Consider the following 57,671-nt stretch of genomic DNA (forward strand, 5'->3'; position numbering starts at 1 on the left):
GGCCATCTTGGATGACGGTTCCCAGGCTGTCAACGTCATCTTCGACGCCGAGGCGACTACGGCCGTCACGGGGCTGTCGATGGAGGAGGCCAAGCAGCTCGCGATGGACGCCCTCTCGACCGATGTGGTGGAAGCACAGATCCGTGAGCGCGTGCTCGGTCGAACCTACCGGCTTTCGGGGCCTGTCGTCGGGACGTTCCTGCTCGTTGACGAAGCGAAAGAGGCCCCCGGTGCGGAGCTCGGACTCGACGATCCGGCGCTCGAGCCGGCTGTGTCGCGACGGCAGGCGGCCAAGCGCGTGCTCGCCCAGGAGTTCAACGCCGCCACGTACAGTTTCACGGAGAGCGACGAGGATCGGGCGCCTCGCTACACCCTGCTGCCGACCGGTGAGGCGGTGAACCGGGTGTTCGTCGCCGGGACGCTCATCGAGACGGAGGACGTCGGACAGGATTCTGAGTACTGGAAGGGGCGTCTCATCGCCGGTACAGAGAGCGTGTTCGTCTACGCCGGGCAGTATCAGCCCGACGCCATGGCGGCGCTTAGGGCGGCCGAGACGCCGTCCTACGTGGTCGTGGTCGGGAAGCCGCGGACCTACGAGGCAGGTGACTACACGAACGTCTCGATTCAGCCCGAAGCGGTCGTCGTCGTGGATGCCACGACTCGGGATGCGTGGGTCGACACGGCAGTGCGTGACACCCGTGCCCGTATTGGTGACTTCGAGCAGGGGATAGCCGAGTACGCAGACCGTGCCCGTGAGGTGTACGGAGACGATGTCAGTAGCATCGAAGCAGCCGTTGAAGAACTGAGTGAGGGTGACTCCGATGCCGTCACGCCATCTCCAGACGAAGATCCTGAGGAGGAGGACCAACTCCCCGAGCCATCCCCGTGATCGACGGCCTGAGGCGCTCTTCTAGTGATCTACTGGTTTCCATCTCTGAGCCCTATCGCCAGTCGACGGAAACGCTGGATGACGTTCATGAGGTCTCTTTCGTTCGGCCGTTTTGACACAACTGAGGCAAGCCGCCTCTGATAGTTGATTTGTTATCCCCAGTCGGAGGCGAGGGGAGTGAAAAGCGTCTGAAGAAGGCACAGTCGTCTCAGCGATGGGTTGGCTTCATCACTTCCCTCGTGACCGGTATCGTCGGTCGAGACGGCCTCTGCATCTATCCGAATGCGAATACGCAATCGGGATAGAACCGGCAGGGCCCTTGGAACTCGACTCGGCATCGTGTGCTGTCGGGTGTCGTCGCGAAGGCGATTGCACCGTCTTTCCCCCTATCTTTCGCTCTCTATTCGATACCGGTTACTCTCCCTCTCATCTTTTCGAACCGGACATGCTCCTCTCTGTCCCTACATTTCTCGATTTTAGCTTCCTTTCAAGGGTTCCTCTTCCTCGCGATGCGACGCAGAGTGTTCTCTTAGGGATTCGCGAAGGAATCCATACACTCAACGTACATACTCTCCGGTAGCTGTCAGAAATCCTCTGCGAGATACAGTGCGCAAGTCGGTCACGCGGTTTCCTCAACTACGATGCCACGTACAGAGAATATCTATCTCTTACCCGATTACCGGCGTCCCATCCGGCGGCGAAGCAACTCCCCGCCCACGTACCCGATACAGCCGAATAAACACCCCCACGAGACGATTAGGAAATAGAGGTCGGAAAGAAAACCCAATCGCTCAGAGACCGTGAACCCTCGGTATAGGAAGAACACTTCGACAAAACCAGTGGTGAAAAACACAAAACTGGAACTGGCAAGACCTAGAATGAGTCCGCGACGGAGGTACGCGATTGCACCGGACGAGATTATTGCAGTTAGTGTCGCAACGAGTGGGGGGTTCGGGCCTCCCCACGAGACGAACGAAGCAGAGCCGAAGATGCCTGTTAGATAACCAACTGCGACGACGAATGAGACGGCGAGAGACCCGACTATTGATGTCCTCAAGTCCACTTCGTTACTTCCAAAGAGAGCTTCGGCCCAGTACATTCCAATCCTCGATTTCGCAACCTGTAATTGTAGGTTTTCTGTCTAAGACCCGGCGTACTGTGAATGCCACCGAGTGGGTATTTCGTCGTTGATTGCCTGCTGAACTCACCCTCTACATCTCGCACGCCGATTTCAGTCGCTAGGAAATTTGTCGCGTTCCAAAGTACGAAGACTTTCGCTAATCCCTATCTGTCTGATGTGCCGTCCTTGAGTGGTGAGACCTCCGTGGGAACAAGTGGTACCTCCTCGAACTCGCGTCCCAACTCGCGACGAGCGAGTCGCTTGCTTTCTTCTGGGCTACTTGCAACGACATCACAGGTGAGAAGCAATCCTACGAGGGCTGTCTCTCCGACGAGTAGTACTGCATCGTTCGTCTGACCACTCTTCTCATCTGAGAGCTGTTGGACGCTGATTTGGCAGTCAACGACCCGTTCAGTGTTCGCGTTTTCGACTCGCTTTCCGACCTCACTTACCGCGATGTTGATCGCGTCCTGTGCACCGGGAGCCCACCGGACGATCCACGGCACGGATAGTATCACCCGGTACTGATCCTCCGGCGCATCCTCACTGCTCCCGTCCTCGCTGGTCCCGTTAGCCATTGAGACCACCGATTGTTCCTGTCCAGCCGTGTTCCGTGGTTGCGCATCCTTCGAGCGAGAGACACCCCTGATCTGGTTTGCCGAGATACCGTGGTACGCGCCTACTGCCTCGGACTCGACATAATCGAGTTGCGGCGTTTTGTTCGGAGGCCACGTGTCGAGACATCAGGTACGCAAGCTTGGGTTCCCTTTTAACACTAACACTCTGCATTGTCGCCTTCAGCGGGCGTTGTCGGGGCAGTCGCTCGGCGCAAGGAAAGTGAAAGGGGGTGCTACTGGGTCTGAGTCTCCGGTGAAGGGGACTCGGGGGTCTACGTGTCGCTACAGTGTCTCTGTTTGCTTGCTATTCCCTGCTTGCTCACCGAGAACGCTTCTTCCCGATACCTGGTGTCGACTCGATCGGGTCTCCAGGTCGATCCGGTGGTCCTCCCAGAGCTCCTCATAGAGTCGTTCCATGTCGGTATCATCGGATTCTGACTCGGCAGTGATCGTCGATCGATCTCGCTGCGTTGCCTCAACCTGGTCAGCCTCGGTCTCGACAGTCGGTGTCGTCTCGAGGCTGGTCTGGGATTCCTCTGGACGCCGGCGGTAGCATCTCGGATGTCTCGTCCCTTCAGCGTCGATCCACGAGCCACACACGACGTGCTCGTCGTGGTCGTCGTCAGTGACGGCGCTGATCGGTTCGACATCATCGGATTCGAGCCACCAGTCGGGCATCCAGTCGACGATGGGGAAGATCCACCGTTCGGAGCCACGCCAGGAGGCTGCTGGCGGTCGCGGGACCGTCGTTCCGGTCCTCGGGCCAGTCCTCGCGGGTGGCTTGGTGCGACGGCGCGCTGTCGATGTCTCCGCTGGTGACCTCGACGAGGATTCGCGCTCGAGGATGACGACCTCGCTATCGCGGCGAGTCTCGATCGTCGCTTCGCCCCGGTACCAGTTCTTGAAGACGTTCTCGAACCGCACGGTGTCGCCTTCACGCAACTCGGGGAACGAGTGGTGTTTGACGACCGTGAAGCCCGGGTCGGTCGGATCGGCAGTCGGGGCGAGTTCGTCGCGTTCGCTTCCCTTGAAGATGGCAAACCGAATCTCGCCGGTGTCGTCGCGCAGGACGCCGGCCTGCTTGAGCGACGACGTGGTAGGCTCGAACAGGAGCTTGACCTCGCCCTGTGTCGAGACGCGACCAGCCGTCGTATCGGTCCGGGTATACCGTACGTTCCCGACCTTGACGACGTTCCGGGGATCGGTTTTCTCCGCGTCGGCCTGTTCGAGTAACGCGTGAGTCGTGTCCGTGCCGCGCTGAACCCGGGTTGCGAGTTCGAGCGCCACCGAGAGCGGTGACTTGCGCAGTTCGTGGACGCGATCGAAGTCCTCGCTCAGCAGCCGGCGGGCCAGTGAGCGTACTTCGGCGTTGGTCTCTTCATCCAGGTCGGTCAGCGGACGGATGCGCTCTTTGTAGGTCCTCCGAGCCTTGCGTTCACGAGCCTCAGCGATTGCTGCTGTGCTCGGGCGTAGGGTTTCGAGGTCCTCGAACCGGTTGTTCAACCATTTCGCGTGGCCAACCAGCTCGCCGTCATCCAGAATACCATCGCTGACTTTCCGGAGTTCGGCTTCCAGTGCGAGCGTCGCCTCGATCGTCTCGATCGATGATCGCGAAAACCGCTCGGGATCGTCGACCACCTCACCGAGGGGACGTAGCGAGCCATCGGGCAGCGTCACGTCCAGTTCGGCGGTGGCGACGCCGTCGGAGCTGTCTTCGGTCCTATCTGGATCGGGGCGATCGTACGCACGGAACCGGCTGGCATGTTCGTCGAAGCCGCTTGCGACGCCCACGACGCGGTCTCCAGACGGATCGACCAGTTCGTGGGGGCTCGCGTCTTCGAGTGACAGCGCATCGCCCTGTGCGAGCGTATCCGGCTCGAGCAGGGTGTCGTGCGGCTGTCCACCAGTGTTCGTAAGCGCGGTCATCTCCATCTCCTTTGACGCAACGAGCGGCTGTCCGTCACGGGTGACACCGTAGGTGGCACCGTCGGGAACAGCAGTCGTTCCGTACCGAGATTTCGGGGTACGCCACGTCGAAACCGGCGGCGCAGCATGGCGGGCGGTCGCAGCAGCGTCCTCGACCACGGGGGCGACCGGGATGCTGTCAGGATCGGACTCCTCGGAGTCGACCGCTCCGTCGCCGTGACGGGACGCATCTGCATTGGTCGGCACCATGTCGGGGAGCGTAGACTCGTCCGTGGTTTCGACGAGCGCGTGCAGGAGGCCAGCCAGTCTCGTGACCAGCATCGTCCGTGCCGCCGTGTCGTCGCCAGAGGCCGCGTGTCTGCGGTAGTCCCGGTAGTACGGAGAGTGCTGGCGATCGTCCCGCGTGCCGGCGGTTTCATCGGTGTGTGCGTTCTCGCTGTTGTGCCCTATCGCCGCCGATAGGTATTTGCTGTCTTGGTTGCTACTCGTCATTGCAATCCTCCAGATTGCGAGTGAGGCTCTAGTCAGCCTCACACTCTACACCGCCTAGCGGAGCATAACTATACCGCCGAGAGACGGCTCCTGTCTTCCGATTATCGAAGAGTTGCCCCCAGTTACGCCCACATCTATTCCCTACTCAGCCTGGAGTCTGAAGCGTCATTTCTGGACGCAGATGTACGAAATAGTCGGCACAGATACGAAATTATTGGTGTACGGGTCACGAAGAGCGGGCTATGAGCGAGAAACAACCGTCGTGGCCGGACGGGATGGATGCCGCCGAGCGCGTCCGCAACGTCGCGCTCACGCGTACGGACCCGCGGAACGCTGGCTGGATCGCAATCGAGGCGGACGTCTCCCGCGATACCGCCGTCAAGTACCTCTCACGGATGGTTGAGCAGGGTGACCTCAAGACGGTCAAGACTGGTGAGGGCACCTGCTACAAGCCCGACCCCGTCACGCAGTTTCTCGGGCAGGTTCGAGATCTCGCCGAAAGGAACTCGCTCGACGAGCTCACTACCGAGCTGGGAGCCATCGCTGACGAGATCGACCAGTGGAAGCGCGAGTACGACGTCGACGATCTGGCCGAACTTCGTGGAACCGTCGGGAACGACGAGCTCTCTGGTGAGGAACGTCGTGAGCGCCTCGAGGTCATCGAAGAGTGGGAATACAACGTCGAGATACGGGAGGCGCTTCGTCTGGCGATCAATCTGAAACATACCCTAACAACGCTTCATGGTACACCGACACGTGGGACTCAAGAGGTTAGCGTCTCTCGAGAGCGATCACAATCGAATAAATAGCTCTCCCTATCGAGGGCGCAGCTTACTCTTCGTTGGACAGCACGTCCTCAATACGCTCAACAGGAGCATAGTAGCCACGTTCATCTCTCCATGTTGTCAACCACTCGTTCGCTGTTTCGACGGCAAGCGCGTCTCGTCGAATACCGAGTACTAACAGCCCGATCGATCCCGTGACCGGGACATCGAATTCGGCTGCAACGCGCCGGGCTGCGAGGTCATCGGTTACGAGTGTCCCGTCATGTGTGATCGCGCCCAGTAATGACTCGGCTTCGCCAGGATCGAGTCGGGATCGGAGTTCGGATTCGTCGGGTCCACGTGTATTACTGTTCACCTCGAGTATCGTAATCTCGGACCCGAGCTGGTCGATTACCCTGTCGAGAAATCCGTATCCGTGTTCTAGGCCTCGCTTGAGTTCAGTTCGAACGGCTGGGACAGCCACCGGGTTCTCCAACAGCGTCGTCAACCAGTCGACCGAGTCACTACTTGCAAAGTTACTGAGCACAGTCGCATCGAGGAACAGCGGCTGCGTGAGGTCCGCCATCTACAGGGCCTACTCCCGATCGAGGGCGACGTCGATTTCGTCGTCGAGTTGCTCCCGCGTGCGAGGACCGTAAAGCGCAGTAAAGCCCACTTCCTCCAGGAGTTCTTCGAACTCCCACCGCTCCAGCCCGGCCTGCTCTGCTGCCTTTCCGAGCGAAATTTCACCGAGGACGTACGCTCCTATCGCAGTCGCGAGAGTGTCGTCCCCGGGGTCGATGGTAGCGTTAGAGGCCATTCGTATTCGGCATTAGGGGATCACCGGACATGAATCTACCTCGAACGCTCGCCGGAAATGACTGAGCCACCCCTCGATCATTTCACTGCCCACAAGGGGGCGAGGGGACACGAAGCGGGAGCGACGAATCCAGTTGGTAGTGCAGTGCAGGATTGCCGCGCTCACCGCTTGGCTGTCCCCCGGAAAGGACGACAATGGGATACGCACCGACCAAACAGCGACGGCACCGTCTCACGAACGAAGACATCGGGCAGGGCGCTCGGTTCGACGAGCTCGATATGTACGGGCTCTACGCGAGCCCCCACCACGAGAGCAGTTTCCTCGTCAACCGCATCGACAACGCCGGGCAAGTCATGCTCGCGGCGCGACGCGAACCCGAGTACGACGAATATGGCTTCGAGATCGAGGGCACTGGCCAGACGGAACTCGATGCGTACTGGGTGGGCGCCAGCCTCCGGACGACGCAGGCCCGCGACATCGATCCGATCGACCTGACTGACGACGACCTCGATCACCTGCCCCTGGAGGCAGTCGAGCGGGTAAAAGGTCTCCAGTCCGAGCGCAAGCGGCATCGCGAGAAGGCGCTCGCTGCCGATCTTCTCGGAATCGACCGGGCGACCCGATGTCGGGTGGGCCTCGAGGACGAGTACCGCGAGCGCCGCCGGACCTATCAAAAGACTTGGGCCGCCGACGATGAGCGTGGTCGCCAGCACATCGATCCGTTCGAAGACCTCAGCGCTCGTGATTCCGAGCAGGTTCGAGAGGCAGCTGTTCACCTCGCCGATGCGCTCATCACGGGCCCGACGAGCGAGGCGCTAGAACACCGGCTCGCGCTCAAAGTCCGGCGGGGGCAGGACATCATCAGTGCGACTAGCAACCTCCAAGATCAGCTCTACCAGGAAGCGGGCGTCATCCAGCCCATCGCGACGGTACCGGCCGTCCCATCGAAGTACAACGTGGAGGCCGACATCCAGGGAGAGGTCATTACTCTCTGGCAGCCGAAAGCGAGCAACCAGCAGCAGGTCGGTATCATTGCTGATGAGACTGGTCGGCTCAAGTTCACGGTCTGGATCCGCTCGAATCAGGGCGTCATCCTGCATGAGGGTGATGTCGCCCGGATCGTGGGCGGTAAAGTCGGTGCGTACAACGAGCAGGCGACCCTCGCCGCCGACTCAGAGACCCGAATCTCGGTGCTCGAACGCGGCGACGGCCCGGCGCCTCGTGGAGACATCCCGAACGTGGACTGGTCGAAGTACGATGGCCGGTTCAAAGGTGTCCAACGCCACCGCGCCTGTACGATTCCGTCACTCTCCGACCCGCGTGTGAGTCAGGTCTCGTTGCCGACCCATCGCCCTCGCGATCGCCTCGACGCCGACGATGGTCGGTACGCTGCCACGCACTGGCTGAAGGCAATCGAAATCTACGACGCGGATGGTGACATTCCGCTTCCGGAGTGGTGGAAAGACCAGGCAAACGTCCTCCGAGTAGATGTCCCGGAGGACGCGGATTCTGAAAGCCGGGGAAAGCTCGTCGCTGAGCAGTGCCGGGCCGCACGAGAAGCGGGTGAGGGAGTCGACGCTTCCGATGCCTCTGTGGCTGATGAACTGGAGACCGACCCTCGTCCGCGGTCTCAGAGTATCGCTACGGACGCCCGAACGAGTGATGAGGAGGTTGTACTCGAAACGGACGGTGGAAACACGCGAACGCTATGGGTGCGTCTACCGGAGGACAATCTCGATACCTCGGAGTCCATGGATGACTCGAGCGACGAGTTCTTCATCGGGTCACCATCCACGAGCGAGCGCTGTCCCGAATGCGATCATGACCGTGCCTACTACGACCTGAAACAGCTTCGAGCGGCAGACGAAGCCCCGACGCGCCTCTTCACGTGTAGTGAGTGCGGGCACCGGTGGCGGGAAGATGATTGATCCAGATACCCGAATCAACGAGCAGTGGACCGTTGGCCAACTCATCGAAGTGTTCGATCACGCCAACTTCCTGCCGTTCGACCCAAACGAGCCTCATTTCTTCTGTGATTTTTGCTCGAAAGGTGTCGCATACCGAAGCAATCCACTCGTCGGTCACTACATCGCCGACAACGTCCTGAACACGAACCACCCGAAGTGGCGAAACGCGACGGATCCTCACAGCGAGAACCCACCGCTCGTTCCCTTGGCGTCGTACTGCGAAGACTGCACGACTCGTCTTCTCCTCTTCCCCTGCAAGGGGTTCGCTGAGGTCCGGATGCTGTTCACTCTCACTGAGGAACGCGTCATCACGACCCCGGAGGTGACAGACGTCTCGGGGCCCGAGGACGGCATCCCTTGGAATCCAAAGGAACTCTCTGAGCAGATCACAGGCATTCCGTGGGAGCAAAACGCGTTGCTTGCGGCGCTTGAGGGGGAGGATCAGTTGTGGGGTCCGGAGAACATGGTCACATTTCTTCTCTCGATCGGCAGCGGCGTGGATGTCCGTGAACTCGTCCAGTGGGACGGCTCCCTGAATCCGAAAGCACTCGGCCGAGCTCGCAAGGAATACCAGGAGTTCGTTGAGAAGATGCGACGGCACGGATACAGTCGTAAAGCATTCCGAGACCATGTTCGAGGAGATGATAGATAGGGGAGCCTGGTGTGGAGCACTCGTCTCTTTGTTGGCCCCGTTGCTGGGTGGAGGACAAACAAGCGATGCATATGCTGATCAGGGTTCTTACTCCTGGCCGGAGCCCCGACGACGCGCTCGGCCGTGCCAGAGGAGCCCTCGACCACCTCGTAGGGATTGGCGAGTATGCCACTCCTGTATTCGACTACTACCGAACGATGAACGATACTGCCGCCCGTTTTCGTGACCATCCTCGATACGGCCAGCTCGATGCGGTCCTCTCGCTTGAATCTGAGACGGGTCAGCAGGTGCTTGAGGATACGGTGGACGCCCAAGAACACTGGTTCGTTGACACCCTAGAGGATCTGCGAGAGAAACTCGACGTGCTTGATCCAACCGAGGTGATGACTGACGTTGATCTCGCCCGGTTCGACTGCTATCGCTTGGGCCAGTTCGCCGGTCCATCGGTCTGGGTTTACGACGAACACGGCGCCGGTCTCCGGTCCCGATCCGCTGTCGATGAATACGTCGAGCGCCACGATGATGACGAGCTCTGGATCGTCCCCGCTGACGTCCACTATTGAATCCAACTTCGACTCCCTCTTCCATGAGTTTCTACGCGAATGTGACCGGCTATCTGCAGTATCGCACTGATGAACATCTTCAGGCGGCAGTTCGCCGTCTCCAGTCGGGAGGATGGCTCAATGAGCACCGGCGATGGATCCCGGAAAACGGTTGTCAGCGAGTCGTGACAGAGTCTGCTACGACTATTGACGATGTGCATCGACTCCTCGTGATCCCGCCCGCTCTCTATCGGAATCTGGCTCGAGTCACGACCGACCTCTTCCCGGGCGTCGTTCGAGGAAAGGTGGTCATCTCGTCGATCGATGGCTGTTTCGACGCTTGGATCGAGCGCCCGCTTCCTCGAGCAGCAACCGCGTCTCCTGGAACGTCATCACCAGTTTCCGATATCGAATGCATCGGGTTGGAAGAATACGCCCAAGGCCGAGGGCTTGGTGTCACGGAATTCGACCACGAGAAGTACGCGGAGTGGCAAGGGGAGGTTCTCCATCAGTTCCATACCGAGCACGACCCCGACGTCTTAGAGATACTGGAAGCCGGTCATAGGTGAGTCACGTCCGCCGACATCCACTTCTGCGGGGAGCTAGTCGCCCGACTCTCGCATAGAGTTCGCGAACGGTTTGTGGATCCCCACTCGGTGTGGGGTCCGACCTAGCTTTTCGGCTCCCCGGGACTGTCACATGTCCGATTCAGACTCAGTCACCACGAGCACTGCCGATGTCGAGACCGAGGTTAGCGACCAGTGTTACACGTGCCCCGAATGCGCGACGACCAATAGTGTGGTTGTCGACGCGAGCACGGCTGAAACCTACTGTACGCAGTGTGGGCTCGTTCTCGCTGATTCCCGCCTCGATCGAGGACCGGAATGGCTTGCAGTGAACGCCGAATCCGAACGCCGGGTTGGGGGACCGTTAACCGATCTCCGCCACGACCGTGGTCTCTCCGCTGAAATCGGATATCGAGTCGATGGTCGTGGGAACACGCTCCCGGGTGGGAAACAACGCCAATTTACCCGCCTCCGACGATGGAACGCCCAGGCGAAATTCGAATCGACACAGGATCAGAATCTTGCACGGGGACTCGGCGAAATCCAGCGCATTGCGAGTTCGCTTGATCTCCCCGACTCGGTTCAGAACCGTGCTGGTCGGCTCTTCCGCGAGGCCGTCCACGCGGGTCTTCTCACGGGCCGCTCGGTCGAAGCCATCGCGACCGCGAGTGTCTACGCTGCCTGTCGGCTCCGCCGTCTCCCGTGGTTCTTCGAGGAGGTCGCTGAACGTGCTCGCGTCGACGAGCCTCGCGTTCGCGCCGGGTACAAGGTCCTCAATCGTGAACTCGATCTCGCTGCCCCACCGCCACTTCCTCGAGATTTTCTGCCTCGCCTCGCCTCAGAGACTGGGGTCTCAACGGAGGTCGAACAGTACGCTCGGACGCTTCTGGATCTACCAGCGGTGGCAGCGCTCGCCAACGGTCGTAAACCCGGCTGTGTCGCTGCTGGGTGTCTCTATTATGCGGCCCGCGAACTCATGGGGTACGGGGCGGTCACGCAGGACCAGTTGGCGGCCACAGCTCGGGTGAGCACGCCAAGTCTTAGAACGATGTGGCGAACCCTCACCGACCTTGCAGCCGAAGATGACGTCTCGTTTCCGTCACCGTCGGAGTTCGACTAGATCGCGTACGCAGATGCAACCTCGAAGGTGTATTCGAGGAGAGTAGGTTACTGACCGAGCCCTCGCGTCCGCTCGTCGTTTTGTCTTCCCCGATTCGGCGGGGGAAAACCTGGAGGGTGAACTGTCCTCCGGTGATCCTCCTTCCAGACTCGCCTCGAATACCGCAACCAGTCATTCACACCATTATGGGAAGCCTCTCTCGTAACCGTGCATGGGCACGTCTTCAGACAGCGCTCGAACAGCGTCTTGAACAGGCCGCAACTCAAGCCGACCGGGCAACCGTCTACCAAGATGTGGTTGACCGCCTCGTTCGGATCGCTTCTGACGAGGTGGAACTCGATCGCATTGCTCGGGAGATAGCGGTTTCACCGGCTACAATCCCGTTTCCTCACGACGGTACGCCCTCTCCGATCGAACCGTCGATGAAACACTTACGAGAGGGAATTCGATGACGACTGACGCTGGTGGGTTCGAGCCAACTATCGATCTACACACTGCCGACTGGCGGCCGGGCGATCCCTGTCCGAACTGTGGGCATAGTGCCGTTCATGCTATCGTCCGTGCGGGAGTTCGATTCCACGAAACTGGGGGCTGGGACTTCGACGAAACCCTCGCAGTGTACGAGGCCTTCTGCCCGGCTTGCGACTGGCTCCCGCCAGTCATCGATACCGAATCTCCGGTCGCATAGACGAGTACCGTCGTCGTAGGCGATTGAAGAATCAGTCAGGACGGAATCGAGTGGAGCACTCGATCAGTTTCTCAGTCCCCACACGGTGAGGGGCGATCGAGATGTCCACCCTACACTACACGACGGAGTGTCGGTACAATCTGTGCCGTACCTCCTCACGCGTCGGCTCACAAACCACCAGTTATCAGCCACCATGAGTACAGATACCGACGGTAAAGACACACGAACCGACACCGAATCGGCGATGGAGCCCGATCCCGAGGCGGACTCGGAACCAGATTCCGGAGAAGAGACCGAAACTACCTCGACTTCCGGGACACCAGACCCTGACCCCGATGACACGCCAGCTGATGTCTCCGACTCAGAGCAGACCTCGGACTCTAGTACGTCGTCTGAATCCAACGACGAGGAATCAACAGACTCGGATACTGAAGCTACGGCTCCTCCGGAACAATTCCGGGCAGCTATCCAAGGTGGGGAACTCAAGACCGTTCTCAAGACCCTGAGTGCGATCGTCGACGAGACCCGGATTCATATCAACGAGAACGGACTCCGAATGCGAGCGGTCGATCCAGCGAACGTCGCGATGGACGATATCGAACTCGAAGCAGCTGCGTTCGAGTCCTATGATGCCAGCCCCGGTCTCCTCGGAGTAAATCTCGACCGCTTCTCCAAGGTGGTGAAGATGGCCAACAAGACGGATTTAGTCCAGCTCTGGTTCGATACATCGACGTTCAAACTCGTCGTTTACATCGATGGCCTCGAATTCACCATGGCGTGTCTGGATCCGCAGACGATTCGCTCGGAACCGACGCTTCCGGAACTGGATCTCCCCGCCGGCGTGACGATTTCACGTGAGGCTCTCAACCGGGGGATCAAGGCCGCCGATATGGTCTCTGACCACATCGGCATCGAGATGGTTGAGGACGAGGGTCGGCTCTCGATCGATGCAGAGGGTGATACCGACAACGTTCGTCTTGACCTCCAAGACGACGACCTTCAGTCGGTGACGCTTGCTGATGCGCGATCGGTTTTCAGCCTCGATTATCTGAAGGACCTCGTCCGAACGATGCCCAGGGGAGTCGATGTCTCGTTGCGGTTCGGGTCCGACTTTCCGCTCATCATGGACTACGAGATCGCCGACGGAGACGGGCACGTGACGCGAATGCTTGCCCCACGTATCCAGACCGACTGATTCTCTTCATACGGTTGGATAGACCTCACGCAGTCGGCGACCTCCGACTCATACGCGACTGACGCTTCATTACCACAGGCTCACCACACATGCCATCGAAGACAGATTACGAACGGAAAACGAAGTACAAGACCAACACGTATCGGGGCGAGCGAGGCCTCGGTGGAAACATCGTCTACGCCGGCGATACTCTCCTCGATAAGCACCTGTTCGTTCACTCAGTAGCCCCAGGAGGCTTCGACTGGGGACCCGACGCAGACGATGACCGAGCCTGCCAACTCGCCATCGCACTACTTGCCCCACTGACGGGCGTCGATGACGCGATCGAGAACTACCACATCTTCGCGACGAACTTCGTGAAACGCGACCTCTCCGGTGATTCATGGGAGATCAAACAGAGAGTCATACGGAAGCCGGCTCATCTGGAACGCCATCTCGACCGCGAGTATCCAGAGAACACCGCACCAAGTCCGGAGGATGTTCCCGCTCTCGATGATCCTGGCCTCGACCTCGACGGAATAACGTACGCTGAGGAGCTTGCGCTCGCCGAGAAGTACAAAGATGTCCTCTGGACCCGTGGGAATCGTCGGGATAATCTCCGACGTCTGCAGGCTATCTGGAGCGGGCAGGAGGATCCGAGCGACGATCCGGTGAGTCGCTCAGACATTTATCACATGATCAGCAACGTCTCGTCGACTGCTCGTCGGACTCTTAGTAAGCAGTTCGATACGATGGGTGAGCTCGCTGGCTGGGTGGTTTACGGGCGAAACCACGCTCGGCTGGACGGGGTCAGCTCGACCGCTGCGGGCCACATTCGAGATTCCCGAGACGAGTTCATCCGGTATTTCGGTGGCGAGGAGTACATCCCCGAACACGACGACGGCAACCTCTCGCTCGATTCTGCGTTCGAAGGGTCCGTCGATGCGGAGCAGCAGACGCTATCCACCCAGATGGATTCCGACGAAGAGGCGTCTGATACGATCCACTCCTGACCGTCTCATTAGATGGTTTGTCTTCCCCGGAGCACCGAGGGGTGACGATTTTCGACCATCGTGGATCGGCCCCAGTCGCAGCCCCATTCTCACACCCAGATGAGCTCCACCATGTCCAACAAGCAATCAGATGAACAGATCGACGCCGCCCACTCGAATCAGGTGGAGGCATCGAGTTTACCCGACAGGGACGCTACCCCACAGGGAGAGACTGACCGAACAGGGACAGCAGGCCAGGTCCCTGTCGCTGATCTGCTCAAGCAGGAAGCGATGCTTCCATTTGCCGGGCTCATGCCTCAAGACCCGCGTGAGTACCCGGAAGAAGTGTCTCCCGGCGGGCAGTACTTTTCAGGGACACCCCGATCGTTCAAGGAGGTAATCCAGATCCTCCCTCAAGCTTCCGACGGAGAACTGTGGGCAACCAACGAATTCGTCGACACTGCGGGGGCCGTCGATATCGAGGCAATTCGAAATGTTGAGGGACTCGATGTCGACGGACTCGAGTCGCAGACCGGCCAGTCACTGACCGACCTCGCTACATCAGCTGATTCGGAACCCATTGTTCGTGTTCATGACCACAAGGACATCGTCGACCAGCGCCGGAAAGCTCTCAACGCGCTCGGCTACGACGTTCAGTTCCGCTGGCAAATCGCCTCGGACTCCTACGCTATCATCAATCCGCAGCAGGCGTATCTCCCGATAATCAACGCTCTCCAGCGACGCGGCGCGACTGACGCGTTTGGATGGGCCTCGTATCGAGACTGGGGCGGGCTTCTGAAGATGGCCGTCATCTGTCCGAGTCTCCGGCACGTCGTTGCTGGGGCGGCTGAGACGTCCGACAGCGGGGATGACGTCGACGAGACGGCTGGACTCACTCACGTAGCTTCTGACGGCGAGGCGGCCGATGAGAGCGTGCAGGAGGAACTGGTCGTCTATGGGGGGTTCCAGACCGGGTACGATTTCCGTGGGACGCAGACGCTCTGGGCGCGACCGATTCTGTTCTTCCCCGACTCCGGGACGATCATTCCCGATACGGGTGAGCGCTACACGCGACGCCACTACGGGAAGGCAACCGATGCGCTGCACGAACAGAAGAACGACCGTGTTCCGATCAACGAGTGGTGGAAGGCGATCTACGATGACGTCGATCTACGAATGATCGATGTAGACCAGGCGATCTGCAAGACACGGGCAATCGCCTACGACTTCGAGGCACTCCCATTCTCCCTGGTGGAATGCTATCAGTTCTGGGGTGTGGCAGCGAAATACGCTGAACGGGCAGCCGACCGTGCCTCCGCGCTGGCGACACCGCATACCTGTCCTACCGTCTTCAACGTACAGTTGTCGCTCCTCATTGCGTTACTCGATGAGTACGACGGTTCGATAGCCTCGGATCGGTATCAGGAGTATCTGGAGATTGCTGGCGAGCTGTTCCGGACACCGTCGATGATGATTCAGTTGGCGGTGAAGGAGTACGACCGGCAGGTCGGCGACGAGAGCAAACGGATGCTTCCCGATGATCAGCAGACTCTGTCGGATGCTCTTGAGGACATCGTGGATATCCCGGGGATAGACGTCGACACGGAAATCGACCTCTCCGATCCGGCGGCACAGAGACTCCAAGACAAGGTCCAGCGCACCCTCAGCGATATTTCGGGATCGGGCGAGTAGCACCGACCATCGGACTTCGGTTTTTCTCTCCCGACAAGGGTGAGGAGGGAGTGGGTACCCCCCGATCTCCCCCTGTGAGTTCTCATGTCATCGTCACACTCGAACGGACCAGACGGCACCGATTCTGGGGAGCCCTTGAGCAATCAGGCTGTTCTCAGTCACCTCGTGCATCGCCTCTTGCAGCAGGAAGGCGGGAGCATTCCCCTTGAGCGGGTAACTCTCCGGGTCTCTGACTTCGCTGATATCGGCGAACAGGAGGCAGCAGACCTCATTGACGAGGGTTCCGACGCAGGAATTTATACTCTGGACAGAGGGTCCAGTGGAAGCGGACTCATCGTTGGAGCGACGCCGCAGGGTCCTGAGCCCGACGTGATCACCGAATCGTTCGGACCTGCGTCGTCAGAGGGAACCGCCGACTTTCGGGTGATTAGCGTCGTGACGGACTCGATTAACGACGCACTCCACGAAGCAGATATCACGGACTTCACGCAACTGGCCGACGCCGAGATCGATGAGATCACGGGGTTGACTGGAACGCTTACTGAATCCCGAGCTGAAGCACTTCTCGAAGAGGCCGCTACCCACATTCCTGTTGGAACGTCCCTTGCTCGTGCCGCTGCGCAGCGCTACACTCGGCGCGTCGATGACCAAGGGCGGGGTGTGGCCCGAGTCGTCGATCTGGCTGTGGCTGACGAGCCGGTCGGCGAACCGCTCTATCGGAGCAAGGACTGGTCCGCCGATGATCTTCGGGGAATGTACGTCTCTGATGTCGGACGGAACGCCTCGGAGCCGGTCCCGACGGGGTTGCATATCCTCGATGATCCAGACCATCCCGATGTCCCGAAAGCTGCCACCCACCCCGACGCGGGAGACGATGCCCTCCCGGTCGACGAGCAGGGTGAGGTAATTGCACCGGCTGTGCCAATCGAGCCTCGATTGCAGCTCCCAATCGACGAACTTCTTGCAAAGAAACTCTCGAGGGGTCTCGTTCCAGTCCGGATCGTGGGTCCTCGAGGCTCGGGGAAGAATTACCTGCTGAAGTATCTCTGCTACCGGACGAACCGTGGATACGTCTCGATTGACTGCGATGCTGCGACCCATACTGAGGACCTCTTTGGGCCGCTCACGCCCAACGAAAACGGAATCATCGTCCCCCGCAACGGTGCCGTCAAACAGGGACTTCTTAACGGGAGTGTCGTCGTACTCAACGAGTTCCCGGTGATGCGGGCAGGAGCAGCGATGGCGCTTCACAGGCTACTCAACGAAGGGAAACTCCTCATCAAAGCACACGGTGAGATCGTCGAACCCCACCCGTCGGCCCGGATCGTCATTACGATGAATCCACCGACTCGTGAATATCGCGATTCCGAACCGATGAACTCTGCTACTCGCGGTCGGTTCCGTGCGTTCGAGCAGCCCTATATCCAGGACATCGAAGAGGAGGTCGACACGTTAGATCGACAAGTGAACACGTCGAAGCAGGTCATTGACCGTGCTGCTCTTAGAAAGATCGTCCAATTCGCGCATCAGACTCGGCAGAACGAGTCTTGGCCGACTCTCAGTACTCGGAACCTGACGATACTGTGTGAACATATCGAAGACGGGGCGTCGCCCAAAGCCGCGGTGAAAAACGAACTATGGGCGGTTACTGAGCCAAACCAGTATCCTGAGGACTGCTACGAGACACTGAATGACTATCTATGACCCTCCCGTTTCCGTATATATCTGTATTATATCTTCGGAATACGGAACCGACTCAATTGATGCACATGACGCTACAATGATGATTTCAGAGAAAACAGTTAGTTGAGTATTGGAGTTATTGAAGTCTTCTCTATTTACTATATCTTATCAAAAGCTACAAGATAGTGGAGAAATAACACTAGACAACACCCAACGATGGCGAATATCACCCAATCAAGCACCCTCGGTTTTGAACTCGAGATGGACTACGACGAGGGGTTCGTGGAGGGAGATTTCGTCCAAGCCCCCGGCCCTTCGAGAGGCGAATACGTCGCCCAAATCACCCACACTGAAACTAGCAACGATCACATTGAGGCGAATGCGTCCGTTATCGGAAGCTACCCCGATCTCCCATTCCGTCGGGGGACCGAAGTCAAGAAAGCTGACCAGAGACTGGTTCTCGAGACTCTCTCACTTCCCCACGAAGGCGTTCATATCGGTACACTTCGTGGTTTTGGGACTCCCCTCTACCTCTCCGTCGAGAAATTCATGGAAAAGCAGGTTGGCGTCTTTGGACGAACCGGTAGCGGGAAGTCGTATACTGCTGGAGTGCTGACGGAAGAATTGTTTGAATACGAGCAGCCGATGGTGATCGTTGACCCTCACGGAGAGTACGCATCATTAAAGATCAGACCTGATGGGGAGGCAAGCGACTACCGGGTCGTCGAATATGCCGATCTTGAGTTCAATTCGGCCGCAGACCGTGACCTTGATCTTGACAGCATCGACCCACTTGACCTCGCCCGGCCCAAACAGGCGACCGTTCTCAATCTCCGTGGGGTCGACACCGAACGTCAAGAAGAAATCGTATCTACTCTTCTTGACGCACTATTTTTAGCCAGAAAACGGGATCGCATCCCTGAGACCAAGGTCTTCCTGGAAGAGGCCCACCTGTTTGCCCCCCAGCGAAAGAACGAGCCGCGCTCCGTCATCGAGAATATCGCTAAGGAGGGCCGAAAGTTCGGCTTCACACTTGCGCTAGTCAGCCAACGACCGAGTGAAATATATCCAAACATCCGCGCTCAGCTACAGGCGTTCATAATCCACAAGCTCACCGACGATACGGACATTAGTAAGATCATCAAGAATGCTGAGGGGCTTGATTCTTCGTGGGGGACGCAGATCCAGAAGCTACAGACTGGCGAGGTGCTATTCGTCGGCGACGTGATCGCCTCGCCGACCTTTGTCGAGGTTCGCGAACGACGGACCAAACACCACGAAGGTAGTGAGGGAATGTTCCAGACGAGCCAGCATGCCCAAGATGCCACCGCGGTCGATGACCGACAGACCGAGCTGGACGAGGAGGTAACGGCGGCGACGGTTGCGCGGCTCAAGGAGCATATTAACGAGCTTGAAGCGGAACGCGACCGGCTTCGCGAGAGCCTTGAACAGGAACAGGAAACGAATATGAGTGAGCAGCTCGCGGAACTTGAGACCACTGTCGACGAGCAACGGGAGAAGATTGAGGATCTCCACTCAAAAGTTCGGGATCGAGAGGGATCCATCGAAGAGCTCGAAGCGCAACTTGAGAATCGAGAACAGCAGCTACGAGAGCAACGGAAAAAAATCCAGCAGCTTCGAACTGAACGCAATGCTCTCGAAGGGGAGGCTAGCCGCTCAACCCCGTCTCAATCCGAAAACGGCGAGGGAGACATCCTTGATCACCCGTACGTCGATCGCGTACTGACGCGGCTGCAGGAGGAACTCGCTGCTCTTGATAAATATGAACGCGGGATGCTCGAGTTCTTCCTGTACAACGAGAGTGGATCAATCGAAGACGCGTACTTCCACGCAGGCGGTTCCCCTAACTCCTCGCAGCGGTACGAGAAAGCCGAGACGTTGATCGAAAAGAACTTCATTCGAAAGCGGAAGCGCGGCGAGTACGTGTACGCCTTGGACGATCTCATCGAGGACAAGCTCACTGACTTTACCGATCAGGGGAACATCGACGTAGCGATTGATAAAATTGAGGGTGACTTAACTACCCCAGCCGCAGGCTGAGTGCCGCATCCGAGAATTATAGATAGTGTAGACTTGCATTTATATACCGATATAGAAAATCAGACTATCTAAGCTTACATGGTTCTCCTCGTATTCTGAAGAACTAATCTGCAAGGCTGTAATGTTGAATCAACTCACTGTTTCTATAACCCTTGAATTCAGTCGTTAGAGGCTCTCTTTCGAGGAGTTAAATCCTTTCGAAGAGAACAATCCCCTTGCCGGCTCTCGGCCTGACGCCAGACGGCGGATAGAATAGCTTGGCCTTATTCCTTACCCTTAAAATTCTATGAACTGAGGCTCTAATTCGTTATTATAAGTCTCCGATATCCCAAGGATAGTAGGATTTAATATGGTGGGGCTAATAGCCGGAGTAAGGCATGACTGAAGGCGAACCGTCGCAGTCAAAGCTCGAAGACCTACTCGTTGACGAGGAGCAGATGAATGAGGAGTTGCTGACCAATTTGCTGGCGGACTACGTCGGCATCGGAAGCGACTCCGGAAGCCTCGTACCCACTCCCGCGTTTGAGGAGCTAACAGCGAAGCAGCAGATCGTAGTTGTGCTATTGGCGCAGAGAGCGCGGCATGAGCTTGAGATGGTGGAATCGGAGCAACTGACCCCAACGGAGATCAGCGAGGAAAGTGGAATAAAAACTGGCACCATCTATCCGTCCGTACGGGACTTGGAAGACGAGGACATCGCCGTGGGTAACGACGGGAGCTATCATATCCCGCCGTACAACTTTACTAAAGCCAAACAATTCATCAGGGGGGATGTCTGATGAGGGACGATGTAGAGGCGCTCCAAAAGCGGGTGCAAGATCTTGAGGAGCGCGTGGCGACCATCGAGGAGCGATTCGAGTCCGGAGACGTGCCCGACGAGACGGTTGGCCTCCGTGCGTTCGTTGAGCAGGTCGATCCAGCGACACACGTTGAGCGCGCGGTGACTATCGGGTATCACCTCGAAACCCAGCAGGGCCAAGAGAACTTCACTATCGAGGACATCGAGGAGGGGTACCGTACGTGCAAAATCCAAAAGCCCGCAAACACAAGCGACTCGCTCGCGAACGCGGAAGAGCGCGGCTGGTTGATGCGTGACGGGAAGGACGAACATTACCAGCTGTGGATGCTGACTCGTGAGGGCGAGCAGCACGTCAGGGAGGTGAGCGATGCATGAGTCTGGAAGATGAGATTCAGGATCGTCTCGTGGCCGACACCGAGTCTATCCTCCAGAACAACCTTGACCGAGTCGAGAAGCTCTTCCAGCTTCACCGGGACGGCACCGTCGACATCAGCGATGAGTACCGCAATCTCGACCCGGAGAACAGGATGTTAATCTACCTCATCGCTCAGCGGTTCGCGAAGGAGGGCAACATCGTCGATGAGGACACCGTCGACTCGGAGTTCTTCTACGAGCGGGTCGATCGAAAGGAGCGGACGATCCGAGACTACCTGCAAAACCTACGAGAGGCAGGGCTCGCCACGAAGGAGGGCAGGAGCTATCATCGACTGGTCGTGGAGAACCTTCCAGATGCGCTTAATCGACTTGAGGACGCGGGCAATTCGAACGGTGATGATGGATGACGACCGCATCGAAATCCCGCCTATACTACCGCCCCAGCAACACTCTCCAAACGCTCAAGGCAGTCATCAGCGGAAGTCAGACGCCAGAACAGATCGCCGACGACCTCGGTGTCGGCGTGCGAACGGTCAGAAACAAGCTTCACGACCCACTGCACCTCGGACTCGTCGAGTGGGACGGCGACAAGTACGATGCCACTAACGAGGCCCGCCGGCTTGTCCAACTCCAAGACGTCGATGTTCTCGAAGAGAGGTTCGTTGACCTTCCCGGCGTGCAGAGCGTGCTGGGGCAAATCAAGAACGACAGGATAACTATCGAGGAACTTGGTCGAGTCATCAGTTTCGAAACCGAATCGGGGGCCGCAGACGAGGAAACCTTCGAACGGTACGGGAGGGTCTATGCCAAGTGGATCCACTATCTTGAGCTCGGCGATGTCGCAGAAACCGATTCCGGGCCACAGCACCCGTTGCAGAACGATCGTGGTGCGAGCGATCCCCGCGTCCCGCCTCAGAAGGTCATCGAGACGCTTCGGGCAATAGATCAGGTCAATACGCGAGAGGAGTTGGCTAATCGACTGGGGTACTCTGAGAAAGAGATAGAGAAGACGCTCAGCACCGCGTACGCACTCGGAGTCGCACGCCCTGAACAAGGTGGCTTTGCCACGACTGAAGCCGGCCGCACCGTGATATCGACAAGCCGGGGTCAGCAGCGAGAGCTGCTCCGCGACAAACTGCTCGAGATTCCCCTCGTACAGGCATACTGCAACCGCGTTCCGAATAGCGAATTCAAGCCTGTGGCGGTGATGGAGCAGGTCTCTGAGGGATACAGTATGGGCTGGAGCGAGAAAACGATCGAGACGAAAGCACACCGTCTCTCACCGTGGTTAACTTTCACCGAATTAGCCGACAAACAGGAGGTTGGCGTTCTTGAGGCGACAGGAATGATGCCTCGTGAAGAACTATCTGACCCATAGATATTGGTTCCTGATATCTATAGTGTTATGACTGGAGTCGTAGCAATTCCTCCCGTTGTATCTACAAACCCTCTGCATGAACTCGCCACCAACTAGAATCCTCTCTATATCCAACATATTAAGTATGTCTTGACATATTAGTAATAACACCAGTTTATGTGCCTCTTGTTACCCGAGAGACAGTTGTAATCCTACTGTTCACCTCTTCCTATGTCGGATACCAAACCCACGAGCGGTGTTCATCAGCTTGTCAAAGAAGTTAGTCCACAAGTGGCAACCACAGCAAGAATTTCGCCGAACCGTGCAGACCGAATCCGTGAATTCATTTGTGGCCATCTTCCCGATGGCGTTGATGTCGATGTCGTCATTACGACAAGTGTCCAGACTGCTGCGGTACTTCCCGCTGATATCGACGCAATCCTCTCATCAGACGCGACAGAACTCCAACGAGACCAAACTCAACAACTCCTTGATGATGTAGACGCTGACTATCTGGTGCTCATCACCGGGAAGGAGGCCGATCTCGACCGAATACCCCTCAACGACCAGCTAACGGCCGATCACGCACATCAATTCGGACTGGCGTTCCACGAACTGCTGCATATTCTCAAGACGGCCATCATCACGATCGGCCAGCTCCTAGATACTGAAATCGACCCGCAGTATCACGAACAGGCCCACGACCTCATCAACATCATTGAGGATGGGGCGATTGAAAGTGAAGCCATCCATGGGAAGAATTTCAGTGACAACGCCGGCATTCGACTCGAACTCACTCGACGGTTGCATTCTCAAACGTCGAATGATATTCCCGAGGACCAGCAGATCACGTACTCATTCTGGGACGCCGTGACCTCCTGTCTCTACGACCTAGTAATCTATCCGACGGGGATTACGGACGTCCTCAGTGACGAGAGTGATGATCGGATTGTGTTCAAAAGCGACGCGGACCGACAGGCGTTCGAAGCACTTCACGAGGAACTCGAAACGCTTGCACGGGAGGCACTCGCCATGCGGAGCGCCGATCGGGAGGACACCACTCACACCCATGACAAGGCGGCGTCTGTCAGACGTGCCAAGTGCGTCATCGAAACGTGGACAACTCACATCCAGCCCCTCCTTGAGGATCGTCGCGATGATAGCGAAGAGGGACAGACCAGATCGGGGCCAACCAACACAGAAGACACGGCTGAAGCCGAAGGAGCCACTGACCCCCTCGAAGTGAACGAGGGACGATCTGAGGAGTCTTCCGAGGAGAATCGTTTACCACGAGAGGCTAGCGACGGGAGCGAAGAGTACGATGAAGAGCCCTCTGGTCTCGGTGCATCGAGGAGTGGAAGTTCTGACGAGGCGGACAGCTCCGATTTCTCTCGAGACTTCGATCCGTCCGATATCTCGCTGAACCGTGACGCGACTCACGATCCATATCAGGACATCTTCGATCATCCCCAGATCACACCCGATCCGGACCTAGATGAGATCGACGTTCGCACCGCTCCAGCGGACGGCGACTATGATACCACGAAAAGTCCATCCGATGATCAGACAGACGTCGACGAAGATGGAGATAATCGCGCTCATGCAGCTGTAGGTGAATCCAGTCGGACTGACAGCACGGATGCAGAGGAGAAGAACACCACCAGTGGAGAACAGACGGATCGTCGCGAGGATGCCGCTCACAGCCATGGTGACGGCAACGAGGGGAATGATTCGCCGGGGGAGACTTCGCGAGCACAGTCGCTTGCAGAGGCCGCTGAGCGTGCCCGAAAGAAAGAACGGCTGGAGTCGAGTGACGACCGGGGGACTACATCCGAAGACGGTGAGAGGTGTGATACAGATCGTACCGCTTCAGCGTCTCCCTCTCGTGAAGCGAGTACCTCTGCTGAACAAGATCCCCAGCTCACGTTCGGCGACTTCAACGGTGAGGATGGTCGTTCGAGCGATGACGCGAGCCCTCCGCAATCTGCATCGAACTCGGGTACCGAGAATTCTCGAAGCGAGGAGTCGATCCACAGCCATCCTAAAACCCCACTTGAACGAAGGGCTGAACCTGAACCGGTCTCTGAAGGGCCAGCCCACGCCAGATCGAGCCATCGATCATCAGACGAAGACCGCGACGTATACGAAGAGGCTCTAACAGCCGACGAACGAGCCGCCCACGACGAAGCTACTAGGGAAAGCATCGACGAGCAGGCCCTTGAAGAGGAACTCTCCGGACTTGCTGAGCAGCTGGAACGCGACAACCGAGATCACAACGAGGACAGTGGCCAGCCCGGTTGGACCAGAGGTGGGCTTGGAGGCCTTGATGAAATCGAGTTACTCCCCATCAGCACCGAACTCGTCCCTCCGGGCGAGTGGACGGCGGTTGAAGACGGAGCCGACCAGGTAGGAGATACGCTCGAAACGTATCTTCGCCTCGAGCGTCGGCAGGGTGAGCGGACTGGGCTAACTGCTGGGACGTACGATACCAGGGCTGGACACCGACTCTCGATCGGTGACCCTCGCGTGTGCAAGACGACGACGCCTGGTCGCGAGAAGCGCTACTGCCTCGTGTTGGTACTCGACCGTTCGGGCTCCATGAGGCACGGATCTCCACCGAAAATCGAGGTCGCAACGCAGGCGCTCGCTCGGTTCGCAGTTGCCGCCGAAGGCCTCGGCATCAAGGTCGCGATCATCGACTTCATTCGGGGACACGCTCGCCTCGTGAAGCCATTCTCCGTGGAAACACGACACGTGCAGGCGACGCTGCTCGATACATCCTGCGGTGGAGGTACTCCCCTTGCTGACGCGATCGGCCTCGCCCGTCAACTCATCGCGAGTCAGCGTGACGAACCGCTTATCATCACAGTCACCGATGACGAGCCCAGCGATGTTGAGGCAGTCCAAGAACAGCTTCGCGATTCGTATGCGCCAGTCTGCTCGCTGACCATCGCGACCGACTGTTCTCCGGGGACGCTTTCCCCCGACGCTTCCGAACTGGCGACCTACTACGAGCGCCAGGCGGCCGTCTATTCGCCCGATCGTCTTGACGATCGCCTTGACCAGTTCGCAAGTCTCCTCGCAGGGCTCTGAGGGACACCGTATCAGTCTGCTCCGAAGAAGCATCACTCACGAGTGATTCGCCTGTCCTGACTCGGGTCTCTCCTGTTTGTGTCCCCCAATAGCGGTAGGAGGTCATCCGACAGGAAGGCTCCTTCAGAGGAAAATGCCTCGCAGACACATCCATCCTGCCGCCGATTCGCTCCCAGTACTCTCACTGCCGTCTGGAGCACTCGCACACACCGACCGAACGTACGACTACGATGTCGATCGTGATCCACCGAACGTCGAGCCGATCGAACACAAGATCCGCCTCGATTTCATGGCTGGCGGCCCGATTCGGCGTGACGACCTACTCGGTGAGTACAACCCCTGGAAGTTCGATCCCGAGGCTCCGGATGCCGACCCATGGGCAGCGGGGATAAAGCCGAAACCGAGGGGACTCGAATACGCCGAGGCCACTTGCCGGAGAACGATCGACGAGGAAGTCCAGTATTTCGAGCACTACGAGGATGACGCCGTCCTCGCCACTGCGCCCGCTTTTCTCGCCAACCGGCTCCGATTGGTTCGTGAGCAACCGAATCCGGAACAGGCACTCGAGGAGGAGCGCGAACGGCGCGAGAGCTGGTATCGAAAACTCATCCCAGGGATGAACCTATACCAGATCCTCAAGTCTTCGTCATACGGGTCACTGATCGAGACGACGATCGGCACATCCCCCGATGAATCAGCCCTCACGCAACAGGATGCATTTGTGGGGATGGTAATCGTCGACGAGGAGACGGACACCGATGCGTACGCTACGGCGCAAAGGATAGCTCCCGAGTACGTCATCCGGGAGGATCGTCTCTCCAGCGGTCGAGACGACGTCTCCCCGACCCTCTCCGACTTCGGTATTACCCGTCCAGCCCCGCTTCTTGTCGGCGAATATGCTACCGGGGGTCAGTATCCGTTCCTCCCCTGGGGGGATGCGCTCGTCTGTTCGTGTCCCTACAAACACGATAAGCCGTGGCGAGTCATGTGTAAGCACGAACTGTTGGCTGCGGTCGTCGCCGGGAGCACGGACTCCATCTTCCTGCCGGTGACACGGGGAATCGAGGTTCCGCATCGGGCTCGCCGATTCGTCAGTCCCGATATCGCAGCTACCCACACCCCGCGAACCGACTCCCATAGACGTCGATCATGACGACGCTACTCGGAGGGGAAATCATCCATCAGCCTGAGCTCAACGAGTTCACCCAATCATGAGTGTCTACTGCCGAAAGGCGGGATTTGAGAAGACGTGGTCTCGCGATCCCTGTCTCGAGGTTGATTGCCCGCAATGTGGTGCAGTTGTAGGGCAGTGCTGTCGTCGGCCGTCTGGATGGAGTGGTCCGTTCGTCGAGTATCACCGTGAACGCGACCTCCTTGCCCTCAAAGAAGGCGCATACGGCGTGTGTCCCCTCGGGAAGTGTCCTGACTCGCTCGCCGAACTCGGTCTGGATGAGTCATTCGAACCGGTCTCAACGGATCTTGGTTCCTCCCAAACGAGACAGTCGAATCTGGACGCATTCTGAGGTGTTTGTACTCCCCCAGTCCATCGGAGGAATAGCAGTTGACCTTCGAAACAGCAGCAGACGCACCAGCGGATGCCATCTTTCACGTCGAACAGCTTCACGAATTCGCCATCAACGACCTCGGATACACGAGTGATGATGTCCTTTTCGTTGCTCATGACGACGGAACCATCACCGGTCGGATCGCTCCCAACGACGGTCGGGACCCTTGTGCTCCAAATCCCGGTGACGAGGACCGCTCGAGGGGTGATCATGACCCCGATCCGCCCGGTATTGGTTCCCGTTTCGGTGCCGATGTGAATCCAGACGAGACGCCTGACTCTGCACATGCCTAGGCGGGGGGACATCCCTCGGTGGGAGGAAGTCAATCCAGACGAGATTGATTACCTGGCGAGCGATGGGGTTGCGACGGGATACGAGCGCGATCTCGGGGCTGTACGCCACCAAATCGAGACGACTGAGGCACAGGTTCGATCATTGCTCTCTCAACTCGGGGTTTCTCCAGGCAGTGATCCAGTCGACGTTAGTATTCCACAGCATCGCCAGTTCAGAGATCCATACTCGTTTCACCTCGTTAGTCGAGTCCGGACAGCGCAACGTAATCTCGAGAATCGACGACGTCGCTTCTGTGAACTGTATGCCCTGCACCGAGCGAAGAAGCAACGACTTCGAGAGGAAGTCAAGAAGACGCCGGAGAAGGACGACGAAACCGATACCGGATAAGATGCGGCGAACGGAAGAGACTCAGAGACTGTAGTTACCCCACATGATGGCACCATCGAGGGGACTGTGGGGTAACATTTACTCCTGAATCATATCTCGTCCCCGGGAGGGTGAATTTGAACGACAGCCTGATCTGGAGATCTTGGACCACAACATCCCGGCTGACAGAGGAACATCAGGCCCTTCTGTGACAGCCGCAACCTGAGAGAGTTTATGTTGTATAACGATGCAAGAATCATACAGCCCGCAATGACCGACAGCTATAATTACATCACGGTGATGGAGGGGCCGGGACTTTCTGGTCTTCGGAAGTACTGGTTCGGCTACTACGAAGAGCCGATCGAGTGCCTCAGTGCCATTGAAGAAACCCACATCGCTGAACCTGTCGGGCACTACGAGCTCCCACATCCGATGACGCGGCCTGAGATCGAGAAATGGGCACTCACTCATCTCAAGGTCGATACAGCCGCCATCGAAGAGGCGCAGGCCACCAATCAAGCAGCCAACGTTCGAAACGATGCCCCCACCACCCCCTGAACGGCAACAGTCAGCACCGTCGGGAATAACCCGAGCAATCGCTCCCTCTCCTTCTTGTGACGACATCACTCGATATACCGACGGCTCTTCAGGTCGTTCTCGACAGAGCGTGCAGATGCCCAAGCACAACAGGTCTCGGCGGGCGATGCTCGGTGCTCTTGGAACACTCGGATTGACCGCGTCCGCTGGCTGTCTCGGACTACTCGGAGCCGAACCACGTCGTGAGGAAGCAGCAGACGTCGGTAGTGGTGGAACCACGAACGGTGACGGGAGTTCCAAGGCGGAGGACCGGATCGAGGCTTCTTCGGACGATAGTTCCAGTAGTGGTGACGAATCAGACACTTCCTCAGAAGACGGAGCACAGGGAACCACGCCGGACGAGAGTGCCGACGCCTCGGAGCCAGCTGAACGGGTCCTAATCGGCCCCGTCAGCAGTCCTGCGACGAACGAAGACTACGGAGAGTACGTCGATGATCCTGAGGGGAATCTCGGCCTCGATGGTGTGACTCTCGAGGTCACCGGCGCCGAGTTCGAACCGGGAGCGACCGGGATCGAGCGTAAGTCGTTCGCGTTCGATATTGACGACGATGGCTTCACCGTCACTGGCCGAGTTCATTCGGCCTTCAAGTGTGATACGTTCGATCTTGAGCGAGTGATCGTCGCTGGACGAGACGCGATCGTCGGTATCGTCGTCCAACAGACCGATACCTCGAGCTGCCACGACCTAAGTCACTACTGGGCACACGGTATCGAAGTGACGGGTCAATTTATCGGGGGACACCCTGATCGGCTTCGTATTCCGGTCCGGACCGAACAGGACCAGTTCGTCGAAGAGACACGGCTGTAGACCAGGGGTCTCGAAGCATCGTCGGCAGATGAGGTTTATATAGGATAACGAGGGAAGAGTCCGCAGACCTGTATGGTATACACTGATCGCCACGCAGCTCGGTATGGCCGGGATGCCCACGAACGCACTCCATCCCGAAGGAGTGTCGATCGAGTGATTTTCGCGGTTATCCCCGCCAAGAGCCGCTTCGAAGCCATCGCGAAGGCCGCTGTTGCCCTCAATCGACGTCCTCATGACCACCGACCAGTGGATTATGAGCGAAGCGATCAGGATCCCACATTCGAGCTGCTTCACCGATACGACGACTCTGCTCTCCAGACGTTTGCTGGTACATGGGGAACGCTCCCCGACGCCGCGCCGGTCACGAGCGAAACAGGAAGAAACATCCTGTCGAAAGCAATCCAAAATACTCCGTGGATCGAGAGCGATCAGACCTCAATCCAGACCGAGTCCGAGTCTGGAGATACGAGCTCGAGCGAGAAACCTCGTTCTCGTCTCTATGACGAAGCAGGAAATCCAATCGAGCGACGAACGCAACTCACAAAGTTCCTTGAGGAGACGGGGGTCCCTGACTTAGCGGAAGCACAAGACAATCCGATGATCAGTGAGGGCAGGGGAGAGGAGGATCTCCTCCACTTCGGAAGTGCAACAGAAGAGCCTTGGATCGTTCCGGCTCTCGCATTCAGTGTAGATCGGCACCGAAGTTCCTCTGGTCAAAGGACCACCCGAAACAACAGAGCTGATTCTCGGTGCTCCCGCCTTCACTGTGACGTGTGCGGGACAACAACGATTCACAGGTTCGACGGGATCGAGCGATACGAGGACACAAGCGAGACTGTCGATCATCCCGCAGGGGAGCTTTCTGACATCTTCGTCGACGAATATACGACTGAACTCTCGATCTGGAAATGCTCTGAGTGCAATGCCGGTCGCGAGGGGCCTCCCCTACCGTGAGGGTGTAGCCTACGCGAATTCTCTTCCAACGGTTTGTCACTCCCATCTCCATGGAGGTATCTTGGTGCATTTCAGCTGTAGGTGCTCAACCAAACCTTCGGCCGATCACTCGAGGTACTAACTTCTCATGGCTCGCAGCGAATCAACACCTATCACTGAGGCATTACCACCGGAGAAACTCCTCGAGACAGACCAGACCAGTCTCATCAGAGGGGGCGTTGCCTGTATGCACGATATCGAAACCGTCCGGCAGTACGTAGCTCACGAGAACAAGAACGATCGCCGACGCTGGGTTCTCGGGATGCTTGCCGAACGGGCTGCTACTCTCCGAGAGGGTACAAACGAGGAGGTTGATGAGGGGTGAACCAGAAGTTACCCCACAGAGTCGCACATTTCCGTTCTTCGTGGGGTAACTCGACTTGTCGAGTCAATCTGGTTTCTCTGCGTTGAGGAGTTCGACGACTTCGGGGACCGAGTAATCCTCACGCTTGACCTCCGTGATGAACGGCTCAGCCCCCTCTTCGGTACGGACCTTGTGTGGAAAAAATGCCTCGTACACGCCTTCTGAAGGAGGCACCTCGAATTCTGCATAATACCGATCACCGTAATGGCGCCCCTGCGTCCCGATATAGGCCAACTCGGCAGTCCGAGTGAAATCAGTCTCGTCTACCGCTGTTGTTGAAGCATCCAAGAGAACGATCGTGGAGGGGAACTCTTTCAGAGTCCAGTCGCCCGTTTCAGTCGGACCGAACCCGTCTTCATCAACCCACGAATCCAGGGAGATGGTCGCTGTTCTCTGCTCAACGGCCAAGACAGTCGCTTCCGCGACCCCTAGTCCACCCACATCTTCTCGGCGGACAGAGACGTTTTCTACCAACATCACCAAGCTCTCGTCAGGAACGTGATTTCTATGAGGGGAATCAAATATCTTTATCCGGCGAACGCAGGCTCTCCCCCCAGTAGAGCCCATATTTAGGCCTCGTCTCGAGTAGTCGGATGTATATCAGATCTGCTCAAATTAATCGCTTCCAGGCAGACGTTTGTCCCCTCCCAACTGAGATGGAGAGGTAACTCAGACTCCGCCTCAAACAGATCCGTATCCTCTCCATCTCGAATCATGAGCCACTCAGCGTCCCAATCAAAGCCAGGTTCCTATCGCGAAACGCCGAACGATCCCAGAGTCAAGCCGGATGTGGCCGCCTCCTCACAAAGGAAATCAAACGGGGACGGAATGACGAGCACCGACCCGACTTCTGGTCGGTCTCGACGGGCACGAACTGAAGAGATGGACGTGTCGCTGCTCCGTCGAGGTGGGGTGTACGAGATTCGCTCTGCGTCCGGGAACATCTATGAAGTGAACGTTCTCGAGAAGTCCTGTACCTGTCCGGATCATCGCGAGAACGAGCCAGCAGGTGGGTGCAAGCATCTACGTCGGGTCGATCACGAACTCCAAGCAGGTCTCCTTCCCCGACCAGACGGGAAGTTACCTACCAACCACCCAACAACGGGAGGCCATTCAATCCGTGGGAGCTGTGATCAACACACAAACGGAGCGAACTCCGTCGACTCGGACGACGAAGGCAACAGTAGTTACGAGGGAGTAGAGATAGAGCGACCGCATACCGGAGTCCAGCTAGCTTCAGAGATGCAACAGCGTGAAGAGCACATCGCTCAGATCGATGCGGAGCTCCAGGCGCTACAGTTCGTCTCCGATGTACTGGATCGACTCAAAACGGGCAAGGGATTCGATCTGAAGCGGATGCGGGAGAACGAAGCAGGGCCATCAAGTCGCCTCTGATCCGGCCGGTTCGCACGGTTTGCAAATCAATCAGGCGTTGTCTCTCGATCATCGCTTCCTCATCTAAACCGGAACAACGAGGCCTCTGGTGGTTGTTTCAGGTTGAACCCTGATCCTCTCTAGGTAGAGGGGCGGGTATACGCTCGCTGTGTTTATGTAGACCTCCGCCAAGGCAATGTATGGCACCCACCGACGAGGACGGTCCTGAAGATTTCGGGGTCGATATCGACGCTATCCAGGCAGATTTGACGGACATGGAAGCGAGTCTTAAAGACCGCATCGACCTTCTTGAGCGCGGCTTCAAACTCCGAGATGAATACGCTATCGAGAGCCAGGTCGATGTCGACGTGCCGCCGGTCGTCGCGGACTATGTCAGAGCGGTCGTCCCAGAAACCGCGACCATGACTGTCGAGGAACGTAATCAACTCTTGGTCCAAGAGCTGATGGGGTTCGAAGCACGAACCACTCGATACTACTTCCCGAACGGAGATATTCTTGAAGATGCTCCGGACGGGGTTGTGTTTACACATGAATCCAACATCAGTATAAACGAGTGACTGACACCGCGACACTCTGTGAAACGACTCCTTCCGAGGAACCCGTTGAGCAGAGGTAGACTCATACGCCGGGCCGACGAATTTGAGTCGGACAACAGAAGACAGAGATCAATGGCAATTCATCCACCCAGTAACGGCGACAGAGATTTCATTACTGTATTCAAGACTGGGTCGGTCGACCGCGACGATTACCCGGACCTTGCCGAGCACCTTCTTGAGGGTCGGACGCAACTCGCCTCGGAGACGGGCTATCTGATGAAGTTTGGCGACGTCTCGCATCGAGGACTGACACCGTTCGACGTCGCCTCGCTCCACGACGTCCCGGCCTACCCCCTGCCGAAGTCCGCACTGGAGTCACTCCCGGCGCACGTCCGGGCCGATTTAGAACAGAACGGCGCCGTCCAAATGTTTGCCTCGTACGACCGAGAACAGCACCGATTCGAGGACGTCGCCCTCGCCTGGGAGGAGCAGGACTTTCTCGAACGGATCGCCGAACTTGTTACCGGCGATTGTTCACTCCACGAGGCCGTCGACTGGATTGTCGTCGAAGAAGCCGAACGCTACACGATCACTCAGTGGGCAGATATCCGAGGCGTGACGGAGGACGCTGTCCGATCGAACGTCAATTCAGCCCGCGAGAAACTGCTCGCTGAAGAGGATCGTGAGTCAGTATGACGAAATCGGATAACTTCTCATCGTCCGTGGAACATTGGGTATTTAAATCAAATTCAAAAACCGACAGACTGCGTCGGGATATGGGTTGTCCGGATTTATATCCGATCTCGGCACGTCGTTACAAGTATGTCTACTGAGGACAGGCTGCCAGAACCACACCGAACACAGCTCCGGCTCCATCAGGAGATTGCAGAAAGCGACCACGAGCCGTTGCTCGCTATACACCTCCACAAGGCAAAGTTCCACCAGGCGAAAGCGCTCGACGAGTACCGCAGTCAGGACGGGCCGAGGAGCTTTCTGGATCCTAGTGTCTTCGAGAAGTCTATGAGTATGGTCGCGGCCCGGACCGAGACCTCTACCAGCGTCTCGGCGGAACAGGCATGGCAGGAGATTGCCTCCGAAGAGACCTGGATCGGTGCCCTTCCAGTCCAGATCCGTCGGGAGGCCCAGGATGTCTATCTTCGAGGGTATCCATTCGTCATTGGATTTGCGGGCGGAAAGCCACGAGTGGTGTTGAACAAAATCCTCGTTGGGAAGCCAGGGAATCTCAAGCGCGTGTACGCGAACGAGTGGACACGACCGTGGGTGATTGCTGAGATACTGGACGCCACGGGGTTCAACACGGAGAATCTCATCGTGGCCACATTGAAGGCTGATCAGCAGCAGTACGGTGAACCGGGCCTCTCCTACCTGAAAGAGGTTGCGCGGAAAACGGTCGGCACCTTCGTTCAAAATCCTGAGGAGCAGTTCCTTGAACCAAAGAGCCCGACGAAGTGGACACCAGACTGGCAGGACGGCCCCGTCCGGACGCAGTTGCTACAGTACGAGACGGAGTGGTCACTGTTCGACGGTATCGGACATGGTGATTCGATCCGAGACGTGATCGAGGTGTTCCGCGACAATCGAGAGGCGAAGGGGACGCCTCCAGACCGTGGAAAGACGTTGGAAGAAGCGCTAATGGCACGAGTTTGAGTTTCACAGTCGGGGAGAACTTCAACGTTACTGGGACACCAGTAGAACAGCAGTAGCCGATGTGTCGAAGCCCGTTGAAAATCCAGTTCGGTAGCTACAGGATTGAATCGACTTCGTTGAGCGCTTCCGTGGCGAGATCGCCTAACTCGCCGGCCTCAATGTGCGAGTACCGCTCACGAACCATCTCCTCGGAGTTGTCGAGATACCGGGCTGCCACCGTGTATCCAAACGCCCGAACGAGCACCTCCCCCATCCCACGTCGGCCGCCATGGGGTGCGAGATAGTCGTGTTTCGGGTGGTCGATGTCGATGTCCGCATCCGTTGTAAGGCGTCGAAGGATGGACCGCGCCCCATCGGTCGTGAGCGAGTTCGGATGGATGTCCTCTTCGAGCGCCAGCAGGAGGTCACGGGCGTACGCCTCACGGTGCTTGGCGATTGCTTCCGGCCGGAGCCCGCGGTCGGTGAGCTCTTCACGAACGAGCGTGGCGAGCGTCCGCTGGTCGAACGTCGGAAACACTGGCCACCGATCGGTCGGTGGGTCTACGAGCTTCAGATAGCTACGGAGCGGCGAGATCACCGGGTCAGGAAGACTAGCGGCATCCCACTGCTGTTTCTTGCGATAGACGTCCATGCTTCCGTCCTCGAGGTTCACCTCCCCCCACCGGACGCCCCGGCGACGCGGGTCGTCTGGATCACGCAGGAGCTCGCCAACTCGGACGGCCGTGTATGCGAGGACGAACACGAGCGCCCGATCTCGCGCCGCCTTCAGGGCCGTATACCGTGCCCGCTGTCGGTCGAGCGGGTCGACGTCATCTGGAAGCGTCGTGAAGGTCTCGATGGCGGTCCGAGCCTCCTCGTCGACGTATCGAGTCAGCGCGTGCCGCTGTTCTGGTGTCCACGCCTGCTGGTCGCCCGGCTTTCGGCCGTCGTCATCGGGGAGGGGTGCCATCGCGCTCGCTCGCTGGGCGTAGTGGGCCTCCAGATAGCCCTCGTTGACGCACCATCCGCACCACGCCGAGATGTAGGCATAGTACGTTTTGACGGTGTTCTGTTTGAGACCGCGGTCGCCGGCGAGGTGGCGGGCGTACTCGCGGAACACGCGCTCATCGAGGTCGGCAAAGGTCGGCTCTTGGTCGCCGTCGGCGGGTGTGATCCCGGTCCAGTTCTCGTCACCACGATCACCGGTCGCCCACTCGTGGAACCGCTGGAGTTCGCGAGCGGCGTTTCGCCGGTAGTTCCCACCACCACCACCGCGGCCCTTCCCTTTGTCCTGGAGGTACCGCTCGAACGAACTCGTCACCGGTCGGTCGGCTCGCGTCTGGGTGGAGGTGTCGTCGATCATGTGGTCTCTGCCTGTGAGGTATCTAAATAGGAGATCGTGGCCGTGGTGACCTGATCCGTAAACTGCTCGGTGACGGTCCCTTGCGTCCCAACCACGTGGAGATCGTCCTTCAGAGTCGCCACCGTCCACGGGAGGACGTGACTCTGCTGGTTCGGTTGGCCCCGGATCCACGCGTCACTCGGGACAGCGAAACTCCCGGGATGGTGGCTCTGGGTCGTGAACGCGATAGCGATGGATTCCTCGTCGTGGTATGGCATCTGCTCGCCCGATATAACCAGCCACGGACGGGGATTCCCACCGCCCGTTTTGAACGGGTCGGGAGCCCACACGACGGTTCCGCGGTCTACCATCCAGCCTCACGCTCCTCCGTCAGTGTGATCCCGCTCCCCCTCGATCGGGTCGACAGCCGTTTCCATCCATGCGTCGACGTCTTCGTCGGAGAAGCCACCGTCGAGCTCGTCCGCTGTCGCGGCGCCGTGGAGGCCAGCAGAGGCGACGGCGTGTTCGGCGTCGACGATCGCCCAGAACCGGTCGCGATGCTCGACGAGCCCGTGCTGTTCGAGCCGGTTCAACGTCGGACCGACGCTCCCCTCTGGCACGTCGACGGCGTCGACGATCTCCCGCTGCCGGAACGCCTGGTCGGCGTGCTCGAGGAGGAACCGATACACCTTCCCCTGCGTGGTGTCCGGCGCGAGGTCCGGGAGTGAGGGCCCGTCTTCGTCGATGGCCTGGAATTCGTCCTTGGAGATAGGCATCGTATATATTGGTTTGTATTAGGAGTTATTAGACCTTATCACCACACTCATCGACCTGCTCACGTGGCTATCGATGTTCGCGGTCTTCTCCCGGGGTAGACGGCTGGTTCTTGCGGTTCCACGTTTCGTGCTTCGTAGACAGCGTCGGGGTACGTCAAAGTGGTCGTGATTATTGAGGTAATCATGAGCATTCGATTCAAATATCTCATTTCCCGGATTCATGGAACCTGAGCCCTGAAAGAGCAATGTACGGCATTTTAACCACCTCGTAAACCATATGTTGCTATACCAAGTTCGACGGTTGTGATTTAAAACCCGGAACCTAGAAACTCGTAGCCGGTAACATCGTATGACCACTCAGTCGGTTTTCTCAGACAACTATTTTGTAGCAGGGCAGAACAGGTTATTCAACATGTCGGATATCCCTCTCCCGTTGGACCGGTTCAGTTCGGACACGTACTTGACTGCTCTGGAGGATCTAGTTAACAGGTATACGCAGGAGGAAGAGCCGATCCACTATAAGAAAGCTGCAATCAACGTTAGTGAATCCACCTGCTCCAGTTGTCTGAAGTACTTCAGTGATATCGGCTTGATCGAGGCGGAGAAGGCCGGCGTCTATACTCCTTCTAAGCCAGTAATAGGCTATTTCAGGAAGGTGGGGGACTCGAAAGATCAAGCCAAGGCAGAAATAAGGGAAATTTTAGACGAATACGAGTTATTCTCCGACGTTCTATTCTTAATCGACAGCGGCGAGTTTGGACTAGAGGAGCTCTCAAACAAAGTGTCCGGTCAGCTCGGCATTGACAAGGAGAATACATCAAGTGTAGCTAAAGCCATCGAGATCTTCGCGCAGTTCGGATTTGTCGAAATTGAGGATTCTGGAGATGACCCGGTCGTCCAATCGTCTATTCCGAGCGACTCCAACAGTTTCGACCTACAAGCAAGCACAACCTCGGAGACCGGTGAGATTGATCCAGACGACTCTCAGTCGGCTCGGCAATCCTTGGACAGTACGTTTGATACCGATGATATTCCCGATATTGACTTCCCTCCAACCCGTGGCGGCCCCGAAGGTCTTCTTGAATTAGTGGATGTTCTCTCTGAGGGAGGCACTCACTCAAATGATAGCCTTACCGAGAGTCTTGACGTCTCACCTAGAAGCCTCCGGGGAACGACGCAGTATGGAAGAGCACTTGGATTTGTTGAGGAGCGAGAAGATGGCTATGCGTTGACCGACGAAGGGTTCGAGTTGTCGTTCGCCTCCAAAGAGTCAGATCAAGAAGAATTATTCCGAAACAGCATTAGGCAATATCCCACATACAGGTACATCCTTCAATCGTCTCTCTCTGAGTTGGGCGATGAGGCAGACAGTATTGACTCCCCAACTATTCGAAAGGAACTGCGAACAACATTCGGGTTCAGAGAAAAGAAGGATGACACGCTCAGGGATGGTATAACAACCCTTCTTCAAACATTAGACGCCGCTGGGTTTGGTGAGTATATTGTCGGAAGACGTGGTGCACACACGCGTGTTGAAGGCTCCCCAGAAGAGCTTCAGTTATTAAAAGATCTAGTCACCGAAGTATCCGTCCAACATTTTGAAGAAACTCCGTCCGATTCGGACTCTTCCGGAAGCGAAGACACTGAGGAGCAAGATACTGAGGACAAAGCGACGGTGGCCGATCACAGAGAACAATCCGACTCTGAAACTGTATCAATAAAAGATAGTGGCCCAACGGTTCGTATCTCTAAAATACGGATACAGAACTTTAGAAACATCCGAGATACCGGCTTCATCGAGTTGGAGAATGTGACGACATTAATCGGAAAGAATGAAAGTGGAAAAACGTCTACTCTGGAGGCCATCAATTCGTTCTCGGAGGACTATGAATATACTGAGCGTGATTTGTCAAATTCAACAGGGGAGGTGGAAAGCGACGTACGGATTCCGATAATAACTCTTCAATTTGAACTCAGTAAGCCAATGGTGGACGAGTTTTACCCCCAGATATCGGATGACACAGCAATGCCACTAACAATTACGCGAACGAAGTATTTTGACAATAGCTATGAATCTAATGTTCATGCACCTGTTGATGAGGACGAAGTTGAACTCCCTAATCCTAATCTTCTGTACTACGATAGCTATAGCCTGATTAGCGACAAAGCAACAGCCGAGCAACTATATAATGGCGAATGTGAAACGTTCCAGAACCTGCTGGCTCTTGGTGAAATCTCGATCGATGATTTCCGCGGATCGTCGTTAAGCCGATACAATACTATCGAACAAGCTGAGAATAGAATTGAGGATAAGATCAACGGAGCGTGGTCACAGAAGAGCCTGAACATCGATTTGAGATGGGTTGACTCTGAAGAGACAGTACAACTCCTGATTCAGGATCAGCTCAATCCCGACTCAGCGATCGATGAGCGGCCGCTAACATATCCCTCTCAGCGGAGCGACGGATTCCAGTGGTTCCTTTCATTTTATATCAACCTTCTTGCAGAGTCGAGTAGTTCAGGCCTTGAGAGTAAGGTACTACTCTTGGACGACCCGGCGGTCTACCTTCACCCAGAAGGGAAACGGGACTGGTTGGAGTCAGTTAATGAAATTGGCAAGACCGAACAGGTAGTGTTCTCGTCGCATTCTCCGTATTTGATAGATAAGCGTTACCCATCGCGCATTAGAGCGGTAGAGGATACCCCACGAGGGGGAACGAAAATTAGGGAGGACATCTTCGGGTCAGATAGTCGCACACTGGAGCCGCTACGAAATGCACTAGGGGTTGATCTCGGCTCGTCGCCTTTCATTTCTCGCCGGCAACTGCTTGTGGAGGGTCCAACGGAGTACTATGTGATAGCCGCTGTAGCCAATTACTTCTCCCAGGTACTGGATAGAGACTTATTCGGCTGGCAGGAAGTTTCTGTAATGCCTGTGCGTGGAGCTAGTAGTGTTGTCGGGCAAGCGAGTTGGCTCGCAAGTGAAGAAATCGATTACGCGATCATGCTGGATAGCGACGAAGCCGGTCAGGACGTCTACGAAAGAATCGAGACTCACAATCCAGATATCGATCCGGATCGGGTCGTCTTGCTTGAAAACATCTCTAACAGCGAGGGAGTGGTTACAGAGGACCTGTTTGCCCCGAGTCTGTACGTATCTGAATTCAACGCTGAATACTCGGAGTTCACGTCCGAATTAGACGAAGAGTTTGAACCGGTTTCTATCGAGGAGAAAGATGGATTGAGATGGGATATCGGCGGGATCGAGTACGCTGGTAGCAGACTTGATCAGGTCCTGATTGAGTACCTGGAGGGTACGAACCTAGCCGACGAACTCAGGAACTCTCGGGGAAAAATTGAACTCCGTAAAAGACAGATTGCTGAGAGAATAGCCTCCCGAGTAAATCGAGGTGATGTCGACGAGGAGCAGTTGGAGACGTTCAATCGTCTGTTCGCTAGAATCGACTCTGCAATGGAAGCAAACTGATCCGAAAACTAAACTCGACACGAACGGCAGAAAAATCTACATTGTGCACACAATCGATCGAATCACAATTTTGACCAATATGAACAAATCATCCTTCACTGATCAGACTTGGCGCTTAGCATCTCGACCACTTCCTGCACACGTTGCTCATCTGCTTCGATGCCGCGCTCACGGAGGATTTGAAGAGCAACTTGGTCTCCGTAGTCAGCGACGACCTGTAGACAAGCATCCTGAAATTCTCGTCCCTCAAAGTCAGGAACATCGAACATCGAGCAAGCGGCCGTAACCGACGACCGCATCCGAGTGATCCGATTCCATGTTTCATCGCGAACGTAGAATCCGTGCATGTTGGTCTCGTTGAAACTAAATGGCGGGCCGTCGCTATCCACCTCCTCTTCCTGTTCACGCTGATTTTGAGTCGACGCAGTCGTCTGCTCTACGTCCTCTGTTGGCTCCGGAGGTGTGGCGGTGACCTCTTCAGAATCGCTTCCCTCGTTCTCTTCGTCGTCTCGTTTCTCGGTCTGTTTGAGCTGTTCAGCGACGTCGCCGAAACGGTCGTCCTCGTCTGGCATTGTTAGCTATGTTCCTCCACGATATCCGCAAGGTGATCGAAATTCGGGATCTGGTCACAGTCCTCGTCGAACGCCGAAACCGGTAAGCCTCGTTTGAACGCCCGAGATATCGCCGTTCGTTCGCGGATGCCCGGTTTCGGAATCGGATTGATCGTCTGCCCCGGGTCGTCAAGCGCGTCGAAGACTTCTGGATCGATCTGAGCGTACTCCGGGACAAAGGGTCCGAACTCCCGGTTGAGGTTCTCGACGAGCGTCCGGTGTTCGTTGTGTTGATTCATCGTCTCGCGGATCATGTTCGGTGTAACGGCCAGAATCTCCAGCCCGATGTTCTCCCGGATCGGCGCGATCTGGCGCTCGATCATCTTGTTGAGCCCATTGATCGATCCAGCTCGGGGAATAAGTGGGATGATCACTCGCTGAACGGCGATCAGCGCGTTATCCGAGAGTTTGCCACGCCCGCCGGCGGCGTCAATGATGACGTAGTCGTACCCGTTCTCGACGAGCGGTTCGACCACGTTTCTGCGGAGTTTCACGTCCGCGAATCGCTCGTCCTTGAGCCGTGTCTCGACGTTCTCAAGGTCGTTATTCGAGGGGAGAAGATGTACTCCGAACTCGGTCTCAATGAGCAGTTCCTGCGGATCCTCCCCATCAATGAGTGCGTCCCCGAGGTCTGCCTCGCGGTCATAGGCCTCATCGTAGCCCAGCTGCGTCGTCAGATGCCCGTCTTTATCGAGGTCAATCAGGACGGTCTCGTGCCCGCGTGCAGCGAGACGGTCCGCGATGTTGAGGGCGATCGTCGATTTACCGACTCCGCCTTTCAGCAGTGAGACAGCCACTCCGGGGAGGCCCTCGAATTCACTGGCGCCCATCACCACACCTCCTCAGCCATCGAATCCAACGCGAATTCGGTACGCAATTCACATTTTGTAGATTTTGTAGATTTTTCACCCTGCTCACGATGGGCGAATAATCTACGTTTTGCCCTATTCATGCGCGCTCATTGTCTCTCACCCCTCTTAGTAGTACGTCAGACGCAGAACCGACGCAATTCGCACCATCTAAACAATCCACATTATGTAGATTTCGGACGCTATGAACGGAATGCAGCGGTCAACGTGGATGAGTAGATCCTGAGAAAACCCATGCAACGTACAGAATCTACATTATCCACATATCGTAGATAATCTACACAATCTCAATTATTCCAATCATGTACAATAGGCACAAAGGTTCATTCACTCTGATGGCTTCTGTATCGATAGCCCACCATGCAGGCCGAGGACCTCCTCCGATCACTCCTCGATTCACGGAGCCAATCTACAACGCTGGCCGAGGCCTCGGTCGAACCGACCCGGATCCAACTGCTGGCAGTCCTCCGGCGTGAACCACGCAGCGCATCGGAACTGGCGAGAGAATTATCGATATCGCGGCAGACGGTTTATCGAGGGTTCCCGACATGCATCGAGAGTGGCCTTATCCGGGAGGATGAAGGACAGTACACACTCACCTGTGCCGGTGCATACCTCCTCAGGCGGTACCGACGATTCACCCGGTATGAACGTATCCAGATCCTTCCGAAGATTGCCCGCTCCAAACACCGCCACTGGGTACTTCAGACGCTCTCAATACAGGAATCGCGCAGAGCCACGCTGAACGCGATTGCTCAACGAGAGCCCGACTCTGGCCCATCACGCTCGACCATCTACCGGGTTCTCAATGAATTCACTCAAGAGGGGTATCTCGAGAACTCGAACGGCACCTATCTAATCTCTAAAGAGGGGGCTCAATTCCTACGAGAGTACGAGCGATTAGTGCGTGCAGTAGAGGGAGTACTCACGGCGAAGGCGTTTCTCCGGTGGTTACCTGCTGAATTCGACGATTACCCGATCGAGGAATTAGGGGAAGCAGATATGATCTATAACACCTACAAACAGCCACATCTCTGTCTGAACGCATTCGTAGAGGTGGCCGACCCCGAGTTAGAAACGTTCCATGGGATAGGAACTATCGTCAGTCCGGCACTCGCTCAAGCCTATCGACCAGTCTTTCGAGGTGATACCAAAGTCCGGCTCGTGTTTACTGACGACGTTCTCTTCGAACTCCATCGAGATCGGGAGTTCATGCAGTTCCTCAAAGAGCAGGGGTACGGCTCTTTCATCAAACGGGGCCTCTACGCCCGGAGCGCAGAGTTCAGATTCGTCAAGGAAAAACTTCCGCTCCATGTCGCGGTGTGTGACGAGGACCAGGTCGTGATGGCGCCAGCCCCATCGACTGGTGTGACCGAATCGGAGACGACCGGTATTGTAAGCACCAACCCCCAAGTAATCGGATGGGCGCTCAACTACTTCGAGCAGCTCTCCTCTCAGGGACGTTCACCACTTCGAGCGTTCTTCGACAACGCAGTTGGACGGCGAAAAACAGCGTGATCGGCGCTGGAGCGCTTCCGGATCTGCATCGGATCCTCGGTGGCGATACGTGGCACTCGGCTCGAATAGTATACTCAGAAACAGCTTGTTTCACAACCCGTTACACTGTGGACAGAGATGCAGTATTCAACCGAGCCATCCGAGCAAAAATATGGCCGGGAGGGAGAGTACACCAGATTCGGCCACAGACGACGCTACCTTCGGCGGCAGCAGAGGGAATGCTTCCGAGGCGAGCAGTCCGTCCAGTGAGCCCGAGAGCAACGGATGGTACCGAGTCACCTTTTCAATCCCATGGATCGTCAGGTGGGCAGAGAGTGGCCAGGACGCAATCAATGTCGCTGTGAGCGAAGTCGGAAAACGGGTCACACCGACAAGCGACCTGATTCGAAATGTCGATATCAGCGTCCAAGACATCAATTGTGCTAATTGCGGAACGAGCAGCGACGCGGTACAGCTGGTTACGGATACCGCGCTCGTTGGACTCGTTCTAACAGTCGAGGCACAGGCGATACGTCGAGAGAAGGCAGAAGCTGTGGCTCGACGAGAGATCGGGCCTAATCTGCCGGATATCTCGCTCACGACGATCAATCCGAAGCGCCATCGGTAGGAACAGCCGGTCGTGCGATCGGAATTCGATTCCAAGGCAAAGGGGAGTGTCCTTCGGGCAGCGCTAGAGGGAGCATCAGAGGGGGAGTAATGCTCTTACTGTGTGTTGACGAATAGCATGGACAATGGCGGAGTTCCGCCGAGCGGGGGACGAGCAGGTCAACGTCTTTGAAGTCGATGAGACCTACCTGTTCAAGCATTACTTCGATGGTGCAGAGGTGTTCAACCGCCTGAAGCGGTACTATAACAATCAGCACTACCGTTTTGAAGTGCCTCCCGACGAGTTTCAGGAACTCCGTTCATTCCTAGCCGATCAGGGGTATGGACTGGTTGTTGTCGATGCAATCGAGGAGTTTGTCGTCGTTGTGAAAAAGTACACCAGCCATCCAGAGAACATCTTCAAGCAGTCAGTGATTCAGCGAAGCGTCGACGATTACAACTGCTTCCTGATGACCGATCAGGTAGCTGTCGAACAGGCATGCAACGATGGTGCGCTACGCCTCACGAAGACAGACTTCGATAGCCCTTTCTGAACCGTAGAAAGGAGGCGAACCGGGGTAAGTTATTCAGGAGAGAGGATTGACGACGCTCGCAAACGCGACGTTAGGTCGCACTTCTTCGATTTTGACGGTCGGTTCGTCGCCGGGCCGGGCACCGGAGACGATCACGACGTAGCCCCGCTCGACTTTCGCGATTCCGTCACCTGGTCGCCGACCGTCTCGATGGACACGTCACGTATCTCTCCTTCGTCAACCGGTGGTTCAGGAGGGCCACTGTGACTGTCACGCCGGGAACGGTTGGACGGCTTGGATGTCTGTTCCGACCTCTCCGTTGTCTCCGCCGAATCGAAAACTGCGATCCGATACGTCTCCCCAGGAGTGACGACATCGTGATCGACCTCGCCCGACGGAATCTCGACGACGTATGTTCCGTCACGAGTGTGGACAGTCGCACTGAAGACAGAGCGAAGTGAGTCTGGTATCTCGACCATGGGATACGCAGAGACTCGGGGAGTACAATACTTAACGGGAGGGATGGCCGTAGAGCAGCGTTCCACACGCATTCCCCGAACAGCAGAACCACTCGAGCTACCGGTCGTTACTGGTACCGTGGGTCCTCATCCGGAGGTGGATACTGAACGACTGGATCACCCTTCTCGTTCGTTACCGCAGGGGGTCTGTCACTCGGCTCCTCATCCATGACGTCTTTGAGAATCGCGTAGAAGCGCCACTCCGAACCATAATCGAACAGATAGCAGATCCGGTCACGTACGTCGAGATCCAGCCGCGTGATCACGTCAGCAATCGTCGTCTCCGCAGCGTTGTAGACCGTTTCGTCGCGCGCCATCGGGCCACCGCTCGGGAGGTCTTCGTACTCTTCGGGACGCTGGTATTTCACCGGACTCTCCCAGTAGTCCTCGTCAGTCCCGAAAAACCAGAGGTGCTCCTGATTCAGCCCAACAGCCTCGTTGATCGTCGCCTGAAACGCTGTGAGTGGACGGTCACCTCCGATCACGATATCGCGCCAGAGACCTCTGGGGTCTGCCGCGAGTTTCACGCGGAATCGATAGGCCGTCATCGCTCACTGTACCTCCGCACCCGTCCGAAAACTCGTGAGCTCGTCGATACGGGCCTCCAGTTCCTCAATCTCGTGACGGAGTGCATCACCGTCGTCACCTTCGGTGCCTGCAAGCCGATCTTTCAATCCCTGCAGCCGGGATTCCTTCACGTCTTCATCGACCTCCGCTTTCCGGACATACACCCGCTCGTCGATATCGTAGACATCCGACTCGGAGAGGTCCGTCACGTCGAGCGCTTCGTCGACCTTCTCGCGGTCAACACCCAGAATGCGCTCACGGGGAATGCCAGCCGTTTCCAGTGCCGCGAGGACCTCTTCCTCATCCTTGAGCGTGCGCCGGCGCCGTGACGTCCGCTGGACCGACCCGTACTGGCCGTACGTGGGTTGGTCGTCGTGGATTCGATCCAAGAGCACGTCGGAGACCCGCTGACGAAGATCGTCAGCGCCACGCTGAACGTCCGACAGCAGCGTGTAGAGATTCACGAGGGCTGGGGTATCTAACGTGGTGAGATCCGATACAGCGTGACGTTCGAGCGCATCGAGCAGGAGGAGGGCATCGCCATAGAGCTCGAGATCCTCCGGTTCAGTTCGCTCTGGACCATCACCACTGGTCGACTCGTGGGCGGTGTCGACGAGCTGTGTGGACGTTGGCTCGTCAGTTTCGGTGATCGTGCCCGCTCGCTCGTCGATGTCGAATCGGGGATGGAGGCTCAACACGGCGGGATATGGATCGGCGTCCGGTGGCAAGCGGTCAAGTTCGAACGCATCGGCCGTCTCCGTGAGCCGCTGATAGAGCGTTTCGAACTGTTCGCGGTGGAGGGGACGAGACTCACCAGACTCGGCGAGTTCGATGATGATGCGGTGCTCCTGGACATCGGTGATGCAAAATCGAATGTCCGAGAGTGGCGTCCTGAGTGTGGCTCCCTCCGGGAGCGCCTCGCATTCCTCCAAGAGCGTGTGCCACCTCGCGCTGAAGGACATATCAAGCGATAGCACGAGCGCATGCTAAAACGTACCGTGGTAAGAGCGGTATACCGATACTGACTGAGTCGGGCAGACAGCACAGTGAATCGGCAGGCCACAACAGACGGGCAGGACAAGTGGTCAACCCACAGATTGAATCTGACGGGTCGCGTGTACCGTCGTAGCGAATGCGGATCGAATTCGACGACGGAACACTCCTCCTCCGGGACGCGCCGGATAACGTCCCCCATGCGGAGTGGGACGACCGCGTCGACGAGTATCGGACACAGGCCTATCGGTATCAAGCTCTCCTCGAATGGGCCGGGGCATTGACGGGCAGCGACAACCAGGCAACGCTCCGCAACGGCTTCGTCGACTCCGTCGAAGATGCTGCCAGGGCCTACCCGGCCCTTGATCTCACACCAGCGCTCCACATCGAACCGCGTGACTACCAACAGGCCGCGCTCGACGCCTGGATCGACCACGGCCGGCGGGGTAGCGTCATCCTCCCGACGGGCAGCGGGAAGACCTTCCTCGGCTTGCAGGCGATCGCCGACGCCGGCGTCAGTGCTCTCGTCGTCACCCCGACGATCGATCTGATGAACCAGTGGCACGCCACGCTTACCAATGCGTTCGGTGACCAACTTGCAGAACCGATTGGCGTCCTCGGCGGAGGCAGCCACGATGTGACCGCCATCACGGTTACGACCTACGACAGCGCCTACCGCTACATCAACGAGTACGGGGACCAATTCGGCCTGCTTGTCGTCGACGAGGAACACCACCTCCCAGCACCGACCTACCAGCAGATTCCCGAGATGACCATCGCCCCCTATCGGCTCGGGTTGACCGCGACGTACGAGCGGCCCGACGGCAAACACGAACTGCTAGAGGACCTCATCGGCCCCGTCGTCTATCGGGAGGACGTCGACGAACTCGCGGGGGAGTACCTCAGTGAGTACGAGACGATCCACATGTCGGTCAATCTCACTCCCGACGAGCGCTCCGAGTACGATGAGGAGTACCAGATCTATCGCGACTACGTCGACAGCCACGAGTTCGACCTCTGGAAGGAGGAAGGCTACGCGGAGTTCCTCAAACGCACCTCCTACGATCCCCAGGGCCGTCGAGCGCTCATCGCGAAGCAGCGCGCCGAACGAATCGCTCGGACGGCACACAAGAAACTCGATACGCTCGACAACTTGCTCAAACGCCACCACGACGATCGGACGATCATCTTCACCGCCAACAACGACTTCGCCTACGACATCTCTCAAGAGTTCATCGTCCCCTGTATCACCCACCAGACCAAGACTGACGAACGCACCGAGATCCTCGAGCGGTTCCGCACCGGCGAGTACTCGATACTCGTCACCTCACAGGTCCTCGACGAAGGGATCGACGTGCCAGCCGCCAACGTCGGGATCATCCTCTCGGGGAGCGCCTCGAAGCGCCAGTATGCCCAGCGACTCGGCCGGATCCTCCGACCGACCGATGACCGCCAGCCAGCCCGACTCTACGAGATTATTACGGCCGACACAATGGAGACGTACGTCTCCCAGCGGCGACGGGAAGGGGTGAGTGCCAGTGCTGACGGCTAACCTCGCCCGCTCGCGGACAACCGACGAGACGGTCACGCCGCTATTCATCGATCCCAACGAGGAACGGTACCGAGAAACCGCCCGAGAACTCATCAGACTGTTTCAGGAACACCTGGAGGAACCGAAGGGTGATCTCGAGGCCGCGATCGACGAGCTGACCGTCGCAGATACCGACTACAAGATCGTCCAGGGGCTCGCGAAGCTCCTCACAGACGAGTGTGAGTTCGAGATGGTCGCGCCAGCCGAGCCCCGCGAGATACGTCGGCGGCTCTTCGAGAAAGCGAACGAGCGCTATCCCATCGTCCGCCAGCCCACGCTTGGTGAGGACACGCAGAAACTGGAGGTGTACAGTGCAGTCGCCGATGGGTTGGGTATCTCGCTCGAAGACTGCTATCGCGGGATGTACGCCGATCTGGAGGATAACAAGCGACTCGTTCGGATCGGGACGCGAACCGCGGAACAGTATGCCGGTGAGAACGGGGCGTCGACGTCCACGACGGCGCTGACCGGCAGTAGTGCCGGAGACTACGAACACACCGACCTCACGGTCGACTGGTTGCTGACCCGCTACAACCTCGCGCTCGCCCAGGCGGTGCTGTACGACGCGACCGAGATGCGGATTCGCGTGTGGGACCACTTCGGGACGGTGTTCAGCTACGTGAAACTGTTCGGGCTGATGCACCGTTTCTATCCGATCGACGCCGAGGGTGAACGCATCGCGAGTACGGATCTCGCGGCCGGCTACGAAGCCGTGCTGGACGGGCCAGCATCGCTGTTTTCCCAGTCCCGGAAGTACGGCATCCGAATGGCGAACTTCCTCCCGGCATTGCCCCTCTGTGAGCGGTGGGAGATGAACGCTAAAATCCTCGTCGACGAGACGACAGGCGAGACGCGACGGTTCACACTCGACCACACAGAGGGACTCGGATCACACTACAGTGCTGGTGAGCGCTTCGATAGTGACGTCGAACGGACGCTAGCTCAGAAGTGGGAGCGGGCAAATACCGAGTGGGAACTCGTGCGTGAGGACGACGTGTTTGACCTCGGTGCCGAGGTGATGATCCCCGACTTCGCAATCGAACATCCTGACGGGCGGCGAGCGATCTTCGAGATCGTCGGCTTCTGGACACCCGAATATCTGGATTCGAAGTTAGCGAAGATTCGAGAGGTGAAGGCCGAGAATTTCGTGCTGGCCGTCTCGGAGCGACTGGACTGTGCGGGCGAGGAGTTCGGCCAGGCGGCTGGTCGAGTCCTGTGGTTCAAAACCGGGATTCACGTCTACGACGTGGTTGAACTGGCAGAGACGTTTGCTGCGGACACCTGTGAGGCAGGTTGTCTGTGACCGTCTCGCGGTCTGATTGGTCCCAGCAGAAGCCCCCATTCAACTGGACTCAAACAGACCATCTGCTATAATCAGAAACCGCCGTAGTTGTCTGCCAATACAAGTGAGGGGAGATAGGGATAGATTAGTCTATGACCGAGAAATCTCAGTCGAATCTAAGGAAACCATCTCAACACTAGTTTTTCTCTCGCCCAGCCCAGCTACCCGCAAATCCGAGAATACTGATAGCGAGACGGGCGTCACCGGCGGCCACATCGGCGATGCGAGAGAGCTGCTCGTCGAAGATATCGTCCTCGTTAGACCCCACTTCGCACGACCGCTCAGAATGTCGTACAGCCGCTCGTCGTGGTACTTGTCCATCCGGACCGTGTTCGCTGGAGCGCAAGCGACTCACGAGATGTTAGTCGACGCGGCCGAACAGCTCTTTTCTTTGTTCGCGAAGCATGATCGCGAACTGCGGGAGGCTGTGGAGGTCGTAAATGACGCTTGGATTTTCGAGTTGATCGACCTCGTCGAGGATGACGACGGTTCGAGGCCCGTCATGTTGCTGGAGGCAGTCGATGGGGGGGTGTCGACCGTCGGTGGATGTGGATCGTCGCGCCGAGGTCATCGAGGATCTGGTAGAGTGTAGGAAACGGAGCGTAGTTAGGCCAGCAGTTGACGTATGTTGCCTCCACTTCGAGGGTTTCTTCACGCAATCGTTCCGTGACAAACTGCGAGATACAGGTCTTCCCGGTCCCGCTGGCTCCGGTGACCATGGCAGTCTCGGTGGGTTCACCGTTTGTGATTGGTTCGAGGACGCTGGAGAAGTGGTTGATCTCGGCGTCGCGATGCTCGACTTCTTGAGGGACGAATCGGGCGCCGAGGACGCGATTATCACGGATTATCTGTTGCCAGCAGATTTTTGCCAGCCTAGTTATAAAAGCGTAACCAAAAATTTTCCCCGAAAGTAATTTCAAAATGGTGCCATTGTTTCGAAAAAAGAGTTATAAGGCCTATTTATCGACATCTGATAGGACCTTCAGCCCGTCTATTTCCGGAAATCGTAGGTTTTCTGGATTTGAACACGGGCGGAATACCCTGATTATCCAGATTTGAGTCACGTTAGGGGCTTGTAAACTGGAGGTTTAGATAGTGTCGTGGAATACACTTATTCCATGTGGCAGAGAAGTGCGGAGAAATGCCCGAAGTAGAGATGATTGGAAGCAGTCTAGATCTATCCGAGATACGGGAACTACTAATTGGATCTCTTGGTGATTCGGTCAAGTGGCATAGCTCTGTTGAAAACAGACCGCTTGAGCTACATCTAAAAGATCCGCTTCCATCGAAAGTCAGGCTCTATCTATACAACCTCGTCCCTTCAGGACGCGAAGAGGAATTTAAAGTCAACGTACGACTCCCTGCCCACGAAGGTGGCGACGAAGACCATGCTGCTCCTGACCGCTCAGGGGGATACCTAACGATGCTCGGCGGATATCACGAACACCACGAGGTCTTCGCATTTTGGGACGATGATCTCCACGAAGAATACGGCTCAGTATCTCCTCTCCAAGTTCAATCAGAGACCATAGGTAGGGCCATATCCGAGGGACTGACTACTCAACAAAGAGCGACTGCAGGCCTTGGCGGTGAAACAGTCATCGTTGCACAGCCAGATCGCGTCGGTGAAGCTATCGAAATGCGAGACCGGCTGATCAAGATCCGTACTCTTCTACACGAGTTCCTTCCAGATGGATGGCGGGATAACGGCTCCCGGGCACAGACGATTGAACGGGTTGTGGATGTCTTTCTCGAAGGAACTCCGCGAGATCGGTCTACTGAAAAACGGCGAGAGATGGCTCAACAGGTTGTTGCTGATGACTTGGGGAACACTCTGGACACGGTTCAAGACAAATTCCGAGGAGAACTTTGGGAAGACCGGGATCCGGGCAGTGAGGGATATCAGCGGAGGTATCTTGACCCGATATTGGAGGAGATCGAGAGCGTCTGGAGAGACGAGGAAACCAAGATTGAAGAATTGCTGGAAGAGGACGAAAAGTCGGATCATCCTCTCATTGCATACCTTGAAGAAAGCGAACCCACGGTCTCGGTGTACTCATTCTCCGCGCCACCGGATCGATGGTGGACCTCCGCCCGCTACAACATACTCCCCTTTATACAGGACAACCAGGAACACTGGGAGGAGATTTCTCCGGGGGATGTCGTACTATTCTACTCACTGACCGAACCAGCGAATACTGATCTTTCTGACCAGTCTGAAGGCCTAATCGGAGCTGCCATACTCGGAGAGAAGTACGTCAAGGAAGACGACTGGTGGTGGGAGGAACCGGAAGACGCCGAGAGCTTCGAGTATGTGGCAAGGTTCGACCGGGTGTTCTATACTGGCCAAATCGAGAACATCAACCTCAACCTAGGAACGGAGACCTCAGACAAAGAGGATTCCGCACAGGAGGAAGAATTAGAAGCACTGACCACGGATTTACTCGAAGTCTCGAAGGCCCACAGTATATGCCACAACGTTTTCGATGATCGGATGCCGGATGAAGAACCACTGGCTGCCTTCACATACGACGACGGATCCACTGAAACGGTTCGTCCCAAGGCCTTAATCCGAGAGATGGCCTCCAGTCTCCGTGAAGCACCGCCTGTGAACATTTACTCCGAGTTCTCGGGGTCCATAGATGCCGAACTGCTGAAAGGCCTTCATTTCCCTGACGGCGATAAAGAGATTCTTGACCAAATCGAGGCTGCGTTGCACGCTGGAAAACACGTTATCCTCACAGGGCCACCAGGGACAGGGAAGACCGAAATCGCAAGACGTGTAGTCAATGCACTGGCTGAACGATATTGGTGGCTGTATTCCGGATCACAGATGACGACGGCTACCTCTGACTGGTCGACCTTCGACACGGTCGGAGGCTACATGCCTGAAGAAGACGAGGATACGGACGGAGGTCTATCCTTCTCTCCAGGGATTATCCTTAACCGGTACAAAGACCGGGAAACTGAGACTCAACGGAACGAGCCGCTTGTAATCGACGAGCTAAACCGAGCTGATATCGACAAAGCGTTCGGACAGCTTTTCACAGTCCTATCAGGTCAATCCGTCCAGCTCCCATACACAAAAGACAACAAGGAGGTTGAGATAGTCTCCTCCGACCTGCTGGAGGAACTACCGAGATCTCACCAGTACGCTGTACCGGAGTCTTGGGTCATCTTTGCCACAATGAATACCTACGACAAGACCTCTCTGTATGAGATGAGTTATGCCTTCATGCGGCGGTTTTCCTTCATTCCCATCGATGTCCCAGAGCTTCCGGAAGAGGATGATCCGGACGAAGAGGAACTCCTACGAGATCTCATGTCGGAGTACGTATCCACTTGGGATGGGATAGATGCTGACTCTGAAGAACAGATCGCGGTTGGCCGGGTCTGGAGGAATACCAACAACTCGGTCGACGCCCGGGCGATAGGCCCGGCTATCGTACAGGATATCCTCGCCACGATAACACAGTATCCCAGCTCTGATACGGAATTAGAGTACCGTCTGACGAACGCAGTGATTAGCTACATTTTCCCGCAGCTGGAGGGAGTTCCTGAACGCCGGCAAATCGTCAACAGCATCAAGAACTCGCCAGAGGTCAACGAGGAGAGAATCATGGAGGCAGCCAGGGAGATACTCCAAGTGTCCTTCGAAGACGATGAATAGAGAAACAATCATCGACCAGCTAAGCCAGGATATCGTCTCCTACGTAATGGCCGGGTCGTTCGAGGAGTATCAAATCGCCCGCGAGATCAAACCAGAGGACCTCAATGAACGGTTTGAGGACTACCGCTTGCTACTCAACCTCCACTTCGTGTTGAAGAGTGATGTCGTGGAGTTCGTCAGGAAACTCCCGAAGCGACTGAGAAGTATCAGCACCGAGACGAAGACTGTTTCTCGCACTCGGAGGGGTGCTGTAGACGGCCACATCAACTGGGGGGCGACGATGAAGAAACGCTACTCCCAGAACCCCTCGGATAACTCGTTGTTCGTCTGTGATAACCGTTCTGAGGACTACGACACACCTGAGAATCTAGTGCTGAAACGGTTGATATCGATAATATACGAGACCATAGACCAAGCAGAGGAGTACATCAAACATGAGTATGCATGGGCGCAGGACACGTGGCGAGGAGAGGAAGAGCTCATCGATGAACTGAAGCAAATAGTGGAGCGGAATGTTCACGTCCGAAGGATCCGCTCCCCCGAGAATTACGAACCCACGGAGCGGATGCTAATCGCTGCAGAGAGCTCCCGTCAGCCTATTTACCAAGAAGCAGCAGACCTCCTCCGTACCCATGCCGCTCTAGTTGCCGGGGAAAAGGGAGAGATCAAGGACCTGTTGAATAACACGGCGATCACACCCGACGATGACGAGACTCTGTTCGAGCTATACGTTCTGTTCCGGTTTGTCTCCGTCTTGGAGTCCGTTCGTAGCCAACAGGCGCGATTCAAGCCGGTTCGAGCGGGGAGGAAAGAAGTCGCAACGTTCACCGGCGACCCTGAACTGGTGCTGTACTACGACCAAGCAGCCACAGATCGGAATCTTTCCTTTGTCACCGAGGAAGAGATCTCGGAGCGCGCTCTATCCCGCAGTGAGAAGGTGCAGGAGGTCGCGTACGATATCTCATGCCAATATTTTGATAGAGATTTTCAGAATTATACCAATCGGCCTGACGTCATAGTCCTCGAAATCCGTAACTCCGACTCTCATACCTACGAATACCTCATCACCGAGGTCAAGAACAGTACGAACACTGGCACGATAAGAACCGGGATCAAAGAGGCCCTTGAATATCTCGCCTTCCTCAGGGTTGATGATGAGTTCGCCTTCGGTGGGGACGATGGTGAGGAGAATTACTTCGGGAGCGGGTGGAACGGGCTTCTCGTCGTCCAGGATCTCGACAAGAAAACCGCTTCACTTGAGGAGCAATCGGATTCTGAAATCAAGATCTTGCAGGCCTCAGAGCTAGAGGATGGACTTAAGAAAGTGCTTGATAGAGCCGACTTGAACGTGGAATAAAACATCTGTATTTACTCGTCGTCGTTGAGGCCGTCCAGCGTGGTCTGCTGGGTATCGTCGGTTTCGAACTGACCGGCATCATCAAGATCGTAGTTGAGGATGAGACGTTCCGTGACCTCTGTTGAACGAGTCTCGTTGTCGTGCTGTTTATTCATGAACTGGGAACGTCCTTTCTCTACAATGATGTAGTCCTGTAGGCCCTCAGGGACTCGCTGGTAGGAAACTGCCCACTTGCCCTCGGTTTCGGTCAGGGTATCGACGAACCGTTCGTGGTCAAAGTCGCCCTCGTGGCGATACAGAGCGTCTCCTTCGTCGAGGTAGGGCGGGTCGCAGTAGAAGAATGTATCCCCGCTATCGTACCGATCAATTACTTCGGCGTAATCGAGATTCTCGATTTGAACGTTCTTGAACCGGTCAGCGAACCCGTGGAGTTTCTCCGTGGCGTTCCTCAGTTTCCGGGCCTTGTTTCTTTGATGTGCTCCTGCGAACCCGGAAGCTGTCCGGTACTTTGCAGCGTACTGGGAGTACCGGAGGTAGAAGAATCGCCCTGCTCGCTCAATCGGGTCGTCAGGCCTTTCGCCGGAGTAGAACGCCTCTTTCCATTCCTGATGCTGCTCTCTTGCATATGGAGTCAGGTCCAACCACTCGACGAGTTCTTCTTCCCGCTCCCGCAGTATTTCGAAGAACTGGACCAGATCGCCGTCTAGATCGTTGTAGACCTCGGTGTGGCTCTCGGGCTTGTTGACCAGTACTGCTCCACTTCCGCCGAATACCTCAACGTAGCACTTGTGCGCAGGGAAATGTTCGATGATCCAGGGGGCCAGATATGATTTACCTCCTGGGAACGGAAATACAGACTCTGTCACGACCGGAGCGTAGACCACGATTGACTATAATACTTCCTTCATAGCAGTTGCCCCGGCCGATTACCTAAACAATCGCAGAGTGACGGCACAAAACCGCCACAGAACGTTGAGGTCCATTTCTATGAAGTGACGTTCAGGTTGCTGGAATACCATCCCGGCCCCATCTGTTCAAGGCTTCCTCGGAAGATTGTGTTCAGTTGGATTCTCTCGTCGCCGTCAGGCAGTACAGGTTCATCCCAGTACTCTACGTTGTCCACCACGAACTGCACCCTGGGATTATTCGCCAACAGAAAGTTCACGCGCTCAGAGAGGATATCGTGGATAAACTCGCTGATCTCTTCTGGATCCTCCGCCCCTCGAAGATAGCTATCGAGACCGACTACCGCGATATCGTAAGGGAGGTCGTCCATATCGTCTACACGACGAAGAAACTCAACCACACTCATGCGTTCATCAAATTCATCTCCGTCGTCTAAGGCCTCTTCACCGACGACGTGATAGCCGATATCGAAGTTCATCAGATTCTAACCGCTCGTAATCTGGCAGATGGTATAAAGTTAAGTGGAAATCAAGGCCTTTGCTGGCCGATGCTTCTTCAGCTGAAGTCTTCGATCTCCAACTGGGTATCCGATTGCTCCTTCACGTACTCAGCGATATCATCGTAGTCATCTTCTCCCTCAATTTCCGAGAGCCTGCGAAGTGCGTTGATCGCTCCCCCATCAGTCCATTTCCCAAACTTCTTCGCTAACTGATCGGTCTCAAAGAGATAGTACAGGTAGTGAGCCTTGTCGATAGACAGCGGTTCGTTCTTGTTTTCCAAGCGATCGGCCCGTTCAAGTGGACTCAGGATGACAAGGTCGTCTCCTTGCTGTTCCAGCAGATTTTCGTGAACCAGTTCGGCCACATCGACCCCTCTCTGCCGAAGATCCTTGTTCAGGGCGTTGAATGAGAGCTCTTCTCCCCTGCCCAAGATATGGGTCAGGTAGACTGCGCTGAGAGGATCCATTTCCTCGCTGAGGATCTGGAAACGTTCTTCGAGCAGTTGCTCGTCGACGATTTCTTTGATGGCGTCTACGGCCTCGACGACATCCATCTGTTCTCCGTCACGGGTGACGTTGGGATAATGTTTGGAGAAGATCTCTAGACACTTACCCATCGCTACCACGAAGATATCTCCGCCGGTCAAACGGCGACCTGCTTGCTCCAGTCGATCGATTTCGTCCTCTGCCCGGAAGTAGATATCGTCCTCAAGCGACTTCCACGAAACTTCCTCAGGGTCTTCTTGGCGTTTCCTGCAGACGATGATGGTGTCGTAGTCGACGGTTGCTCTGCCGTGCCTTGTTCCCCCCCGAGTCTCGCTGTTCACAGGGTAGAGAGCGCTGATGTAGAAGTCAGCATCCAAGACGGACTGAAGGGTTGAACCCCAGGCCTCGGTCTCTTTGTGGTGGAAGGTGAAGGCCATGATACCGTCGTCGGTCAGCTTCCGATGGGATTCGTTGAAGACGTTGGTCAGGGTCTCGATGTAGTGCTCCTCGGTTCTCTTGTCCTCGACGTCTTTTGCAGGGTCGACGACAGCCTCGCTCTTCTTCGGAGTGCGTTCCCCTTGGAAGTGGTCGTAGGTGTCGCTGAGAACCTCGTGAAGCCATACGTAGTAGAAGTCGGAGAGCTCGGCGTACATCTCGTTGTCGTAGTACGGAGGATCCGTGATGATCGCATCTACTGATTCGTCCTCAATGGGTAGGTATTCAGAGGTACCACAGCGGAGGAAGGCATTCCCCCCTTCTCCAAGGTCAGAGGCATCGTCCACAAGGACACCCTCTACCGGAGTCTGCATCTGCTTGTCCTGTGAATTGCCGTCCTCGTCGATGTACTTCTCGACCGGACTCTGACACCACTCCTTCGCAGCCTTCGTCTTATCGAACATCCCTCTGAATGTGCCACGGCCGTAGTCGCTTCCCCAGATATTGCCTTCAACAGGTGTGTGACGGGCGATAATCGTATTGTAGTTGTATATGGGTTCAAGCTTGTTCGCCACGCGGTTGTACATGCAGAACATATTGTTCGACTCCAGCATCGCGGAGAATGTGGTGAGCAGGAACTCCTTCACGTTCTGATCGTCAATGTCGTCTATTTCGTCAAGAAGCCGGCTCAGCAGGAGCAGCTGCCGGTCGTTGAACATCTGGTGGTACTTGTGGTAGCCGTGGTTCCAAGCACGGTCACTACTGCCCTGGTACCTGTCCTGCTTTGGGATTGGAAGTTCATCCCATTCTTCCTCCAACTCTTGGCTTGCTTTTTCGTAGAGCTCAAGGTCGTGATCCACCGGGTCTTTGTATCCTTTATTGTCACAAGACCTGCAGTAGTACTCCACCGCGTACATCTGGGAGTCCGGTTTTCCGAACCGTTTCGTGGCGTCGATGATCTTGCTCCGGACACCGCAATCAGGACAGGTATAGTTCTGGCCTGAAGCAGTTCCTTCCTTCGGCATGAACTTATTACCGCAGTCCTCGTTCACGCATTTCGTCTCAGTACTGTGGTCGTCCGTTTGCTGGACGGTCCAGCAATCCGGGCAGAGAACGTTCTTATAGCTATCTTTGGAAGAACGTGAGTCAGCGAAGTAGTAGCCCTTGAACAAGGGCACATCGTGGCCGCAGTTCAGGCACTCAATCTCTTTCACCCAGAAATAGTACATCGCATCCGCCATGTCATCGCAGTCCGGACACGGCGTCTGGTAGTACTCAAGAATCTCCTCACCGACTGACTCATAGATCTCGTCATAGGCTTCCTGCAGGTCATCGATGTCGACAGGTTCTATCTCCTTTTTCACCGTGAACCAAGCAACAGGGTTCAGGTCACTGCCGATGACGTTGCAGCCCATGCGCAGGGCCTCGACAATGGTGGTTCCACCGCCCATGAACGGGTCGAGAACTGTTTTCCCGTCAAAGTCGACATCTTCCAGGTAGTAGTCCCACAACGCCTCTGGATTATCCCAGTCGACATCTGGCAACTCCTCGAAGCTCTCCTGACCGTTCTCCTTGATATGAATCTCATCCTCAGCAAGGGAATAAAGGAGCATAGTGCGAAAAACTGATCCC

At 56.6% G+C, this 57,671-nt stretch carries 50 protein-coding genes and 2 pseudogenes (1 of these 52 running past the window's edge); 34 read left to right on the plus strand and 18 right to left on the minus strand.

Going from position 1 to position 57,671, the window contains the following annotated elements:
- Positions 1–889: hypothetical protein (locus FZP69_RS21420; protein WP_394350174.1), on the plus strand; the 889-nt coding region annotated here is incomplete at its 5' end.
- A gap of 676 nt (positions 890–1,565) precedes the next feature.
- Here FZP69_RS21420 and FZP69_RS21425 read toward each other — a convergent pair.
- The 3 genes from FZP69_RS21425 to FZP69_RS22830 all read right to left on the minus strand — a co-directional run bounded on the left by FZP69_RS21425 (position 1,566) and on the right by FZP69_RS22830 (position 5,086).
- Positions 1,566–1,988, minus strand: coding sequence for a hypothetical protein (locus FZP69_RS21425; protein ID WP_152043469.1), 423 nt, complete (start codon positions 1,986–1,988; stop codon positions 1,566–1,568).
- Between the two features lie 185 nt (positions 1,989–2,173).
- On the minus strand, positions 2,174–2,587 hold the full coding sequence (locus tag FZP69_RS21430; protein ID WP_152043470.1) for a DUF555 domain-containing protein: 414 nt from the start codon (positions 2,585–2,587) through the stop codon (positions 2,174–2,176).
- Positions 2,588–2,908: 321 nt separating this feature from the next.
- Complete coding sequence (locus FZP69_RS22830) at positions 2,909–5,086, minus strand: hypothetical protein (protein ID WP_192918697.1); 2,178 nt, start codon at positions 5,084–5,086, stop codon at positions 2,909–2,911.
- Positions 5,087–5,286: 200 nt separating this feature from the next.
- Here FZP69_RS22830 and FZP69_RS21440 point away from each other — a divergent pair, with 200 nt between their 5' ends.
- Positions 5,287–5,853, plus strand: a complete 567-nt coding sequence (locus FZP69_RS21440; RefSeq protein ID WP_204960109.1) for a DUF7342 family protein — start codon at positions 5,287–5,289, stop codon at positions 5,851–5,853.
- A 22-nt stretch (positions 5,854–5,875) separates the two neighbouring features.
- Here the strand turns inward: FZP69_RS21440 and FZP69_RS21445 are convergent, their stop codons facing one another.
- Positions 5,876–6,394 (minus strand): hypothetical protein, encoded by a 519-nt coding sequence (locus FZP69_RS21445; RefSeq protein WP_152043472.1) that lies wholly within the window; start codon positions 6,392–6,394, stop codon positions 5,876–5,878.
- Positions 6,395–6,403: 9 nt separating this feature from the next.
- The gene (locus FZP69_RS21450; RefSeq protein ID WP_152043473.1) at positions 6,404–6,628 is read right to left on the minus strand and encodes a UPF0175 family protein; all 225 of its coding nucleotides are present in this window, start codon (positions 6,626–6,628) and stop codon (positions 6,404–6,406) included.
- Between the two features lie 278 nt (positions 6,629–6,906).
- Here FZP69_RS21450 and FZP69_RS23120 point away from each other — a divergent pair, with 278 nt between their 5' ends.
- From FZP69_RS23120 to FZP69_RS21550, 20 genes are all read left to right on the plus strand, one after another.
- Positions 6,907–8,556, plus strand: coding sequence for a hypothetical protein (locus FZP69_RS23120; protein WP_240137798.1), 1,650 nt, complete (start codon positions 6,907–6,909; stop codon positions 8,554–8,556).
- Positions 8,549–9,247 carry a hypothetical protein gene (locus FZP69_RS21460; RefSeq protein WP_152043474.1) on the plus strand — a complete coding sequence of 233 codons (699 nt, stop codon included), beginning with the start codon at positions 8,549–8,551 and terminating at the stop codon, positions 9,245–9,247. The genes FZP69_RS23120 and FZP69_RS21460 overlap by 8 nt, the downstream gene beginning before the upstream one ends.
- 65 nt (positions 9,248–9,312) lie before the next feature.
- The gene (locus FZP69_RS21465) at positions 9,313–9,810 is read left to right on the plus strand and encodes a hypothetical protein (RefSeq protein ID WP_152043475.1); all 498 of its coding nucleotides are present in this window, start codon (positions 9,313–9,315) and stop codon (positions 9,808–9,810) included.
- A gap of 23 nt (positions 9,811–9,833) precedes the next feature.
- Positions 9,834–10,358 carry a hypothetical protein gene (locus FZP69_RS21470; protein ID WP_152043476.1) on the plus strand — a complete coding sequence of 175 codons (525 nt, stop codon included), beginning with the start codon at positions 9,834–9,836 and terminating at the stop codon, positions 10,356–10,358.
- A 130-nt stretch (positions 10,359–10,488) separates the two neighbouring features.
- On the plus strand, positions 10,489–11,475 hold the full coding sequence (locus FZP69_RS21475; protein WP_152043477.1) for a transcription initiation factor IIB: 987 nt from the start codon (positions 10,489–10,491) through the stop codon (positions 11,473–11,475).
- A gap of 881 nt (positions 11,476–12,356) precedes the next feature.
- Positions 12,357–13,358, plus strand: coding sequence for a DNA polymerase sliding clamp (locus FZP69_RS21480; RefSeq protein ID WP_240137799.1), 1,002 nt, complete (start codon positions 12,357–12,359; stop codon positions 13,356–13,358).
- Positions 13,359–13,447: 89 nt separating this feature from the next.
- Positions 13,448–14,350 carry a DUF6166 domain-containing protein gene (locus FZP69_RS21485; RefSeq protein ID WP_152043479.1) on the plus strand — a complete coding sequence of 301 codons (903 nt, stop codon included), beginning with the start codon at positions 13,448–13,450 and terminating at the stop codon, positions 14,348–14,350.
- Between the two features lie 111 nt (positions 14,351–14,461).
- Positions 14,462–16,021, plus strand: a complete 1,560-nt coding sequence (locus FZP69_RS21490; protein WP_240137800.1) for a hypothetical protein — start codon at positions 14,462–14,464, stop codon at positions 16,019–16,021.
- A gap of 177 nt (positions 16,022–16,198) precedes the next feature.
- On the plus strand, positions 16,199–17,725 hold the full coding sequence (locus FZP69_RS21495) for an AAA family ATPase (protein ID WP_240137801.1): 1,527 nt from the start codon (positions 16,199–16,201) through the stop codon (positions 17,723–17,725).
- A 240-nt stretch (positions 17,726–17,965) separates the two neighbouring features.
- Positions 17,966–19,765, plus strand: a complete 1,800-nt coding sequence (locus FZP69_RS21500; protein ID WP_192918698.1) for an ATP-binding protein — start codon at positions 17,966–17,968, stop codon at positions 19,763–19,765.
- A gap of 377 nt (positions 19,766–20,142) precedes the next feature.
- Positions 20,143–20,544 carry a hypothetical protein gene (locus FZP69_RS21505; protein ID WP_152043482.1) on the plus strand — a complete coding sequence of 134 codons (402 nt, stop codon included), beginning with the start codon at positions 20,143–20,145 and terminating at the stop codon, positions 20,542–20,544.
- On the plus strand, positions 20,544–20,939 hold the full coding sequence (locus FZP69_RS21510; RefSeq protein WP_152043483.1) for a hypothetical protein: 396 nt from the start codon (positions 20,544–20,546) through the stop codon (positions 20,937–20,939). The genes FZP69_RS21505 and FZP69_RS21510 overlap by 1 nt, the downstream gene beginning before the upstream one ends.
- Positions 20,936–21,346 (plus strand): hypothetical protein, encoded by a 411-nt coding sequence (locus FZP69_RS21515; protein WP_152043484.1) that lies wholly within the window; start codon positions 20,936–20,938, stop codon positions 21,344–21,346. Before FZP69_RS21510 ends, FZP69_RS21515 begins: the two co-directional genes overlap by 4 nt.
- Complete coding sequence (locus tag FZP69_RS21520) at positions 21,343–22,317, plus strand: AAA-associated domain-containing protein (protein ID WP_152043485.1); 975 nt, start codon at positions 21,343–21,345, stop codon at positions 22,315–22,317. The genes FZP69_RS21515 and FZP69_RS21520 overlap by 4 nt, the downstream gene beginning before the upstream one ends.
- A 270-nt stretch (positions 22,318–22,587) precedes the next feature.
- Positions 22,588–25,389 carry a vWA domain-containing protein gene (locus FZP69_RS21525; RefSeq protein ID WP_192918699.1) on the plus strand — a complete coding sequence of 934 codons (2,802 nt, stop codon included), beginning with the start codon at positions 22,588–22,590 and terminating at the stop codon, positions 25,387–25,389.
- Between the two features lie 133 nt (positions 25,390–25,522).
- Positions 25,523–26,542, plus strand: coding sequence for a hypothetical protein (locus tag FZP69_RS21530; protein ID WP_152043487.1), 1,020 nt, complete (start codon positions 25,523–25,525; stop codon positions 26,540–26,542).
- 1,342 nt (positions 26,543–27,884) lie between these two features.
- Complete coding sequence (locus FZP69_RS21535; protein WP_152043488.1) at positions 27,885–28,172, plus strand: hypothetical protein; 288 nt, start codon at positions 27,885–27,887, stop codon at positions 28,170–28,172.
- A gap of 115 nt (positions 28,173–28,287) precedes the next feature.
- A complete protein-coding gene (locus FZP69_RS21540) occupies positions 28,288–29,019 on the plus strand; it encodes a hypothetical protein (protein WP_152043489.1) in 732 nt (243 codons plus the stop codon).
- 153 nt (positions 29,020–29,172) lie between these two features.
- Positions 29,173–29,973 carry a hypothetical protein gene (locus tag FZP69_RS21545; protein ID WP_152043490.1) on the plus strand — a complete coding sequence of 267 codons (801 nt, stop codon included), beginning with the start codon at positions 29,173–29,175 and terminating at the stop codon, positions 29,971–29,973.
- Between the two features lie 127 nt (positions 29,974–30,100).
- Positions 30,101–30,337 (plus strand): hypothetical protein, encoded by a 237-nt coding sequence (locus tag FZP69_RS21550; protein ID WP_152043491.1) that lies wholly within the window; start codon positions 30,101–30,103, stop codon positions 30,335–30,337.
- Between the two features lie 63 nt (positions 30,338–30,400).
- Here FZP69_RS21550 and FZP69_RS21555 read toward each other — a convergent pair whose 3' ends face one another.
- Complete coding sequence (locus FZP69_RS21555; RefSeq protein WP_152043492.1) at positions 30,401–30,853, minus strand: hypothetical protein; 453 nt, start codon at positions 30,851–30,853, stop codon at positions 30,401–30,403.
- Between the two features lie 765 nt (positions 30,854–31,618).
- On the opposite strand from FZP69_RS21555, the gene FZP69_RS22835 reads away from it, so the two are divergent.
- From FZP69_RS22835 to FZP69_RS21575, 4 genes are all read left to right on the plus strand, one after another.
- Positions 31,619–31,771, plus strand: coding sequence for a hypothetical protein (locus FZP69_RS22835; RefSeq protein ID WP_192918700.1), 153 nt, complete (start codon positions 31,619–31,621; stop codon positions 31,769–31,771).
- A 179-nt stretch (positions 31,772–31,950) separates the two neighbouring features.
- Positions 31,951–32,328, plus strand: a complete 378-nt coding sequence (locus FZP69_RS21565) for a hypothetical protein (RefSeq protein ID WP_152043493.1) — start codon at positions 31,951–31,953, stop codon at positions 32,326–32,328.
- Between the two features lie 111 nt (positions 32,329–32,439).
- Entirely contained in the window at positions 32,440–33,003 is a 564-nt protein-coding gene (locus FZP69_RS21570; protein ID WP_152043494.1) for a hypothetical protein, read from the plus strand.
- A gap of 126 nt (positions 33,004–33,129) precedes the next feature.
- The gene (locus FZP69_RS21575; RefSeq protein ID WP_152043495.1) at positions 33,130–33,975 is read left to right on the plus strand and encodes a hypothetical protein; all 846 of its coding nucleotides are present in this window, start codon (positions 33,130–33,132) and stop codon (positions 33,973–33,975) included.
- Between the two features lie 94 nt (positions 33,976–34,069).
- Here the strand turns inward: FZP69_RS21575 and FZP69_RS21580 are convergent, their stop codons facing one another.
- From FZP69_RS21580 to FZP69_RS23130, 3 genes are read right to left on the minus strand one after another with little or no spacing between them, the layout of a single operon-like run.
- Positions 34,070–35,317, minus strand: a complete 1,248-nt coding sequence (locus tag FZP69_RS21580; protein WP_152043496.1) for a tyrosine-type recombinase/integrase — start codon at positions 35,315–35,317, stop codon at positions 34,070–34,072.
- Positions 35,314–35,667 (minus strand): type II toxin-antitoxin system PemK/MazF family toxin, encoded by a 354-nt coding sequence (locus FZP69_RS21585; protein WP_240137802.1) that lies wholly within the window; start codon positions 35,665–35,667, stop codon positions 35,314–35,316. The genes FZP69_RS21580 and FZP69_RS21585 overlap by 4 nt, the downstream gene beginning before the upstream one ends.
- 6 nt (positions 35,668–35,673) lie before the next feature.
- Complete coding sequence (locus tag FZP69_RS23130; RefSeq protein WP_240137803.1) at positions 35,674–36,072, minus strand: MarR family transcriptional regulator; 399 nt, start codon at positions 36,070–36,072, stop codon at positions 35,674–35,676.
- A gap of 349 nt (positions 36,073–36,421) precedes the next feature.
- Here FZP69_RS23130 and FZP69_RS21595 point away from each other — a divergent pair, with 349 nt between their 5' ends.
- Positions 36,422–39,559 (plus strand): ATP-dependent nuclease, encoded by a 3,138-nt coding sequence (locus tag FZP69_RS21595; protein WP_152043497.1) that lies wholly within the window; start codon positions 36,422–36,424, stop codon positions 39,557–39,559.
- Positions 39,560–39,654: 95 nt separating this feature from the next.
- Here FZP69_RS21595 and FZP69_RS21600 read toward each other — a convergent pair whose 3' ends face one another.
- Together FZP69_RS21600 and FZP69_RS21605 are read right to left on the minus strand one after the other, a co-directional pair.
- Positions 39,655–40,131 (minus strand): hypothetical protein, encoded by a 477-nt coding sequence (locus FZP69_RS21600; protein WP_152043498.1) that lies wholly within the window; start codon positions 40,129–40,131, stop codon positions 39,655–39,657.
- Positions 40,132–40,133: 2 nt separating this feature from the next.
- On the minus strand, positions 40,134–41,000 hold the full coding sequence (locus FZP69_RS21605; RefSeq protein ID WP_152043499.1) for a ParA family protein: 867 nt from the start codon (positions 40,998–41,000) through the stop codon (positions 40,134–40,136).
- A gap of 399 nt (positions 41,001–41,399) precedes the next feature.
- On the opposite strand from FZP69_RS21605, the gene FZP69_RS21610 reads away from it, so the two are divergent.
- The 3 genes from FZP69_RS21610 (at position 41,400) to FZP69_RS21620 (ending at position 43,696) form a co-directional block, all read left to right on the plus strand.
- A complete protein-coding gene (locus FZP69_RS21610; RefSeq protein ID WP_152043500.1) occupies positions 41,400–42,557 on the plus strand; it encodes a transcriptional regulator in 1,158 nt (385 codons plus the stop codon).
- 151 nt (positions 42,558–42,708) lie between these two features.
- Entirely contained in the window at positions 42,709–43,164 is a 456-nt protein-coding gene (locus FZP69_RS23475; protein ID WP_152043501.1) for a DUF555 domain-containing protein, read from the plus strand.
- Positions 43,165–43,288: 124 nt separating this feature from the next.
- On the plus strand, positions 43,289–43,696 hold the full coding sequence (locus FZP69_RS21620; RefSeq protein ID WP_152043502.1) for a hypothetical protein: 408 nt from the start codon (positions 43,289–43,291) through the stop codon (positions 43,694–43,696).
- A 33-nt stretch (positions 43,697–43,729) separates the two neighbouring features.
- Here FZP69_RS21620 and FZP69_RS21625 read toward each other — a convergent pair.
- The 3 genes and pseudogenes from FZP69_RS21625 to FZP69_RS21635 form a co-directional block, all read right to left on the minus strand.
- Positions 43,730–44,154: pseudogene (locus FZP69_RS21625) on the minus strand (TRAM domain-containing protein).
- Positions 44,155–44,261: 107 nt separating this feature from the next.
- Positions 44,262–44,741, minus strand: coding sequence for an IS1096 element passenger TnpR family protein (locus FZP69_RS21630; RefSeq protein WP_152043503.1), 480 nt, complete (start codon positions 44,739–44,741; stop codon positions 44,262–44,264).
- Positions 44,742–44,744: 3 nt separating this feature from the next.
- The gene (locus FZP69_RS21635) at positions 44,745–45,722 is read right to left on the minus strand and encodes a hypothetical protein (protein ID WP_152043504.1); all 978 of its coding nucleotides are present in this window, start codon (positions 45,720–45,722) and stop codon (positions 44,745–44,747) included.
- 170 nt (positions 45,723–45,892) lie between these two features.
- Here FZP69_RS21635 and FZP69_RS21640 point away from each other — a divergent pair, with 170 nt between their 5' ends.
- A complete protein-coding gene (locus FZP69_RS21640; protein WP_152043505.1) occupies positions 45,893–47,305 on the plus strand; it encodes a DEAD/DEAH box helicase family protein in 1,413 nt (470 codons plus the stop codon).
- The gene (locus tag FZP69_RS21645) at positions 47,292–48,647 is read left to right on the plus strand and encodes a DUF790 family protein (RefSeq protein ID WP_152043506.1); all 1,356 of its coding nucleotides are present in this window, start codon (positions 47,292–47,294) and stop codon (positions 48,645–48,647) included. The genes FZP69_RS21640 and FZP69_RS21645 overlap by 14 nt, the downstream gene beginning before the upstream one ends.
- A gap of 178 nt (positions 48,648–48,825) precedes the next feature.
- Here FZP69_RS21645 and FZP69_RS23135 read toward each other — a convergent pair.
- Positions 48,826–49,534, minus strand: a pseudogene (locus FZP69_RS23135) (Cdc6/Cdc18 family protein); the annotation flags it as partial.
- A 293-nt stretch (positions 49,535–49,827) separates the two neighbouring features.
- Here FZP69_RS23135 and FZP69_RS21655 point away from each other — a divergent pair.
- Together FZP69_RS21655 and FZP69_RS21660 are read left to right on the plus strand one after the other, a co-directional pair.
- Positions 49,828–52,356 carry an AAA family ATPase gene (locus FZP69_RS21655; protein WP_240137804.1) on the plus strand — a complete coding sequence of 843 codons (2,529 nt, stop codon included), beginning with the start codon at positions 49,828–49,830 and terminating at the stop codon, positions 52,354–52,356.
- Positions 52,349–53,713, plus strand: a complete 1,365-nt coding sequence (locus FZP69_RS21660; protein WP_152043507.1) for a hypothetical protein — start codon at positions 52,349–52,351, stop codon at positions 53,711–53,713. The genes FZP69_RS21655 and FZP69_RS21660 overlap by 8 nt, the downstream gene beginning before the upstream one ends.
- A gap of 11 nt (positions 53,714–53,724) precedes the next feature.
- Here the strand turns inward: FZP69_RS21660 and FZP69_RS21665 are convergent, their stop codons facing one another.
- From FZP69_RS21665 to FZP69_RS21675, 3 genes are all read right to left on the minus strand, one after another.
- Positions 53,725–54,579, minus strand: coding sequence for a DNA adenine methylase (locus FZP69_RS21665; RefSeq protein ID WP_152043538.1), 855 nt, complete (start codon positions 54,577–54,579; stop codon positions 53,725–53,727).
- 119 nt (positions 54,580–54,698) lie between these two features.
- Positions 54,699–55,097, minus strand: a complete 399-nt coding sequence (locus tag FZP69_RS21670) for a hypothetical protein (RefSeq protein ID WP_152043508.1) — start codon at positions 55,095–55,097, stop codon at positions 54,699–54,701.
- A 77-nt stretch (positions 55,098–55,174) separates the two neighbouring features.
- Positions 55,175–57,671, minus strand: the 3' portion of a protein-coding gene (locus tag FZP69_RS21675; RefSeq protein ID WP_152043509.1) for a DUF1156 domain-containing protein. It continues 140 nt past the right edge of the window; the window shows 2,497 of its 2,637 coding nt (coding positions 141–2,637); its start codon lies off the right edge, out of view; its stop codon occupies positions 55,175–55,177.

Origin of the sequence: Salinigranum salinum (genome assembly GCF_009176545.1) — an archaeon.
In the GTDB taxonomy this organism is placed as follows: domain Archaea; phylum Halobacteriota; class Halobacteria; order Halobacteriales; family Haloferacaceae; genus Salinigranum; species Salinigranum salinum.

Coding starts and splice junctions, on each gene's coding strand:
- FZP69_RS21535 (WP_152043488.1), top strand. CDS start 27,885: ATGACCGACAGCTATAATTACATCACGGTGATGGAGGGGCCGGGACTT.
- FZP69_RS21460 (WP_152043474.1), top strand. CDS start 8,549: ATGATTGATCCAGATACCCGAATCAACGAGCAGTGGACCGTTGGCCAA.
- FZP69_RS21600 (WP_152043498.1), bottom strand. CDS start 40,131: ATGCCAGACGAGGACGACCGTTTCGGCGACGTCGCTGAACAGCTCAAA.
- FZP69_RS21595 (WP_152043497.1), top strand. CDS start 36,422: ATGACCACTCAGTCGGTTTTCTCAGACAACTATTTTGTAGCAGGGCAG.
- FZP69_RS23120 (WP_240137798.1), top strand. CDS start 6,907: ATGTACGGGCTCTACGCGAGCCCCCACCACGAGAGCAGTTTCCTCGTC.
- FZP69_RS21445 (WP_152043472.1), bottom strand. CDS start 6,394: ATGGCGGACCTCACGCAGCCGCTGTTCCTCGATGCGACTGTGCTCAGT.
- FZP69_RS21450 (WP_152043473.1), bottom strand. CDS start 6,628: ATGGCCTCTAACGCTACCATCGACCCCGGGGACGACACTCTCGCGACT.
- FZP69_RS21430 (WP_152043470.1), bottom strand. CDS start 2,587: ATGGCTAACGGGACCAGCGAGGACGGGAGCAGTGAGGATGCGCCGGAG.
- FZP69_RS21515 (WP_152043484.1), top strand. CDS start 20,936: ATGAGTCTGGAAGATGAGATTCAGGATCGTCTCGTGGCCGACACCGAG.
- FZP69_RS21530 (WP_152043487.1), top strand. CDS start 25,523: ATGCCTCGCAGACACATCCATCCTGCCGCCGATTCGCTCCCAGTACTC.
- FZP69_RS21470 (WP_152043476.1), top strand. CDS start 9,834: ATGAGTTTCTACGCGAATGTGACCGGCTATCTGCAGTATCGCACTGAT.
- FZP69_RS21670 (WP_152043508.1), bottom strand. CDS start 55,097: ATGAACTTCGATATCGGCTATCACGTCGTCGGTGAAGAGGCCTTAGAC.
- FZP69_RS21570 (WP_152043494.1), top strand. CDS start 32,440: ATGGCAATTCATCCACCCAGTAACGGCGACAGAGATTTCATTACTGTA.
- FZP69_RS21630 (WP_152043503.1), bottom strand. CDS start 44,741: ATGACGGCCTATCGATTCCGCGTGAAACTCGCGGCAGACCCCAGAGGT.
- FZP69_RS21500 (WP_192918698.1), top strand. CDS start 17,966: ATGGACTACGACGAGGGGTTCGTGGAGGGAGATTTCGTCCAAGCCCCC.
- FZP69_RS21660 (WP_152043507.1), top strand. CDS start 52,349: ATGAATAGAGAAACAATCATCGACCAGCTAAGCCAGGATATCGTCTCC.
- FZP69_RS21635 (WP_152043504.1), bottom strand. CDS start 45,722: ATGTCCTTCAGCGCGAGGTGGCACACGCTCTTGGAGGAATGCGAGGCG.
- FZP69_RS21490 (WP_240137800.1), top strand. CDS start 14,462: ATGTCCAACAAGCAATCAGATGAACAGATCGACGCCGCCCACTCGAAT.
- FZP69_RS23475 (WP_152043501.1), top strand. CDS start 42,709: ATGGCCGGGAGGGAGAGTACACCAGATTCGGCCACAGACGACGCTACC.
- FZP69_RS21605 (WP_152043499.1), bottom strand. CDS start 41,000: ATGGGCGCCAGTGAATTCGAGGGCCTCCCCGGAGTGGCTGTCTCACTG.
- FZP69_RS21510 (WP_152043483.1), top strand. CDS start 20,544: ATGAGGGACGATGTAGAGGCGCTCCAAAAGCGGGTGCAAGATCTTGAG.
- FZP69_RS21425 (WP_152043469.1), bottom strand. CDS start 1,988: ATGTACTGGGCCGAAGCTCTCTTTGGAAGTAACGAAGTGGACTTGAGG.
- FZP69_RS22835 (WP_192918700.1), top strand. CDS start 31,619: ATGCAACAGCGTGAAGAGCACATCGCTCAGATCGATGCGGAGCTCCAG.
- FZP69_RS21640 (WP_152043505.1), top strand. CDS start 45,893: ATGCGGATCGAATTCGACGACGGAACACTCCTCCTCCGGGACGCGCCG.
- FZP69_RS21475 (WP_152043477.1), top strand. CDS start 10,489: ATGTCCGATTCAGACTCAGTCACCACGAGCACTGCCGATGTCGAGACC.
- FZP69_RS21550 (WP_152043491.1), top strand. CDS start 30,101: ATGGCTCGCAGCGAATCAACACCTATCACTGAGGCATTACCACCGGAG.
- FZP69_RS21565 (WP_152043493.1), top strand. CDS start 31,951: ATGGCACCCACCGACGAGGACGGTCCTGAAGATTTCGGGGTCGATATC.
- FZP69_RS21520 (WP_152043485.1), top strand. CDS start 21,343: ATGACGACCGCATCGAAATCCCGCCTATACTACCGCCCCAGCAACACT.
- FZP69_RS21485 (WP_152043479.1), top strand. CDS start 13,448: ATGCCATCGAAGACAGATTACGAACGGAAAACGAAGTACAAGACCAAC.
- FZP69_RS21465 (WP_152043475.1), top strand. CDS start 9,313: ATGCATATGCTGATCAGGGTTCTTACTCCTGGCCGGAGCCCCGACGAC.
- FZP69_RS21540 (WP_152043489.1), top strand. CDS start 28,288: ATGCCCAAGCACAACAGGTCTCGGCGGGCGATGCTCGGTGCTCTTGGA.
- FZP69_RS21555 (WP_152043492.1), bottom strand. CDS start 30,853: ATGTTGGTAGAAAACGTCTCTGTCCGCCGAGAAGATGTGGGTGGACTA.
- FZP69_RS21620 (WP_152043502.1), top strand. CDS start 43,289: ATGGCGGAGTTCCGCCGAGCGGGGGACGAGCAGGTCAACGTCTTTGAA.
- FZP69_RS21480 (WP_240137799.1), top strand. CDS start 12,357: ATGAGTACAGATACCGACGGTAAAGACACACGAACCGACACCGAATCG.
- FZP69_RS21440 (WP_204960109.1), top strand. CDS start 5,287: ATGAGCGAGAAACAACCGTCGTGGCCGGACGGGATGGATGCCGCCGAG.
- FZP69_RS21610 (WP_152043500.1), top strand. CDS start 41,400: ATGCAGGCCGAGGACCTCCTCCGATCACTCCTCGATTCACGGAGCCAA.
- FZP69_RS23130 (WP_240137803.1), bottom strand. CDS start 36,072: ATGCCTATCTCCAAGGACGAATTCCAGGCCATCGACGAAGACGGGCCC.
- FZP69_RS21575 (WP_152043495.1), top strand. CDS start 33,130: ATGTCTACTGAGGACAGGCTGCCAGAACCACACCGAACACAGCTCCGG.
- FZP69_RS21585 (WP_240137802.1), bottom strand. CDS start 35,667: ATGGTAGACCGCGGAACCGTCGTGTGGGCTCCCGACCCGTTCAAAACG.
- FZP69_RS21655 (WP_240137804.1), top strand. CDS start 49,828: ATGCCCGAAGTAGAGATGATTGGAAGCAGTCTAGATCTATCCGAGATA.
- FZP69_RS21580 (WP_152043496.1), bottom strand. CDS start 35,317: ATGATCGACGACACCTCCACCCAGACGCGAGCCGACCGACCGGTGACG.
- FZP69_RS21505 (WP_152043482.1), top strand. CDS start 20,143: ATGACTGAAGGCGAACCGTCGCAGTCAAAGCTCGAAGACCTACTCGTT.